At 72.5% G+C, this 42,217-nt stretch carries 32 protein-coding genes and 3 pseudogenes; 20 read left to right on the forward strand and 15 right to left on the reverse strand.

All coding sequences use genetic code 11. The features are described 5' to 3' along the window. The first annotated feature begins 366 nt into the window (after window positions 1-366). Together AB0K92_RS29665 and AB0K92_RS29670 are read left to right on the forward strand one after the other, a co-directional pair. Window positions 367-837: a DUF5709 domain-containing protein gene (locus AB0K92_RS29665; RefSeq protein WP_365927943.1), complete on the forward strand. Its 471-nt coding sequence runs from the start codon at window positions 367-369 to the stop codon at window positions 835-837. A 51-nt stretch (window positions 838-888) separates the two neighbouring features. After that, window positions 889-1,149 (forward strand): type B 50S ribosomal protein L31, encoded by a 261-nt coding sequence (locus AB0K92_RS29670; protein WP_165995996.1) that lies wholly within the window; start codon window positions 889-891, stop codon window positions 1,147-1,149. 74 nt (window positions 1,150-1,223) lie between these two features. Here the strand turns inward: AB0K92_RS29670 and AB0K92_RS29675 are convergent, their stop codons facing one another. Next, window positions 1,224-2,018: a metal-dependent hydrolase gene (locus tag AB0K92_RS29675; protein WP_365927945.1), complete on the reverse strand. Its 795-nt coding sequence runs from the start codon at window positions 2,016-2,018 to the stop codon at window positions 1,224-1,226. A 145-nt stretch (window positions 2,019-2,163) separates the two neighbouring features. Here AB0K92_RS29675 and AB0K92_RS29680 point away from each other — a divergent pair, with 145 nt between their 5' ends. Together AB0K92_RS29680 and AB0K92_RS29685 are read left to right on the forward strand one after the other, a co-directional pair. Continuing rightward, the gene (locus AB0K92_RS29680; protein ID WP_365927947.1) at window positions 2,164-4,677 is read left to right on the forward strand and encodes a DUF3516 domain-containing protein; all 2,514 of its coding nucleotides are present in this window, start codon (window positions 2,164-2,166) and stop codon (window positions 4,675-4,677) included. Window positions 4,678-4,696: 19 nt separating this feature from the next. After that, window positions 4,697-5,563 carry an acyl-CoA thioesterase II gene (locus AB0K92_RS29685; RefSeq protein ID WP_365927949.1) on the forward strand — a complete coding sequence of 289 codons (867 nt, stop codon included), beginning with the start codon at window positions 4,697-4,699 and terminating at the stop codon, window positions 5,561-5,563. A gap of 490 nt (window positions 5,564-6,053) precedes the next feature. Here AB0K92_RS29685 and AB0K92_RS29690 read toward each other — a convergent pair. Together AB0K92_RS29690 and AB0K92_RS29695 are read right to left on the reverse strand one after the other, a co-directional pair. After that, a pseudogene (locus tag AB0K92_RS29690) lies at window positions 6,054-6,839 on the reverse strand (DUF6397 family protein); the annotation flags it as partial. Between the two features lie 125 nt (window positions 6,840-6,964). Continuing rightward, window positions 6,965-7,378 carry a roadblock/LC7 domain-containing protein gene (locus AB0K92_RS29695; protein WP_365927951.1) on the reverse strand — a complete coding sequence of 138 codons (414 nt, stop codon included), beginning with the start codon at window positions 7,376-7,378 and terminating at the stop codon, window positions 6,965-6,967. A gap of 96 nt (window positions 7,379-7,474) precedes the next feature. Between AB0K92_RS29695 and AB0K92_RS29700 the strand changes: the two genes are divergently transcribed. Next, entirely contained in the window at window positions 7,475-7,903 is a 429-nt protein-coding gene (locus AB0K92_RS29700; RefSeq protein ID WP_365927953.1) for a PPOX class F420-dependent oxidoreductase, read from the forward strand. Window positions 7,904-7,915: 12 nt separating this feature from the next. Here the strand turns inward: AB0K92_RS29700 and AB0K92_RS29705 are convergent. Next, window positions 7,916-8,194: pseudogene (locus tag AB0K92_RS29705) on the reverse strand (ATP/GTP-binding protein); the annotation flags it as partial. 90 nt (window positions 8,195-8,284) lie between these two features. Here AB0K92_RS29705 and AB0K92_RS29710 point away from each other — a divergent pair. Then, complete coding sequence (locus tag AB0K92_RS29710) at window positions 8,285-8,884, forward strand: class I SAM-dependent methyltransferase (RefSeq protein WP_365927955.1); 600 nt, start codon at window positions 8,285-8,287, stop codon at window positions 8,882-8,884. Between the two features lie 22 nt (window positions 8,885-8,906). Here AB0K92_RS29710 and AB0K92_RS29715 read toward each other — a convergent pair whose 3' ends face one another. Beyond that, window positions 8,907-9,803: an oxygenase MpaB family protein gene (locus AB0K92_RS29715; RefSeq protein ID WP_365927957.1), complete on the reverse strand. Its 897-nt coding sequence runs from the start codon at window positions 9,801-9,803 to the stop codon at window positions 8,907-8,909. A gap of 100 nt (window positions 9,804-9,903) precedes the next feature. On the opposite strand from AB0K92_RS29715, the gene AB0K92_RS29720 reads away from it, so the two are divergent. Both AB0K92_RS29720 and AB0K92_RS29725 read left to right on the forward strand, forming a co-directional pair. Further along, a complete protein-coding gene (locus AB0K92_RS29720; RefSeq protein ID WP_365927959.1) occupies window positions 9,904-10,200 on the forward strand; it encodes a hypothetical protein in 297 nt (98 codons plus the stop codon). Window positions 10,201-10,357: 157 nt separating this feature from the next. Further along, window positions 10,358-11,170 (forward strand): hypothetical protein, encoded by an 813-nt coding sequence (locus AB0K92_RS29725; protein ID WP_365927961.1) that lies wholly within the window; start codon window positions 10,358-10,360, stop codon window positions 11,168-11,170. A gap of 399 nt (window positions 11,171-11,569) precedes the next feature. On the opposite strand, the gene AB0K92_RS29730 is transcribed toward AB0K92_RS29725, so the two are convergent. Next, window positions 11,570-11,752: a hypothetical protein gene (locus AB0K92_RS29730; protein ID WP_365927963.1), complete on the reverse strand. Its 183-nt coding sequence runs from the start codon at window positions 11,750-11,752 to the stop codon at window positions 11,570-11,572. A gap of 233 nt (window positions 11,753-11,985) precedes the next feature. On the opposite strand from AB0K92_RS29730, the gene AB0K92_RS29735 reads away from it, so the two are divergent. From AB0K92_RS29735 to AB0K92_RS29750, 4 genes and pseudogenes are all read left to right on the forward strand, one after another. Then, window positions 11,986-14,907, forward strand: coding sequence for a DEAD/DEAH box helicase (locus AB0K92_RS29735; protein ID WP_365927965.1), 2,922 nt, complete (start codon window positions 11,986-11,988; stop codon window positions 14,905-14,907). Further along, the gene (locus tag AB0K92_RS29740) at window positions 14,904-16,259 is read left to right on the forward strand and encodes an SWF or SNF family helicase (RefSeq protein WP_365927967.1); all 1,356 of its coding nucleotides are present in this window, start codon (window positions 14,904-14,906) and stop codon (window positions 16,257-16,259) included. Before AB0K92_RS29735 ends, AB0K92_RS29740 begins: the two co-directional genes overlap by 4 nt. Before the next feature lie 445 nt (window positions 16,260-16,704). Then, entirely contained in the window at window positions 16,705-17,208 is a 504-nt protein-coding gene (locus AB0K92_RS29745) for a nucleoside deaminase (RefSeq protein ID WP_365927969.1), read from the forward strand. 108 nt (window positions 17,209-17,316) lie between these two features. Beyond that, window positions 17,317-17,931 (forward strand): annotated as a pseudogene (locus AB0K92_RS29750) (histidine phosphatase family protein); the annotation flags it as partial. 52 nt (window positions 17,932-17,983) lie between these two features. Here AB0K92_RS29750 and AB0K92_RS29755 read toward each other — a convergent pair. Together AB0K92_RS29755 and xylA are read right to left on the reverse strand one after the other, a co-directional pair. Beyond that, the gene (locus AB0K92_RS29755; RefSeq protein WP_365927971.1) at window positions 17,984-18,322 is read right to left on the reverse strand and encodes a hypothetical protein; all 339 of its coding nucleotides are present in this window, start codon (window positions 18,320-18,322) and stop codon (window positions 17,984-17,986) included. A 544-nt stretch (window positions 18,323-18,866) separates the two neighbouring features. After that, entirely contained in the window at window positions 18,867-20,033 is a 1,167-nt protein-coding gene (xylA, locus tag AB0K92_RS29760) for a xylose isomerase (RefSeq protein WP_365927973.1), read from the reverse strand. 169 nt (window positions 20,034-20,202) lie between these two features. On the opposite strand from xylA, the gene xylB reads away from it, so the two are divergent. From xylB to AB0K92_RS29785, 5 genes are all read left to right on the forward strand, one after another. Beyond that, window positions 20,203-21,648 (forward strand): xylulokinase, encoded by a 1,446-nt coding sequence (gene xylB, locus AB0K92_RS29765; protein WP_365927975.1) that lies wholly within the window; start codon window positions 20,203-20,205, stop codon window positions 21,646-21,648. A gap of 13 nt (window positions 21,649-21,661) precedes the next feature. Beyond that, a complete protein-coding gene (locus AB0K92_RS29770; protein ID WP_365927977.1) occupies window positions 21,662-22,942 on the forward strand; it encodes an ROK family transcriptional regulator in 1,281 nt (426 codons plus the stop codon). Between the two features lie 216 nt (window positions 22,943-23,158). Beyond that, window positions 23,159-24,178 (forward strand): acetamidase/formamidase family protein, encoded by a 1,020-nt coding sequence (locus AB0K92_RS29775; RefSeq protein ID WP_365927979.1) that lies wholly within the window; start codon window positions 23,159-23,161, stop codon window positions 24,176-24,178. 50 nt (window positions 24,179-24,228) lie between these two features. Continuing rightward, on the forward strand, window positions 24,229-24,828 hold the full coding sequence (locus AB0K92_RS29780; RefSeq protein WP_365927981.1) for a peptidoglycan recognition family protein: 600 nt from the start codon (window positions 24,229-24,231) through the stop codon (window positions 24,826-24,828). A 232-nt stretch (window positions 24,829-25,060) separates the two neighbouring features. Further along, window positions 25,061-26,521, forward strand: a complete 1,461-nt coding sequence (locus AB0K92_RS29785) for a GAF domain-containing protein (protein WP_365927998.1) — start codon at window positions 25,061-25,063, stop codon at window positions 26,519-26,521. Window positions 26,522-26,648: 127 nt separating this feature from the next. Here AB0K92_RS29785 and AB0K92_RS29790 read toward each other — a convergent pair whose 3' ends face one another. Beyond that, window positions 26,649-26,825, reverse strand: coding sequence for an AAA family ATPase (locus AB0K92_RS29790; RefSeq protein ID WP_365927983.1), 177 nt, complete (start codon window positions 26,823-26,825; stop codon window positions 26,649-26,651). A gap of 319 nt (window positions 26,826-27,144) precedes the next feature. On the opposite strand from AB0K92_RS29790, the gene AB0K92_RS29795 reads away from it, so the two are divergent. Continuing rightward, on the forward strand, window positions 27,145-28,668 hold the full coding sequence (locus AB0K92_RS29795) for an aldehyde dehydrogenase family protein (RefSeq protein ID WP_365927985.1): 1,524 nt from the start codon (window positions 27,145-27,147) through the stop codon (window positions 28,666-28,668). 389 nt (window positions 28,669-29,057) lie between these two features. Beyond that, on the forward strand, window positions 29,058-29,261 hold the full coding sequence (locus AB0K92_RS29800) for a cold-shock protein (RefSeq protein ID WP_165996033.1): 204 nt from the start codon (window positions 29,058-29,060) through the stop codon (window positions 29,259-29,261). 279 nt (window positions 29,262-29,540) lie between these two features. Here the strand turns inward: AB0K92_RS29800 and AB0K92_RS29805 are convergent, their stop codons facing one another. Next, window positions 29,541-29,900 carry a hypothetical protein gene (locus AB0K92_RS29805; protein WP_165996036.1) on the reverse strand — a complete coding sequence of 120 codons (360 nt, stop codon included), beginning with the start codon at window positions 29,898-29,900 and terminating at the stop codon, window positions 29,541-29,543. Window positions 29,901-30,108: 208 nt separating this feature from the next. Then, window positions 30,109-30,453 carry a MerR family transcriptional regulator gene (locus AB0K92_RS29810; protein ID WP_165996037.1) on the reverse strand — a complete coding sequence of 115 codons (345 nt, stop codon included), beginning with the start codon at window positions 30,451-30,453 and terminating at the stop codon, window positions 30,109-30,111. A gap of 846 nt (window positions 30,454-31,299) precedes the next feature. On the opposite strand from AB0K92_RS29810, the gene AB0K92_RS29815 reads away from it, so the two are divergent. Beyond that, window positions 31,300-34,650 (forward strand): LamG-like jellyroll fold domain-containing protein, encoded by a 3,351-nt coding sequence (locus tag AB0K92_RS29815; protein ID WP_365927988.1) that lies wholly within the window; start codon window positions 31,300-31,302, stop codon window positions 34,648-34,650. Window positions 34,651-34,801: 151 nt separating this feature from the next. On the opposite strand, the gene AB0K92_RS29820 is transcribed toward AB0K92_RS29815, so the two are convergent. From AB0K92_RS29820 to AB0K92_RS29835, 4 genes are all read right to left on the reverse strand, one after another. Then, window positions 34,802-35,845: a LacI family DNA-binding transcriptional regulator gene (locus tag AB0K92_RS29820; protein WP_365927990.1), complete on the reverse strand. Its 1,044-nt coding sequence runs from the start codon at window positions 35,843-35,845 to the stop codon at window positions 34,802-34,804. A gap of 195 nt (window positions 35,846-36,040) precedes the next feature. After that, the gene (locus AB0K92_RS29825; RefSeq protein ID WP_365927992.1) at window positions 36,041-37,111 is read right to left on the reverse strand and encodes a glycoside hydrolase family 43 protein; all 1,071 of its coding nucleotides are present in this window, start codon (window positions 37,109-37,111) and stop codon (window positions 36,041-36,043) included. Window positions 37,112-37,675: 564 nt separating this feature from the next. Further along, the gene (locus AB0K92_RS29830; protein ID WP_365927994.1) at window positions 37,676-39,790 is read right to left on the reverse strand and encodes an FAD-dependent oxidoreductase; all 2,115 of its coding nucleotides are present in this window, start codon (window positions 39,788-39,790) and stop codon (window positions 37,676-37,678) included. A gap of 144 nt (window positions 39,791-39,934) precedes the next feature. Beyond that, the gene (locus tag AB0K92_RS29835; RefSeq protein WP_365927996.1) at window positions 39,935-41,857 is read right to left on the reverse strand and encodes an NAD-binding lipoprotein; all 1,923 of its coding nucleotides are present in this window, start codon (window positions 41,855-41,857) and stop codon (window positions 39,935-39,937) included. Window positions 41,858-42,217 lie beyond the last annotated feature (360 nt).

Raw genomic sequence — 42,217 nt, forward strand, 5'->3', positions numbered from 1 at the left:
GCCCGAGGCGGGCGCGCGGGGCGGTCCGGGGGTGAAAGCGATGACAGCGAGCGTGCGGGAGCGTCCGGGGCTGAAGGCGAGGGCGTGGCGCTCCCGGCGGTCGGTGCCGCGGCGGAGATGCTGCCGTGGGCGTCGCCCGCCCGGCCCCGCCACGGGCGCCCCCGCGCGCGGGGTGGGGCGCCCCACCCCCGGACCCTTGCCGTTGCGCGGTTCCGAACAGGGGTGGAAGGCTGGATAGCGGCGGCGCCGTTTCGGGGGCGCACCCGCGGTCCGTGGCGGGTGGAGTCCGTGCCCACGGCGCGGACGGTCGCGGTCCGCCGCCCGCCGCGGTGAGAACGGTCCCGTCCCCACCCCCTGGAGGTACCCGTGAACAGCGCCGACGGATGGGGAGACGACGTCTACCAGCCCGACGCGTCCGACCAACGCGAGGACACGGGCGTGCTCGACGCGGAAGACACCCTGGAGTACGACGGTGTCGACAATCCCCTCGACCGGGGCTGGTCCCCTCCCGAGCGACCGTGGGCGGTGGAGCACATCGGTGTGACGGCGGCCGAGCGCCGGGCCGGGGAGACGCTGGACCAGCGGCTGGCCGAAGAGCAGCCCGACCTCGCCGTACCGGACGGTGACGGTCTCGGCGACGCGGCGGACACGGACGGCGAGCTTCTGGACAACGAGGTCGGCGCCGCCCGTTCGGGCCGCCTCGTCGCCCCCGACGAAGGCGCGCACGAGGACGAGGAGGCCGCGCTGGTCGCCATGGACGTCGGCATCGACGGCGCCGCCGCCTCCGCGGAGGAGGCCGCCGTGCACATCGTCGACGAGGAGTCCCTGCCCGGCTGAGCGTGCCGGCCGCGAACCCCGTCCCCTGTCCCCGCCCCACCTGGAGCAGCCATGCAGCAGGACAAGCACCCCGACTACCACCCCGTCGTCTTCCGTGACCGGGCCGCCGGCTACGCCTTCCTGACCCGGTCCACCGCGACCAGCGACCAGACCATCGAATGGGACGACGGCGAGACCTACCCGGTGGTGGACGTGGAGATCTCCTCCGAGAGCCACCCCTTCTACACCGGCAAGGCCCGCACGGTGGACACCGAGGGCCGCATCGCCCGCTTCGAGCGGCGCTACGGCGAGGGGACCCGCCCGCAGGGCTGACCCCGCCGGCCGGCATCGGTGCGCTGAACGGCAACGGCCCTCCGGGCGGCAGCGGGCCGCCCGTAGCGCGGCACTCAGATCACATTGAGCGCGGCCGCCCCGCCCACTCCCCCGAGCAGCATGAACGCCGGCATCAGCACCTTCAGCTCCACCCAGCCGCCCGCCCGGAACCGCATGGCCCTCGGCGGGCCCACCGGGTACCAGCGCTTGCGTCCCACCGGGATCGGCCACAGGATCGGGCAGCCCGACACCGTCAGCGCGTCCCCGATGTCGTGCACCAGCGCGCCCAGCACCACCGGCAACCCGAGCCACAGGTACTCCTGCCCCGGCGCCGAGAACAGCCAGTCCGCACCATTGCCCGGCTGGTCCAGAATTCCGGCGATGATCCACGCGCTGGTCGCTGCCAGCAGCCACACCAGGACGTCGCTGCTGGAGCCGCGCGTCGCCCGCCACAGCAGGCCCTCGATCGCCAGCACCATGTGCACGAAGAGGATCGCGAGCACCGCCCAGCGCTCCCCCGTGATCGCCAGCACCGAGGTGCCGACGCCGATCAGCACCGCCCACAGCCAGGTGTGCGTCAAGGTGCGGTGCCCGCCGGAGCGCCGCGGGTCGCCTTGCTTCTTGGTGGCCTTGTAGACGGCGTACGAGAGCTTGTCCACGATCTCGCACAGGCCCCGCGAGAGGGGGCCGAAGGCCCGCGAGATGGTCGCGGCCTTGTGGTCGAGGTCGGGGGCGAGCGCAGCACCCGCGCAGATCAGGGCGCCCGCCAGCAGCACCGGCCACGGCATGGCGTGCCCCGCCGCCGCGGCGGCCGCTCCGACGCCGAGCCAGGCGGCGGCACCGGAGAGTGAGTGTGCTGGTCCCATCATCGCCGCTGTCCGCCCCGTTCCTCGTCCGCCGCTGTCCAGTTGACCGCGCGTGCTGATGCCACGTCGGCGACACAGCGTAGCGTTCGTGATCTTCGTACGGGCATCCGATTGCCGCATCGGGCGGGAGGCCAGGCAAGATGGGGGCGTGACCCTCATCGATCAGCTGCCGCCGACCGCCGACCCCGACGCCCTGTACGAAGCCTTCGAGTCGTGGACTCAGGAGCGCGGCCTCACCCTCTATCCCCACCAGGAGGAGGCGCTGATCGAGGTGGTGTCCGGCGCGAACGTGATCGTCTCGACGCCGACCGGCTCCGGCAAGAGCATGATCGCCGCCGGCGCGCACTTCGCCGCGCTCGCCCGCGACGAGGTCACCTTCTACACCGCTCCGATCAAGGCGCTGGTCTCGGAGAAGTTCTTCGAGCTGTGCAAGCTCTTCGGCACCGAGAACGTCGGCATGCTGACCGGTGACGCGTCGGTCAACGCGGACGCCCCGGTCATCTGCTGCACCGCCGAGGTGCTCGCCTCCATCGCGCTGCGCGACGGCAAGGACGCGGACGTCGGCCAGGTCGTCATGGACGAGTTCCACTTCTACGCCGAGCCGGACCGCGGCTGGGCCTGGCAGATCCCGATCCTCGAGCTGCCGCAGGCGCAGTTCATTTTGATGTCGGCCACGCTCGGCGACGTCTCCATGTTCGAGAAGGACCTGACCCGGCGCACCGGTCGCCCGACCTCGGTGGTCCGCTCGGCGACGCGACCGGTCCCGCTCTCCTACGAGTACCGGCGCACCCCGCTCACCGAGACGCTGACCGAGCTGCTCCAGACCCAGCAGGCGCCGGTCTACATCGTGCACTTCACCCAGGCGCAGGCGGTGGAGCGGGCGCAGGCACTGATGAGCATCAACATGTGCTCGAAGGAGGAGAAGGAGCGGATCGCCGAGCTGATCGGCAACTTCCGCTTCACCACCAAGTTCGGCCGCAACCTCTCCCGTTACGTACGGCACGGCATCGGCGTGCACCACGCCGGCATGCTGCCCAAGTACCGGCGTCTGGTGGAGAAGCTGGCCCAGGCCGGCCTGCTGAAGGTGATCTGCGGTACCGACACGCTCGGTGTCGGCGTCAACGTGCCCATCCGCACCGTGCTGTTCACGGCGCTGACCAAGTACGACGGCAGCCGCGTGCGCACTCTGCGGGCGCGCGAGTTCCACCAGATCGCGGGTCGCGCGGGACGCGCCGGTTTCGACACGGCCGGTTTCGTCGTCGCCCAGGCTCCCGAGCACGTCATCGAGAACGAGAAGGCGCTCGCCAAGGCGGGCGACGACCCGAAGAAGCGCCGCAAGGTGGTCCGCAAGAAGGCGCCCGAGGGTTTTGTGGCGTGGTCGGAGGACACCTTCGAGAAGCTGATCGCCTCGGAGCCGGAGCCGCTGACATCGCGTTTCCGGGTGACCCACACCATGCTGCTGTCGGTGATCGCGCGCCCCGGCAACGCCTTCGAGGCGATGCGCCGGCTGCTGGAGGACAATCACGAGCCGCGCAAGCAGCAGCTGCGGCACATCCGGCGGGCCATCGCGATCTACCGCTCGCTGCTGGACGGCGGCATCGTCGAGAAGCTGGACAAGCCGGACGCGGAGGGCCGCATCGTCCGGCTCACCGTCGACCTCCAGCAGGACTTCGCGCTCAACCAGCCGCTGTCCACCTTCGCGCTCGCCGCGTTCGAGCTGCTGGACCCGGAGTCGCCGTCGTACGCGCTGGACATGGTGTCCGTCGTGGAGTCCACGCTGGACGACCCCCGGCAGATCCTCGCCGCGCAGCAGAACAAGGCGCGCGGTGAGGCCGTGGCCGCGATGAAGGCGGACGGGGTCGAGTACGAGGAGCGCATGGAACGCCTCCAGGACATCACCTACCCGAAGCCGCTGGAGGAACTGCTCTCCCACGCGTACAACACGTACCGCAAGAGCCACCCCTGGGTCGGTGACCATCCGCTGTCGCCGAAGTCGGTCGTCCGCGACATGTACGAGCGGGCGATGTCCTTCACGGAGCTGGTGTCCCACTACGAACTGGCCCGCACCGAGGGCATCGTGCTGCGCTACCTGGCCAGCGCGTACAAGGCGCTCGACCACACCGTCCCCGACGATCTGAAGTCCGAGGATCTGCAGGACCTCATCGAGTGGCTCGGCGAGATGGTCCGCCAGGTCGACTCCAGCCTCCTCGACGAGTGGGAGCAGCTGGCCAACCCCGAGGAGATGACCGCCGAGGAGGCCCAGGAGAAGGCCGACCAGGTCAAGCCGGTCACCACCAACGCGCGGGCTTTCCGCGTCCTGGTGCGCAACGCGATGTTCCGCCGGGTCGAGCTGGCCGCCCTCGACCAGGTCGAGGAGCTGGGCGAGCTGGACGCGGAGTCCGGCTGGGACGCCGAGGCCTGGGGCGAGGCGATGGACAAGTACTGGGACGAGTACGAGGAGCTGGGCACCGGCCCGGACGCGCGCGGTCCCAAGCTGCTGATCATCGAGGAGGAGCCGCAGAACGGTCTGTGGCGCGTCCGGCAGATCTTCGACGATCCGAACGGCGATCACGACTGGGGCATCAGCGCGGAGGTCGACCTCGCCGCCTCCGACGCGGAAGGCCGCGCCGTGATCCGTGTGACCGACGTCGGCCAGCTGTGAGCACAGGAGAAAGACACCCATGACGAACCCGGCCGAGAGACTGGTCGACCTGCTCGACCTGGAGCAGATCGAGGTCAACATCTTCCGTGGCCGCAGCCCCGACGAGTCCCTGCAGCGGGTCTTCGGCGGCCAAGTGGCCGGCCAGGCGCTGGTCGCCGCCGGGCGCACCACGGAGGGCGACCGCCCGGTGCACTCGCTGCACGCGTACTTCCTGCGCCCGGGCCGGCCCGGTGTGCCGATCGTGTACCAGGTGGAACGGGTCCGCGACGGGCGGTCGTTCACGACCCGCCGGGTCACGGCCGTGCAGCAGGGCCGCACGATCTTCAATCTCACCGCCTCCTTTCACCAGCCTGAGCAAGGGAGCTTCGAGCACCAGCTGCCGCCGGCCCGGAAGGTTCCGGATCCGGAGTCGCTGCCGACGGTCACCGACGAAATCCGCGAGCATCTGGGCTCGCTGCCCGAGCAGTTGGAGCGGATGGCGCGCCGTCAGCCCTTCGACATCCGCTATGTGGACCGGCTGCGCTGGAAGCCCGAGGAGATCGAGGGCGCGGAGCCGCGCAGCGCGGTGTGGATGCGAGCGGTCGGGCCGCTCGGCGACGACCCGCTGGTCCACACCTGTGCCCTGACGTACGCCAGCGACATGACCCTCCTGGACGCCGTGCGCATCCCGGTCGAGCCCTTGTGGGGCCCGCGCGGCTTCGACATGGCGTCGCTGGACCACGCGATGTGGTTCCACCGGCCGTTCCGCGCGGACGAGTGGTTCCTGTACGACCAGGAGTCGCCGATCGCGACGGGCGGCCGGGGTCTGGCGCGTGGGCGGATCTACGACCTGGAGGGGCGCCTGCTGGTGTCCGTCGTCCAGGAAGGGCTCTTCCGCGCGCTGTAGCTCAAGAGCCTCTGCCGCGCAGCCACCCCAGCAGGCCACGTGACCGTCGTTCCGGCCGGTGCTGCCGCGTTGTCTCCCGCTGCCGCCCCGGCCCGCGCCGCCGGCCCGGGTCGGGCTGCAGGCTGAGGTGGGGCTGCCGACCCGGGTCGGACTGCCGGCTGGGGTGGGGCTGCCGTTCCGCGTCGAGTGGACGACGCTGCGGTGCCCGTCCCGGTGGTGCCTCCTCGGTGTCGGTCGGGTGCGGACGGGCCCAGTGCGGTGCCGGCCGGTCGGCGCGCCCTGGCTGCCCAGGTAGGGGGCGTGAAGGCAGCCAGGCGTGCGGGACGGCCGCGCCTGGCGCGGAGGAGGCGAACGGAGACGCGGGCTCGGGCGCAGGCGTGACGAGCCGCAACGCGGGGCCCGAGGCCGACCGCTGCGCGAGGAGTACGACCGGGTCGCCCGGCTCGCCGCGCGGGGGCGCAGTGTCTGACGCTGACGGTGGCCGTCGTAGCGCCGGGCGTGGTGCCGGTCGGTGGGCGCGGGCCTCCTCCAGAGATCGGGTCAGCTCGGCCCGCAGCCAGGCGATCTCGTCCGCATCGCCCGCCGTCGCGATCGTCGCGGCGAGCCGGGCTGCCGGCGACCCCGGGGCGCTCTGGGCGGGGGGACCGGGCCGGAAGCGGTTCAGGTGGGCGCGCTCGTAGGGGTCCTTGACCAGTTCCGAGATCCGGACCGGGTCGAGGAGCGCGGCTACTGCACCGGCCCGCTCCCAGGGATTCTCGGCCCGCCGCAGCAGGAACCCCAGGTGACGACCCCGCCAGTTCCGGGGCCGCAGATCGAGCCCGGCGTCCAGCTGCTCGCGCAGCCCCGCGGGCATACGGCCCTTCATCAGCGGCGCGTGCTTCTCGTCCGCGGCGAACTGCTGCAGCTCGTCGGCGAGATAGAGCCAGACGACAGCTCGGTAGCGGTTGATGAAGAAGCGGACCGGCGTGACGAGCCCCAGGCGGGCGAGGCGGGTGAACCGAGTGTCCGTCACGCCCACGAGGGCCGCGGCGTCCCGGGTCCCGACCGTGCGCAGGCTGTCGAGGAGCGCTTCCGGGAAGCCCTCCGCCGAGCGGATCCGGTCGACTTCCGCGCGAAGGACCATCCTGCGTCCTCCGCCTCCCTCGTCAGGCACGGTGCGGATGCGGCCGAGGTTCACCGCGAGATCGAACTCCGTGCGCTTCAGCCCGAGTTCGCGGGCGGCCCGGCCCGGCGTCATGGTGAGGTGGTCCGGTGACGTGATGGTGCTGCCTGACATGTCGGTCTCCCCCGTGAAGTCGTACGCTCACGCTCCGTGCGTTCGCGGTGACACCAACGTAACCGGTCCCGCCGACAACGCGCCGAGCCTGTGGATAACTCCACGGGGGATGACGAACGTGCTGGTCAGAGGTCGGCGGAAGAGGTGGGCTCCGGGCGGCGGACGTCCACGCCGAGGTGTTCGCCCACCCGGTTGACCAGCAGGGTCATCTCGTAGCCGATCTGGCCGATGTCGGCCTCGGCGCCGCTCAGCACGCACAGACAGCTGCCGCTGCCCGCCGCGGTCACGAACAGCACCGCGTCGTCGAACTCGACCATCGTCTGCCGGACGCTGCCCGCGCCGAAGTGCCGCCCCGAACCCTTGGCCAGGCTGTGCAACCCGGAGGCGACGGCGGCCAGATGCTCGGCGTCCTCGCGTCGCAGTCCCGTGCTGGCTCCCGTCACCAGCCCGTCGTTGGACAGGACGAGTGCGTGCCGCACATGTTCGACACGCTCGGTCAGGTCGTCCAGCAGCCAGCCAAGTCCCTGGTTGTGCGCCATGTTCCGGTCTCCCCGTGTGATGTCTCCCCCGGTCCGGAGGAGATCTCTCCGTCAGCCTTCCCCAGGACCGGCGTGCGGGCAAGGAGGATGGGAGGCATGGCAGAGAAGATGACCGACGCGGAATGGCGGGAGTTCGTCTCGTACGGCACCCGCACCGGAAAGCTGTCGACCGTCCGGCGGGACGGCAGCCCGCACGTGGCACCCGTCTGGTTCCTGCTGGACGGGGACGAGGTGGTGTTCACGACCGGCAAGGACAGCGTGAAGGGACGCAACCTGGCCCGCGACGGCCGGGTGGCGCTCTGTGTGGACGATGACCGTCCGCCCTACGACTACGTGGTCCTGCGGGGCCGCGCCCGGCTCTCGGAGGACCTGGACGAACTGCGGCACTGGGCCGCCCGGATCGGGGCGCGGTACATGGGCGAGGACCGCGCCGAGGAGTTCGGGGCGCGCAACGGCGTACCCGGCGAACTCCTGGTCCGGGTCACCATCGGCAAGGTCCTGGCGGAGAAGGGCGTGGCCGACTGAAGCGGCCACGCCTCAGCTCACCGAGTCGAGCAGCCGGGCGGTGTGCATCCGCCCGGCGTACTCGACGAGCCGGATCAGCACCTCCTTGCCGGAGTCGCGGTCGCGGGCGTCGCAGAGGACGACCGGGGTGCCCTGGTCCAGGTCGAGGGCGCGGGAGACGTCGTGGGCGCCGTACGTGCGGGCGCCGGCGAAGCAGTTGACGGCGACCACGAACGGGATGCGCCGGTGCTCGAAGTAGTCCACCGCAGGGAAGCAGTCCTCCAGGCGGCGGGTGTCGGCGAGGACGACGGCGGATATGACGACATATGTACCTGAACGATCGCGTCGCGGTCGAACCTGTGCACCGAGACGTCATCCGTGCCGGTGAGAGATCATGCGGACATGAGCGACGACCGCACGCACGTCCAGGAGTTCTTCACCGCCCGCGCGGCCGACTGGGACAGCCGGTTCCCCGACGACGGTCCGGCCTACGCCGCCGCGGTAGCCGAACTGGGGCTCCGCGCGGGCGACCGCGTACTCGACGCGGGCTGCGGCACCGGACGCGCCCTGCCGCCGCTGCGCGCGGCGGTGGGCCCGTCCGGCGTGGTGCTCGGACTGGATCTGACACCCGCGATGCTGGCGGCCGCCGTGCGGGCCGGGAGGGACCGGGACGGGCGGCTGCTCCTCGCCGACGTGGCCGCGCTCCCCCTGCGGACGGGGTCACTGGACGCGGTCTTCGGCGCCGGTCTCATCTCCCATCTGCCCGAGCCGGACGCGAATCTGAGGGAGCTGGCTCGGGTGGTGCGCCCCGGCGGGCTGCTCGCCCTGTTCCATCCGATCGGCCGTGCCGCGCTGGCCGCCCGGCACGGACGGCAGATCGGCCCGGACGACCTCCGCGCGGCGCCCCGTCTGCGCCCGCTGCTCGCCGCCTCGGGCTGGCGTATGACCTCGTACGTCGACGAGGACGCGCGGTTCCTGGTGCTCGCCGTACGGGAGGGCTGAGCCGCTGCGGGCCACCCGGGGGTCATTCGGCGGGCGGACCGCCGAGGTGCCGTACGGGGCAGCCGCGCACGCCGGGGGTCGGCCAGGTGCCGAGGTCCGCGAGCCGGTAGCCGTCGGGGTAGCCCTTGATCTCCCGGTTCTGCCGGGCGAAGTGCGGGGCGCGGCGCGGAGGGAGCAACCGGACGGTCCGGCCCCGCAGCCGCACCGCGCGGCGGACCAGGGCGCGGGTGGCGGGGCTCGGCGCCGGATAGCGGAAGGCTCGCAGCAGGGAGTCGTCCAGGAGGGCGAGCGTGGCGGTGCGCAGCAGCGGGGCGAGCGGACGCGGGTACCAGGAGCCCATCAAGTCGAGCGTGGCGTCCGAGACCCGGCGCGCGTCGGGGTCCCAGTCGAAGTGCGCGGCCTCGTATTCGTCGAGGAAGGTCTCGAACTCCTCGTACGTCTCGGGGACGTCCTTGATGCCCATGTACCGTCCCAGCGTGCCGTAGTGCACGCTGGAGGCGACGATCTCGTGGCGCGAGAGCCGGCGCCACGCGTAGGCGTCGATCCACCGGCGGGGCATGACGACGAAGGTGCACAGCACATACCGCATGTCGTCGTCGGAGATGTCGTAGGTGCGGTGCATCTGGTTGATGCGGCGCACCGCCGTGCGGCCCTCGATGCTGTCGAAGCCGTGCTCCACAAGGGCGTCGAGGAGGAGCGCCGTGTCGTCGTAGCGCTTCTGCGGGCGGTCCGTCAGCTCGGCGGTCTCGGCGAGCAGGCGGCCGATGCGGGGGACGGCGTAGGTGCGGTAGAGAGCCAGTTCCAGTGCGCGGGTGTAGTCCCAGGGGAACTCGTACGCGGAACTGAGCCGGTGGATCGCGGTCGCCTCCTTGTACGGGTCCATCCGCCGGATCTGTTCCAGCCGCGAGAATCGCTTCACTGCGCCCTCCCCCTTCTGCAGCGGAAGCTCCAACTCTACGTTGAGGTAGAGCGATTGAAACGATCAGCGACGTGAACCTCACAGGGGGAAGGTGGTCGGCATGTTCGGCAGGGTGCGGGAGGCGTGGGGGAAGTTCCGGGGTGCCGCGCGGGAGGAGCGGGCGGCCGGCCGTGACACCCGGACGCACAACCTTTTCGAGGCGGCCGCCGTCTATGTGTCGGCGTGCGCGGAGGACGACCAGGAGCGCAGTGACGAGGCGGCGGGCTGGGTGTCGCCGGAGGCTCTGTCGTTCGGGGTGAACGAGCTGGCGTGCCGGGCCGTCATCGCGCTCGCGCGGGAGCGCGGCGAGTCACCGCAGACCGTGGCGCGGGATCTGCTGGGGCTGCCGGCGGCCTGAGGGCCGCGGACTGCGGTCCGCGGTCCGCGGTCCGCCCGCGGTCGTTCCCCCGTCCGGCTCGAGTCACCGCAGCTCCGCGCGGCTGTCGGGGTCGTGACAAGCGGCTCCCGGGCGCACTAGGGTGCGCGCCGTTGGACGAACCCCTGGGGAGGCTGTGATGGCTGGTACGGACGAGGAAGCCGTCGCCGCCGCGGACGACGCGCTGTATGTGCTGACGGCGGTGCTGCTGACACCGGCGAAGTTCCCGAGCGTGCTGGGCGACGACTACCCGGAGGCCTGTGCGGCCCTCGGCCTGGCACCGCTCGCCGATGGGTACGGCCTGGTGCTCGGTCAGGACGGCGACGGCGCGCGGTGGACCGTGGTCACCGACGACGTGTCGCTGGTGGCCGTCGCCATCGCCTCCTGGGACTGCGGGATGGAGTACGACCTGTCGCCGGACGAGCGCAGCGTGGTCGCCGCGCTGCCCGGCTGGCCGCTCGCGGTCGCCGTGGCCGCGCCCGGGGTTCCCGCGCCGCACGACCCCGGGCTCGAGGTGGCCGGGCGGCCCCCGCTCTCGCCACCCGACACCAGCGCCTGGGGTTCCGCCCAGCGGCGGCTCGGGGCCGACGAGATCGCTCTTCAGTGGGCGCAGTGGCGGGAGCAGATCGACGACGCCGAGTTCGCCACCCCCGACGGCGGCGGTACGGGCAGGCAGGGGCCCGGGCACAGCGGGGTGCGGCGGGTGCTGGCGGAGGCGCGCGCGTACGTGGACAGCCCGCCGCCGCTGGGGCGGGTCCGGTCGTCGTTCGCTCCGGGCGACGCGCGGACCCTGCGCGCCGACGGTCCGGGCTGGTCCTTGGTGGCGAGGACCGACGACATCGCATTCGTGCTGCTCGACGAGGTGCCGGGCGAGGTGCTGCCGGTGGGGCGTGGGCCAGAGCTGCCGGGGTTGCTGGAGGCGCTGGACAAGATGGCCGTGCGGCCGAGCTGAATGGTCGAGCTGAGCGGCCGAGCGGAGTGGCCGAGTTGTGTGGTCGAGCTGTGTGGTCGAGCAATGGCGGCGCGCCGTTGCTCCCGAGGGCGGCGGACAGGCGACGCGTCGGCGGGCGCTGGGGCTGCTGGAGCTGGTAAGCGCTGCTGCTGGGCGAACGCCGTACCTCCCGGGACCGCTGGGGAGCACTGAGGCGGTGTCGGTGGCGGTGGCAGTGGGTGGGCGGCGGGTCACCGGCGGCCCCCTCGGACGGTCGGCGGGCTGCGCGCCGCGGGACGCCGGCGGGTGCGCGGCGGTCTGGGACTCCGCCAGGGCGGCGGAGTGTTCTCGCCACTCCCGCCCGCTCTCCCTTCGACGCGGCACCCGCCGCCGTCCTCTTCCGCGCCGCCGGAACCGGGGCTAGCGACCCAGCTCCTTGCGGGTGACGCGGCGCAGCCTGCGCCGCTGTCCGGGGTCCAGGGCGAGATACGCGGCGGCCGGGACGCCGAGCACGATCAGCAGGGCGACCCACCACGGCAGCCAGATCCAGAGGATCAGTCCGACCGCCACACCTCCCGCGGCGATCTTCGCGTTCTTCGACATGTGCGTCGCCTCCTTCGCGGCCACTGCCGCTCTCTGCTGGGAAAACGGCCCCGTGCCGCAGGCAGTTCCGAGCCGTGTCCCTGAGACATCCCTGATGCTCACCCCTGAGGGGCCTCAGGGCTACCCGAACCGCTCCTCCTCCAGTGACTCAGCTCACAGCCCCAGCATGACGGGTCCATCGATCTCGTGCTGTACCCTCGGCGATTCCGACCGCAGGTAGTCAAATTTGAGGAATGCGACGCACTGTGCAGTGGACTACTCCGGCAACCTCTTCCGACACCACCGAACTGGCCCGCTGCTGCGCGGTGTTCGTGCCCGGTGATCCGGCCCGTACCGGCGGCGTCGCCTTCTGGCGGCCCGACGGTGAGGCCCCACCGGACGCCGCCGCCGGCACGCTCACCGACCTGACCGTCGTGCTGCCCGGTGACGAGGGGGTCGAGCCGGTCACCGTGCCCGCTCTTCTGCTGCCGGTGCGCGCGGCCCTCCCCCTCCTCGCACGCGCGCGTGTCGCCGCCCACGGGCACCGGGCGAGCGTGTTCTGGGGCGCCGCGGCCCTCCTGGCCCTGCGCTTCACGGCGCGCGGCCTGCTGCTGCCCGGTCTGTCCCCCAGCGACCACGACGCGTGGCGCGCGGGCCCCCTGCGCGCGCAGGAGACCGAGGAGGTGCGCCGGCTCGCCGCCGCGATGCCGCCCGAGGCGCACGCCGTCCCGGTGACGGCTGCCGAGCCGTTGCGCCTGCCCGACCCCGAGGAGCTGCTGCGGTCCTTCCTGGACGCGGTCGCCGACACCCTGCCCCGCTCCCCCGCCGCACCGCTCGTCACCGGCGCACCGGCCTACGCGGCACCGGAGCCGCAGCACCTGCCCGCCCAGCGGGCCTGGGCCGCCGACATTGCCGCCGGCCACGACGCGGGCGTACGGATCTCGCTGCGGATCGAGGTGAGCGGTCTGTCGGAGTCACTGCGGGACGCATCGGAGGACGTACCGCAGGACGTGCCGGGGGACGCGTCCCGCGCGGCAGGGCCCGTCTTCCGGGCCGTTCCGCAGGTGCACCTGGTCAGCGATCCGTCGCTGGTCGCGGACGCGGCCGAGGTGTGGGCCGCGACGGACGCCACGAGCCGCGCCTTCGGTCCGCGCGCGCGGATGGACGCCCTGGTGGCGCTGCGGCGCGCGGCGCGGGCGTGGCCGGCGCTGAGCCCGCTGCTTTCGGCCGCCGTGCCGGACGCCGTGGAACTGGCCGACGACGAGGTCACCGAGCTGCTGGGCGAGGGGGCGGCGGCGCTCGCCACCGCCGGGGTCGACGTGCACTGGCCGAGGGAGCTGGCCCGCGATCTGACCACGCGCGCGGTCGTCGGACCGGCGGACGACGAGCCGGGCGGCGGCAGGCTCTCCGCGGACACGCCGTCGTTCCTGTCCGCCGACGCGCTGCTCGCCTTCAGCTGGTCGTTCGCGCTCGGCGACCAGCGGCTGTCCCGCGAGGAGCTGGACCGGCTCGCCGAGGCCAACCGTCCCCTCGTCCGGCTGCGCGACCAGTGGGTCCTGGTCGACCCGCGGGAGGTGCGCCGGGCACGTGACCGGCAGGACCGCAAGGTCACCCCCATCGACGCGCTGGGCGCCGCGCTGACGGGCTCCACGGAGGTCGACGGCGCCCGGGTCGAGGTCCGGGCCACGGGGTGGCTGGCCGGGCTGCGCGAGCGGCTCGCCGACCCCGAGGGCCAGGAGCCGGTCCCCCAGCCCGCCGGTCTCGCCGCCGAACTGCGCGACTACCAGCGGCGAGGCCTGAGCTGGCTGGCCCGGATGACATCCCTGGGGCTGGGCTGCTGCCTCGCCGACGACATGGGCCTCGGCAAGACCGTCACGCTGATCGCGCTGCATCTGCACCGGCAGACCGACCCCTCGGCCGCGGGACCGACCCTGGTGGTCTGCCCCACGTCCCTGATGGGCAACTGGCAGCGCGAGATCGAGAAGTTCGCGCCCGGCACACCGGTGCGCCGTTTCCACGGTGCCCGGCGCGATCTCGAAGGCCTGGCGGACGGAGAGTTCGTGCTCACCACCTACGGCACGATGCGCCTGGACGCGCAGCGGCTGGCCGAGGTGCCGTGGGGGCTCGTGGTGGCCGACGAGGCCCAGCACGTGAAGAACCCGTACGCGGCGACCGCGCGGGCCCTGCGTTCCATCGGCGCCCGCGCGCGCGTGGCGCTCACCGGCACCCCGGTGGAGAACAACCTCTCCGAACTGTGGGCGATCCTCGACTGGACGACCCCGGGGCTCCTGGGCCGGCTGGGCGCCTTCCGCGCGCGGTACGCGCAGGCGGTTGAGAGCGGACGGGACGCCGTCGCCGCGGACCGGCTGTCCAGGCTGGTACGCCCGTTCCTGCTGCGCCGCCGCAAGTCCGACCCGGGGATCGCTCCGGAGCTGCCGCCGAAGACGGAGACGGACCACGCGGTGTCGCTCACGCCGGAGCAGACGGCCCTGTACGAGGCGGTGGTGCGCGAGACGCTGGCGGAGATCGCGGGCGCCGACGACATGGCGCGGCGCGGACTCGTCGTGAAGCTGCTGACCGGTCTGAAGCAGATCTGCAACCACCCGGCGCAGTACCTGAAGGAAGAACACCCGAGGATCGCCGGCCGCTCCGGGAAGCTGGAGCTGCTGGACGAACTGCTGGACACCATCCTCTCCGAGGGGGCGGGCGTCCTGGTCTTCACGCAGTACGTGGCGATGGCCCGGCTCATCGAACGGCATCTGTCCGCGCGGGGCGTGCCCTCGCAGTTCCTGCACGGCGGGACGTCCGTGCCGGAGCGCGAGGCGATGGTGCGGCGCTTCCAGGACGGCGAGGTCCCCGTCTTCCTGCTGTCACTGAAGGCGGCCGGCACCGGACTCAACCTCACCCGCGCGGAACACGTCGTCCACTACGACCGCTGGTGGAACCCCGCTGTCGAGGCGCAGGCCACCGACCGCGCGTACCGCATCGGTCAGACCCGTCCCGTGCAGGTGCACCGGCTGATCGCGGAGGGCACGGTCGAGGACCGTATCGCCGACATGCTGAGCCGCAAGCGGGAGCTGGCCGACGCGGTGCTCGGCTCCGGCGAGGCGGCCCTGACGGAGCTGTCGGACGCCGAGCTGGCCGAACTGGTGGCACTGCGAGGGAGCACGCGATGAGCCGCAACGACGACGACACCGAGCGCACCTTCGCGGCGCTGCCGCCCGCGCGGGGGCGAGGTTTCGCCCGGACGTGGTGGGGCCAGGCCTGGCTGAAGGCGCTGGAGGACACGGCGCTGGACACCCAGCAGGTGAAAACGGGGCGCCGGCTCGCCCGCGCGGGAGCGGTGGGCGCGGTGTCCGTGCGGCCGGGCCGGATCACGGCGGTCGTGCACGACCGCGACCGCACCGCCCACCGGGCCGACGTCCTGCTGGAGGAGCTGTCCGACGAGCAGTGGGACCGCTTCCTGGAGCTGGCCGTCGAACGGGCCGGGCACGTCGCCGCGCTGGTGGACCGGGACATGCCGCCGCACCTCGTCGAGGACGCGGCGGTGGCGGGGATCGAGCTGCTGCCGGGGTTGGGGGACCTGGAGCCGGAGTGCGACTGCGGCGCCTGGGACCACTGCGGGCACACGGCCGCGCTGTGCTACCAGGTGGCGCGGCTGCTCGACGAGGATCCCTTCGTCCTGCTGCTGATGCGCGGTCGCGGTGAGCGGGCCCTCGTCGGCGCTCTCCACGCGCGCGGCACCGCGCGCGCCGAGGAGGCCTCGGCACCGGCCGGTGTGGACGCCGCGGAGGCGTACGCGGCCGGCGACATCCTGCCGCCGCTGCCCGCCCTGCCCGGACTGCCCGACCGGCCCGGACTGCCGCCGTCCCTGGACGCCGAGGCCACGCCCGCGCCCGGCGTCGACCCCGCCGCCCTGCAGTTCCTGGCCGCCCGGACCGCCGTGGCGGCCCACCGGATGCTGGCGGACGCGCTCCGCGCCGGCGCGGAGCAGGTCGGCGGGGTGCAGACCGGCCCGGAGCAGGTCGACCTGGACCACGGCCTCGCGGCCGGGCTGTCGGTCGCCCAGGACGCGGTCCGGCTGGCCGCCGGTGCGCCCGGGCGCGCGGTGTGGGAACGGCTGGCCGATGGCTCGGGGCGCGGCCGGGAGGGCTTGTCGGCGGCCGTACGGGCCTGGGAGCAGGGTGGCGCGGTCGCCCTGTCGGTGTTCGACGAGGAGTGGACGGTCGAGGGTGACGCACTCGTACGCGCGCGTGCCGCCCTGGAATCGGCCTGGGAGGACGACGAGCGGCCGGCGCTGCGGGCGCGGGGCAACCGGTGGACGGTCGTGGGCGCGCCGTGCCAGCTGCGCCTGGACCGGGACGGCCGCTGGTGGCCGTACCGCAAGGAACGCGGCCGCTGGATCCCGGCCGGCGGCCCGGCCCGCAACCCGGCGACGGCACTCGCCACGGCACGGCTCCAGGAAACGGAGGACGGGGACGGGGAACGAAGCCAGGACGGGGGCCGGAGCAGAGACGGGGACTGCTGACGGGTCGGCGGCTGGGGGCGGCTGCCGACCGCGTCCCGGCCCGCTCCCCGCCATCGCATGCCATCCCCGCGCGGGGAGTGGATTCACGCCACACCCGTGATCCGGCGGCTGGAGACCGCATCGCGGCGGTCCGGTCGCGGCAGGCGTCTGCAGTCCTAGGAGTTGACTACCGTCACCGGCCCGGATCGTTGTTGTACAAACCTACGAAGAGCCGGTCCCTGCCTGCGGAGGCTTTCATGCCTTCCACTCCTAGCTGACTCCCCTCGATTGGCTGTGTACTCCTCACACACGCAGCAACCGAGCCAGACCAGCCGCCCATCGGAATCAGGACACGACGCCGTTCGCAGCACGAGCGGTACCGACGCCCTCCAAGCTCCATGGGAGCGATGTTCCCGCACGGACAACGCATCCGGGATTTCCCACCGTCTCCGAAAGAGGACCGTTCATGACCGCGCACACCCAGGAAGCAGGCATCCAGGAGCTCGAGCGCACCTGGCTGGAAGAGGCGATCGGACTGGCCACCACCAGCGTGGCGAACGGCGGCGGCCCGTTCGGCGCTCTGGTCGCCAAGGGCAGAGAGGTCGTCGCGCTCGGGAACAACCAGGTCACCGCGACCCTGGACCCGACGGCGCACGCCGAGGTGAGCGCGATGCGAGCCGCCTGCAAGCAGCTGGGCAGCTTCTCGCTCGAGGGCTGCGTCCTGGTCACCTCGTGTGAGCCGTGTCCGATGTGTCTGTCCTCCGCGCTGTGGGCGCGCGTCGACCGCATCGTCTTCGCCGCCGACCGGGACGACGCCGCCCTGGCCGGTTTCGACGACCGCAAGTTCTACGACCTCTTCGAGAAGCGGCCGGCGTCGATGTGGCCGATGTCGATCGAGCGGCTGGACCTGGCGAACCGCACGGCGCCGTTCGACGCGTGGCTCGCGAAGCCCGACCGCATCGACTACTGACGGCGAGTCCTCGTGGATCACGGCGGGCGTCCGCCATCCGGCGAGACCGGACACGGCCACGGCCCCAGGGCTGCCTCCGGGTGGCCGTTCGGGGGCAGGGGTGCGGCGACGACGCTCCTGCTGCTGCGGCACGGTGAGACGCCGCTGACGCCGGAGAAGCGGTTCTCCGGCAGCGGTGGCTCGAATCCGTCGCTGTCCGAGGCCGGCCGTCGCCAGGCCGAGGCGACCACGGCGGTGCTGACGGCCCGTCGCGGTGTGGCGGCCATCGTCTCGTCACCGCTGCGGCGCTGCCGGCAGACGGCGGAGGCGGTCGCCACCCGGCTGGGCCTGGAGGTCCATGTCGACGAGGACCTGCGCGAGGCGGACTTCGGCGCCTGGGAAGGGCTGACCTTCGCGGAGGTGCACGAGCGCCACGCGCGGGACCTGGCGGCATGGCGGTCGTCCGCCGCGGCGGCGCCCTCGGGCGGTGGTGAACCGTTCGAGGCGGTGGCGCGGCGCGTGGCGGCGGCACGGGATGCCCTGCTGGCTCGGCACCCCGGGGAGACGGTGCTCGTCGTATCCCACGTCGGCCCGCTCCGGACACTGGTCCGGCTGGCGCTCGGCGCGCCGGCGGAGTCGCTGTTCCGGATGGAGCTGGCTGCGGCGTCCCTGTCCGCGGTGACCTACGACGGGGACGGGAACGCGTCGGTACGGCTGCTCAACGACACAGGGCATCTTCCGTAGACGGACGTGCACGCGAAGCCGCGGCTCTCTCGGGCCGCGGCTTCCCGTGTCCTCACGGCAGGTCGCCCTCGGCCAGGGAGGGGATCGGCGGTTCGAGGCCACTGGGAAGGTGGCTGGGAATGCCGCTGGGGAGTTCGGTGGGGAACCCGCTGGGCAGTTCGCTCGGGAAGCCACTGGGAAGCTCGCTGGGGAAGTCGCTCGGCAGCTCGCTCGGGAACTCGGAGGGCAGCGACGGCACTGCGCTGGGCAGCCCGCTCGGGATTCCGAACGACGGCTCCGCCGAGCGGCTCGCGCCGGGCCCGCCGGACGGCCGCTCGTCCGGCGCGCCGTCATCACCGGAGGCGGCCAGCACCACTACGACGACCAGGACGACGGCCGCCAGGGCGGCCAAGGCGATGAGGAGCGGCGTACGCCGCCTTGGCGGGAGCCCGGAGTCCCCAATTCCCCCGGGAGGCGGTCCGAAGCCGTCCGGCGGCGGTGCGTCGGCCGGCGGTCCGGGCGGCGGGGGCGGCTGGGGTGATCCGGGCGGCGGGGGCGGCTGGGGTGGTCCGGGCGGCGGGGGCGACGTGACCATGCCGCCAGCGTCCCGCCGTACCGGCCTTGACGCGAGACCCCGCGCGGAGTTGGGCACGGACCCATGCCGTGGATCGCACGATTCCGCGACATTCCGCATCCCGCGCGCGAGCGCGATACCTCTGCGCGAGCGCGAGGGCGCGTCGCCCCGCATGCGGGGCGGCCCGCCAGCCGGAGGCCTTCACCCTCCGCAGAGCCCTCCGAACCGAGGGCACTGCTTACGGCAGACACCGGCCCACGCGGGCTGTCACTTCCGAGCGAAGACCGTTACCCGCGCGGAGGCCTCACGCCGAGGACGCCCCCACGCCCTCACGCGGAGGCCCCCCCACGCGGAGGCCCCCCGCCCGCAGGGGCAACCCTCTTCAGCCCCGAGCACCCAGCAAGTGATCCATCGCCAGCTGGTCCAGCCGCTCGAAGGCCATGCCCCGCGCGGCGGCCGCGTCGACGTCGAACTCCTCGAACGCGGAGCGGTCGGCGAGCAGTGCCTGGAGGCCGTCGGCCGCCGTGGGCTGGGCCAGCTCGTCGAGGCGGGCGGCGCGCAGGGCCTCCTGGACCTCGGGGTCCGCGCGGAAGGCGGCCGCACGCTCCTTGAGGATGAGGTAGTTGCGCATGCAGCCGGCGGCGGACGCCCACACGCCGTCGAGGTCCTCGGTCCGCGGCGGCTTGAAGTCGAAGTGGCGCGGGCCGGTGTAACCGGCGCTCTCCAGGAGGTCGACCAGCCAGAACGCGGCGCGCAGATCGCCGGCGCCGAAGCGCAGGTCCTGGTCGTACTTGATGCCGGACTGGCCGTTGAGGTCGATGTGGAAGAGCTTGCCCGCCCACAGCGCCTGCGCGATGCCGTGCGGGAAGTTCAGCCCGGCCATCTGCTCGTGCCCGACCTCGGGGTTGACGCCGTACAGCTCGGGCCGCTCCAGGCGCTCGATGAAGGCCAGCGCGTGGCCGACGGTCGGCAGCAGGATGTCACCGCGCGGCTCGTTCGGCTTGGGCTCGATGGCGAAGCGCAGGTCGTAGCCCTGGGAGGTGACGTACTCGCCGAGGAGGTCGAAGGCCTCCTTCATCCGGTCGAGGGCGACGCGTACGTCCTTGGCGGCGCCGGACTCCGCGCCCTCGCGGCCGCCCCAGGCGACGTACGTCTCGGCGCCCAGTTCGACGGCGAGGTCGATGTTGCGGATGGTCTTGCGCAGCGCGTAGCGGCGCACGTCGCGGTCGTTGGCGGTGAACGCGCCGTCCTTGAAGACGGGGTGCGTGAAGAGGTTGGTGGTGGCCATCGGGACGGTCAGCCCGGTGGCGTCCAGAGCCTGGCGGAAGCGCTTGATGTGCGATTCGCGCTCGGTGTCGGTGGACCCGAACGGGATCAGGTCGTCGTCGTGGAAGGTGACGCCGTAGGCGCCCAGCTCGGCCAGGCGCTGGACCGTCTCGGCCGGGTCGAGGGCGCGCCGCGTGGCGTCACCGAACGGGTCCCTTCCCTGCCAGCCGACGGTCCACAGGCCGAAGGTGAACCTGTCCTCGGGGGTGGGCTGGTAGTTCATGCCGCGGCTCCTTGCTCGCTCGATGTCGCTGCCGACTATTTCGTCATGGCGGTTTACAAATTAGTATGCGGTCGCGTCTCTGGGAAGAGACAAGGTGGTCCCGATCACCTTCCCGAACCTCACCATCCACCACATATCCCCGCTGAGCCGCGGAAGAGGGAGAGCCCCGATGTCAGCAGCCGAGGGTCCGCTCGTCGTCGGTGTGGACACGTCCACGCAGTCCACCAAGGCGCTGGTCGTCGACGCGGCGACCGGGCAGGTCGTGGCGAGCGGCCAGGCGCCGCACACCGTCTCCTCCGGCGCGGGCCGCGAGAGCGACCCCCGGCAGTGGTGGGACGCGCTGTGCGAGGCGCTGCGCCAGTGCGGTGACGCCGCCCACGAGGCCGCCGCGGTGTCCATCGGCGGACAGCAGCACGGCCTGGTCACGCTGGACGCGCGCGGTGAGCCGGTACGCCCGGCGATGCTGTGGAACGACGTGCGGTCGGCCCCGCAGGCCCGCCGGCTGGCCGAGGAACTGGGCGGCGCGAAGTTCTGGGCGGAGCGCACCGGATCCGTGCCGACCGCGTCGTTCACCGTCACCAAGTGGGCCTGGCTCGCCGAGCACGAGCCGGACGCGGTCCGCGCGACCAAGGCGGTCCGCCTCCCGCACGACTACCTGACCGAACGGCTCACCGGTCAGGGCACCACCGACCGCGGCGACGCCTCCGGCACCGGCTGGTGGGCGTCGGGCAGCGAGTCGTACGACGCCGACATCCTCGCCCACGTCGGGCTCGACCCGGCGCTGCTGCCCCGCTTGGTGCGGCCGGGCGAGGTGGCGGGGACCGTGCGCGACAGTCACGACCTGCCGTTCTCGAAGGGCACCCTGGTCGCGGCGGGCACCGGTGACAACGCCGCCGCCGCGCTGGGCCTCGGGCTGCGTCCGGGCACGCCGGTGATGAGCCTCGGCACCTCGGGCACGGTGTACGCGGTGTCCCGGCGCCGGCCGGCCGACCCGACCGGGATCGTCGCCGGTTTCGCCGACGCGCGCGGTGACTGGCTTCCGCTGGCCTGCACCCTGAACTGCACGCTCGCCGTGGACCGCGTCGCGCAGCTGCTGGGCCTGGACCGGGAGGCCGTCGAGCCCGGCACGACCGCCACGCTGCTGCCGTTCCTGGACGGCGAGCGCACCCCGAACCTGCCGCACGCCTCGGGGATCCTGCACGGCCTGCGGCACGACACCACCGCCGGTCAGCTGCTCCAGGCCGCGTACGACGGGGCCGTGCACGCGCTGCTCGGCGCGCTCGACCAGGTCCTCGACGCGGACGCGGACCCCTCGGCTCCGCTGCTGCTGATCGGCGGCGGCGCCCGCGGCACGGCCTGGCAGCAGACCGTACGACGGCTGTCGGGGCGTCCTGTGCAGGTGCCGGAGGCGCGGGAGCTGGTCGCGCTCGGTGCCGCCGCGCAGGCCGCCGGACTGCTGACCGGGGAGGACGCGGCGGCGGTCGCCCGGCGCTGGGACACCGCGCGGGGACCCGTGCTGGAGGCGGTGGAGCGGGACGAGGAGACGCTGGCGAGGATCACCGGGGTACTCTCCGACGCGGCCCCGCTGCTGGAGCGGAGCCCACGGACCAGCTGAGGACGACGCAGGCATGACCGCACCGCTGCACGAGACCCACCCGGGCGGTCCGGGGCGCGCGCCGCGCGAGGCGCCCGCGACCGGTCCCGGGCGCGCGCCGCACGAGGCACACGCGGCGGTCCCCGGGCGTGCGCTGCCCGACACCCAGCAGGGCATGCGCCGCCGCAACCTGGCCCGCGTGATGCACACCGTCAGCGCCGAGGGGCCGCTCTCCCGCGCGGCGGTCGCCTCGCGCATCGGGCTGACCCGGGCGGCGGTGTCGACGCTCGTCGACGAGCTGATCCGCACCGGCCTGCTGGAGGAGCTGGGCCCCGAGCGGCCGGGCCGGGTCGGCCGGCCGGGCTCCGCGCTCGCGGTCAGCGCGCGGGGGCCCGCCGGGATCGGCGCGGAGATCGGCGTCGACCACCTCGCGGTGTGCGCGGTCGACCTGCGCGGCGAGACGCGCGCCCGCGCGGTGCGGCACGGCACGAACCGGGGGCGCGCCCCCGAGCCGGTGATCGAGGAACTGGCCGGGCTGGTACGGCAGGTCGTCGCCGAGGCGGAGGGCGAGGGACTGTGGCCGGCCGGTCTCACCGTGGCCGTGCCCGGTCTCGTCGCCCGCGACGGCCGTACGGTCGTCCGCGCCCCCAACCTCGGCTGGCACGACCTCGACCTGGGCGCCCTGCTGCCGTTCGAGGCGGGGCTGGTCGTGGACAACGAGGCCAACCTCGGCGCGCTGGCCGAACTGTGGCTCGGCGAGGGCACGCCGCCCGACTTCCTGCACGTCTCGGCCGAGATCGGCATCGGCGCGGCGGTCGTCGTCGGCGGCGGCCTGCTGCGCGGCACGCGCGGCTTCGCGGGCGAGCTGGGCCATGTGCCGGTCCGCCCCGACGGGCCGGAGTGCGCCTGCGGCGGACGCGGCTGCCTGGAGCAGTACGCCGGTGAGGAGGCGGTGCTGCGGGCGGCGGGCCTGGAGCCCGGTGAGGACCGGGTCGGGATGCTGGCCGGGCGCGCCGAGGACGGCGACGAGGACGTACGGCGGGCCCTGCGCGACGCGGGCGAGGCGCTGGGCATCGCCCTGACCGGCGCGGTCAACCTGCTGGACCCGGAGAGCGTGGTGCTGGGCGGTGCGCTGGCGGGAGTCGCGCCCTGGCTGCTGCCGTCGCTGCGCTCGGAACTGGCCCGGCGCACGGCCGGCCCGCCCTGCCCGGTGTCCGTCTCCCGGCTCGGCCCGCAGGGCCCGTTGCTGGGGGCCGCTCACTCGGTGGTCCGGGGGGTGCTGGACGATCCGGCGGCGGTGGCGGGGCGGGCCTGACCGGGCCGCGAAGTCCTCCACCGCGCGCCAATCACCCGTGTGAGTGAGCGAGTTGTCCACAACGGCGTTCTCGTCCACGGAAGATCGCCGGGTCCTTCTGCCTGTCACCGAAGCGCCGTACCGTAAATCACGCGAGCCGCACCCGTCCGGCGAAGACGGCGGTGTGCGGAGCGCGAGGACTCAGGTGATCCATCGGTCGAGCGGGGGGAACGGCTCATGTCCGGCGAGCAGACACGCATTCTGACGGTACGGCCCGAACCGGGCGAGTACGCCTGGACGTTCGGCGGCGCGCCGCCCATCGCCCGCATCGCACCGGGCACGGTGCTCGACCTCTACACGGAGGACTGCTTCGCCGGGCGGGTGCGCTCGGAGAAGGACCTGGTGTCCGAGGTGTGCGAGTTCCCGTTCCTCAACCCGCAGACGGGACCGTTCCACATCGAGGGCGCCGAGCCCGGGGACACGGTCGCGGTGCACTTCGTGTCCATCGAACCGGCCCGGGACTGGGCCGCGTCGACGACCGTGCCGCTGTTCGGGGCGCTCACCTCGACGGCCGCCACGGCCACCTTGCAGCCCCCGCTGCCGGAGACCGTCTGGATCTGGCAGCTGGACCGGACCCGACGGACGGCGCTGTTCCGGGCGCACGACAGTGACATCGAGATCGAGCTGCCCCTCGATCCGATGCACGGCACCGTCGGGGTGGCCCCGGCCAACCTGGAGGTCCGCTCCGCGCTCGTGCCCGACGCGCACGGCGGCAACATGGACACGCCGGAGATGCGGGCCGGCGCCACCTGCTATCTCGGCGTGAACGTCGAGGGAGCGCTGCTCAGCCTCGGCGACGGGCACGCGCGGCAGGGCGAGGGCGAGACCTGCGGCGTGGCCGTCGAGTGCGCGATGAACACGGTGGTGATCGTCGAGCTCCTCAAGGGGCTGCACACACCGTGGCCGCGCATCGAGTCGGACACCCACATCATCTCCACGGGCTCCGCCCGTCCGCTGGAGGACGCGTTCCGGATATCCCAGCTGGACCTGGTGCGGTGGCTGGTCCGCGACTACGGGTTCAGCGAGCTGGACGCCTACCAGTTCACGACCCAGGCCGTGGAATCGCCGCTGGCCAACGTGTGCGACACGAACTACACCTGCGTGGCCAAGCTCCGCAAGGAATGGCTCCCGGCCCGCGAGACTCACCGCGGACTGCACGCGCGGCTGCGCGAGACGGCGGCGACGCTGCGGGGCTGATCCCGCGCGCACCGTACCGCCCGCGCAGAGCACTCGAAAGGCACTCCCCCATGGAACGGGCACGACCGCTCCCCAGCCGGCGACGGCTCATGCAGGGCGCCGCCCTCGCCGCCGTCCCGTACGCGCTGCTGCCCCGGACGCGGGCCGACGCGCGGACCCCGGCCCCCGACCATCCGCTCGCCGTCTGGCACCCGGCGCACACCGCCAACTACACGCCGGCGAAGCGGCCCACGAGCCACCCCGTCGACTTCGTGGTCATCCATGTCACCCAGGCGTCCTACTCGACCACCCTGGGCGTCTTCCAGAACCGCAGGAAGCAGGTGTCCGCGCACTACGTGGTGCGCTCGGCCGACGGCGGTCTCGCGCAGTGCGTCCGCGAGTCCGACATCGCCTGGCACGCGGGCAACTGGGACTACAACACCCGCAGCATCGGCATCGAACACGAGGGGTGGGTGGACCAGCCCGGCTACCTCACCGACGCCCTCTACGAGCGATCGGCCCGGCTCACCGCGTCGATCTGCGACAAGTACGGCGTCCCGAAGGACCGCGCGCACATCATCGCGCACTACGAGGTCCCGGGCTCCGACCACACCGATCCGGGGCCGTACTGGGACTGGAGACGGTACATGCGGCTCGTCCACCGCGCCTGACCCGCGCCCGCGCCGTCGGCGGCCGACCGTGCTCGCCCGGTCAGCCGCCAACGGCGCGGAGCCGGGTGAGCACGGTCGAAACGGTTGTCGGACCGTACGGCCGGAGTGACGATGTTGCGAGCCGTGCCCGCCCCATCACGACACGGCCCCGCCGCTCCACCGCGCGGCGACCGCAGTGCACCGCACCGCACTTCAGTACGACGCCAGCCACATCGTCTTCCGGGAGGCCGAGGTGACCGATCCCTGGGTGGCTCTGGAGCCGGGAGCCGACCCTGCCGAGCGCGCGCGGATCCTGCGTCGCGCGCACGAGACGTTCACCCGGGCGGGCACCGTGCCCCGGCCCGTGCGGTCTGTCGTCGCCGACTCGTGGCGGCGGTCCGCGCGGGCCGGAGTCGGACCGGACGGCGGCGCGAGCGTGGAGCTGACCGACGGCGACCTCGGCGCCTACCGGGCGGAACATCCGCTGGCCCGGGTGATGCCGCTGTGCCGGGAACTGATGGGCTCGTTCGCCCTGGACGGGGAACACCTGCTCGCAGTGTGCGACGCGCACGGCCGGCTGCTGTGGGTCGAGGGCCACCCGGCGACCCGGCGGCAGGCGGGGCGGATGAACTTCGTGCCGGGCGCCCGGTGGGCGGAGAGCGCGGTGGGGACCAACGCCCCGGGCACGGCGGTCGCCCTCGACCGGCCGGTGCAGGTCTTCGCGGCGGAGCACTTCGTGCGCCGGGTCCAGTCCTGGACCTGCGCGGCGGCACCGGTGCACGATCCGCGCACCGGGCGGGTGCTCGGCGCCGTGGACATCACCGGCGGCGACGGACTGGCGCACCCGCACAGCCTGGCGTTCGTCCAGGCGGTCGCCCGGGCCGCCGAGTCCCAGCTGGCGCTGCTCGATCCCGGTCCACCCGCGCGGGACGCCGTGGAGTTGTCCGCGCTGGGCCGGGACCAGGCCACACTGCTCGCCGGGGGCCGCCGGATCCGGCTGAGCCGCCGGCACAGCGAGATCCTGGTGCTGCTCGCCCGGCACCCGGAGGGACTGACCGGCGACGAACTGCTGGTGGCGCTGTACGACGACGAGTCGGTGACGCCGGTGACGCTGCGCGCCGAACTGGCCCGACTGCGCCGGATGCTGGGCGACGGGCTGCTGGCGTCGCGGCCGTACCGGCTGACCGTCCGGGTCGAGTCGGACGTCGCCGTGGTCGAGCGGCGGCTGGAGTCCGGCGCCGTGACCGCGGCCGCCACGGCCTACGCCGGGCCGCTGCTGCCCGCCTCCCGGGCCCCGGCGGTGGTGCGGCTCAGGCACCGGCTGGCGGACGGGCTGCGCGCGGCGCTCATCTCCCGCCGCGACCCCGACCTGCTCGCCGACTGGGTCCACGCGCCGTGGGGCGAGGACGACGTGGACGTGTGGCGGGCGCTGGCCGCGGTGCGGCCGACGGCGCCGGTGCGGGCGAGGCTGGCCGCACTCGACGCGGAACTGGCGGCACCGTCGCCCGAGCCGGTCCGGCGGCCCGGTCCGCCACCCGGTCCGCCGCCTGGCCCGACGGGCCCTCAGAGGCCGTCCGGCAGAGGCGCCCGGCCGGCATGCGGTCCGGAGGAAGTGGCGGGGAGCAAGACGGCGGCCGGCACGGCGGGGGTCGACGTACGCCTGCTCCGCGGCAACCGGCCTGGACGTCAGGACCGGCGTGATCTCGCACCGTAAGAGGCAACACCTCCTGTGGCGGTCGGAACCGCCCTGCCTTGCGGCAGGGTGTGCGGTCGGAGGGGTTGTCAGAGCGCGGACCGTGAGGGCGGCCGTGCTGCCAGGGCCAGACACTCCTGAACCTTCGTCACGTTCGCGGACTGCAGGCCGCCAGGCCCGTGGGCTGACCGCGGTCCACGCCGGCACGCCACATCGCCGCCTCGACAGGATCGACCGACACCACCGCGGCGGGCAGCGCCCGTCCCAGCCCCTCGGCGACGGAACTCTTTCCCGCCGCGGGCAGACCGGCCATCACGATCAGCATGACGGGACTGTCCCATACCCACCCCTTCGCGCACCGGCCGGGCGTCGAGCCCCGCTCGGGCTTCAGCGACGGACCCTGACCGGCATGGCGACCGGGTGCGGGTGCGGTCGCGTGAGCCATGGGATCGGTGATGGACCTGGCGGAGGGCCCGGATGCGCTGCTTCGCCCGGCTGAATCGACAAGTGCCGCGCCCGGCGGCCGAGCTGATGCTCGAAGGACAGGCCCCGAACGCAACGTGGCCGCAACGTCCGTCTCCCTACGCTCCCGATCCGAGAGCCGTCCGACGGCGGGCGGCACCGCACCAGGAGGCTGGCCCAGCATGACCCGTTACGCGGCACCCGGCACACCGGACGCGATCGTCTCCTACCAGGCGCGCTACGACCACTTCATCGGCGGCGAGTACGTGCCGCCGGCCCGCGGTCGGTACTTCGAGAACCCGAGCCCGGTCAACGGTCAGCCGTTCACCGAGGTGGCGCGAGGGACCGCGGAGGACGTGGAGCGTGCCCTGGACGCGGCGCACGCCGCTGCGCCCGCGTGGGGACGCCGCTCGGCGACCGAGCGTTCGGACATCCTGCTGAAGATCGCCGACCGGATGGAGGCGCATCTGGAGCAGCTGGCGGTCGCCGAGAGCTGGGAGAACGGCAAGCCGGTCCGGGAGACGCTGGCCGCGGACATCCCGCTGGCCATCGACCACTTCCGCTACTTCGCGGGCGCGGTCCGCGCGCAGGAGGGCTCGATCGCGGAGCTGGACGACGACACGGTGGCGTACCACTTCCACGAGCCGCTGGGCGTGGTGGCGCAGATCATCCCCTGGAACTTCCCGATCCTGATGGCGGCCTGGAAGCTGGCGCCGGCCCTCGCGGCGGGCAACGCGGTCGTCCTCAAGCCCGCCGAGCAGACCCCGGCGTCCGTGCACTACTGGCTGAGTCTGGTGGCGGACCTGCTGCCGCCGGGCGTGGTGAACATCGTCAACGGTTTCGGCGAGGAGGCGGGCAAGCCGCTGGCCTCCAGCCCGCGGGTGGCGAAGGTCGCCTTCACCGGGGAGACGTCGACGGGGCGGCTGATCATGCAGTACGCGGCGGAGCACCTGAAGCCGGTCACGCTGGAGCTGGGCGGCAAGTCGCCCAACATCTTCTTCGACGACGTCTGGGAGAAGGACGACGATCTGCGGGACAAGGCGCTCGAGGGCTTCACGATGTTCGCCCTGAACCAGGGTGAGGTGTGCACCTGCCCGTCCCGGGGGCTGATCCAGCGCGGTGCCTACCCCGACTTCCTGGAGGCGGCGATCGCCCGCACGGAGCAGATCAAGGCCGGGCACCCGCTCGACACGGACACGATGATCGGCGCGCAGGCCTCCGGCGACCAGCTCTCGAAGATCCTCTCCTACCTCGACATCGGCCGGCAGGAGGGCGCGAAGGTCCTCACCGGCGGCGAACGCCTGGAGCTCGACGGCGAGCTCAAGGGCGGCTATTACGTCCAGCCGACCATCTTCGAGGGCGACAACCGGATGCGGATCTTCCAGGAGGAGATCTTCGGGCCGGTGGTGTCGGTGACGTCGTTCGACGACTTCGACGACGCCATGAAGATCGCCAACGACACGCTGTACGGCCTGGGCGCCGGGGTGTGGACCCGCGACCTCAACACCGCCTACCGCGCCGGCCGCGCCATCCAGGCGGGCCGCGTCTGGACGAACTGCTACCACACCTACCCGGCACACGCCGCGTTCGGCGGCTACAAGCAGTCGGGCATAGGCCGTGAGGGACACAAGATGATGCTGGAGCACTACCAGCAGACGAAGAACCTCCTGGTTTCCTACTCGCCGCGGAAACTGGGCTTCTTCTAGACGCGGCGCGAGGGCGCCTGACCTGGGCAGTTGGGTGGTTGGGCAGTCACCCGGCATGCGCCCTCGTGGGCGCCCGCAAAGCGCAGGGCCGGCAGACAGGCTGCGCCCGTTCCGAAAAACGTTGCGCTTCGGATAAACGAAATCTGTGGCCGCGAACCGAGGTTTCTACAGAGTGGGCTTCTTCACCCCACGCGAACCGCCTCAGCATGCTACTGTCGATGTCAGTTGCAGTTGTGGTTCCCGAAACTTCAAGCGCTGTCCAGACGGCTTCCGAGCCGCTGGGAGCGCTTTTGTATCGCCGGTCTTTTCCGGACGGGGTGATCATCGCGGCGACACGGAGGTCCGCGCAGTGCGGACCCCGATGCACTGCCCCCTGAAGGAGAATTGACATGGCTACTGGCACCGTGAAGTGGTTCAACGCGGAAAAGGGCTTCGGCTTCATCGAGCAGGACGGTGGCGGCGCCGACGTGTTCGCCCACTACTCGAACATCGTCGCCTCGGGCTTCCGCGAGCTGCTCGAAGGCCAGAAGGTGAGCTTCGACATCGCGCAGGGCCAGAAGGGCCCGACGGCCGAGAACATCGTTCCCGCCTGACGCTGACGCGCACTCTGTAGCTGGGACCCGCACCCCTCGGGGTGCGGGTCCCAGCTATTCGCGTTCCCCGCCATGGCTTCGACCGTGGCGGACGACGACCCGAGGAATCCGCGGCGCCCCGCACAAGGGCCCGCGTCTGGATTATGGATGCATTTCTTCGTCCATGTCAGCGCCTGCACTGCACAGACTTCTGCCTGCCGTATTCGCTTTCACATTCGCGATGGCGGCGGCATTTCCCCATTCCCGTGCCGCTCATCGCTGCGACAACCGCGTGGTGGATCAGTGGTCGGAATAGCTGAAGTCGCCCACGGTCCACGCGCTGACGTCCTCGATCGCGACGCGGTACATCCCGCCCGTCTCCGGGATCCCGACCGTGCCCTGCAGGATCCGGGCGACATGGAAGTGCAGATGTGTGGGCGGTCCGTCCTTCTTCTCGGGGGTGTCGAAGACGGCGGCGAACTCGCTCAGGTCGGCGGAGTCCGTCAGCACCTCCGCGACCCTCTTCCTCCACACCGCTTCGGGAGCCAGGCGACCGGTGATGACAGCTCCGCTGGTCACCACGGTCAGGGACATCTGATTGCTCTGCCCGGACTCCACTTGGGCCGCGATGTCGATGATCAGCTCGTCAGGCTTCGGCATGAGATCGCATTCTATGCACCGGCCGGACCGGGCTGCTCGGGCGGTCCCGCTTTCGAGGCAGACCGCAGTCGAGCCGATGCCACTGCGGATCGAGAACGCCGCCAGACAGCCGCAGGCTGACGGCCGGTGCGAGCCGGCCACTGCGCGGGCCTGTGCCGCCGGGCCTTGTCCGCGCCCGGCGGTCGGGCCACCTCGGGGCGCCTCGTCGTCAGGCCGAGGACTTCGACCGTGTCTCGCGGCTTTCCGCGCGCAGTCGTTCGTTGATGCGCTGGGCCTCTTCGAGCTGGTCCTCAAGGATGATGATGCGGCAGGCGGCCTCGATGGGGGTGCCTTGGTCGACGAGTTCGCGGGCGCGGGCGGCGATGCGCAGTTGGTAGCGGGAGTAGCGGCGATGGCCGCCTTGCGAGCGCAGCGGGGTGATCAGTCGGTGTTCGCCCAGGGCGCGGAGGAAGGCGGGGGTGGTGCCGAGCATCTCGGCGGCCCGGCCCATGGTGTAGGCGGGGTAGTCGTCGTCGTCGAGGTTGTCGACGGGACGGGGTGTGCCAGGGGGCATAGACCTCTTCTTCCGGGGACGCGTCGGGGGGCCCGGGTGCCGTACCGGCACCCGGGCCCCGAGCTTTCAACACCATCTACCGGCAGACTGCGCCGGCCTTCTGTGTCCGCAGGCTCCCAGAAGGGCGAGGCTGCGGGGATCGCGGATGCGTGACCGTGGACCACCTTCCAATCCGGGGCCTGCGGTACCCGGGTGGACTGTGGCCTCTCCCGGGCGATCCTGATGGCGTTCGGCTCCTTACTTTCGGTTACGGACTTACTTGTACTGCTGGATACCGCGGGTACTGCTCACGATCCCCCGGAGGGGCCGTGTCCTGCTTCACCTGCTTGCGCGGCAGTCCGTGTCTGCCGCGCCACGTCGACTTCCTGAGTACACCGAAACCGTAATCCCACGGCGAGCCAATGTCTACCGTCGCCGCGACAGATTTTCTCCTTGCCCTAAGCAAGGGATTCTGCGGCACACGCGTTCGAAGAGGGCGACTCCCGGAACGACCAGGTGGCGTCCGTCCAGCCAGTCGCCCGCTGCCATAACCGCCCCAGCATCTTGCTCCATCGGCCAATGGGGCGCGCGCCGCCGAGCCGCAGGTGGCCAACAGCAGCCGCGCCGCAGGTGGCCAACAGCAGCCGAGCCGCAGCCACTGCTCGCGCTGACGGAGGATCAGCCGAGCGGTGCGCGAGGTCTGGACAGCTGTCGAACGGCATGCTGTCATTCCGCTGTCCCGAGATTTACATCGTTGAAAGAGCCGCTGACCGGTACCACACCCGGATGTTCCGGACGCGACCGGCGCTCTCACCGCCGCCGTCTGTCGGCAGGACCGGTCCCAGCCCTTCGTGCGAGGAAGGTTCGATGACGAGACGACATACCCGCCCACGAGCCGGAGTCTGGGCGCTGCTCACCGCGGCGGCCCTGACGTTGCCCACGACCGGTCTGACGTCCACCGCGTCGGCCGCCGAGACGACCAGGACGGCCGAAACGACCATCGCTTCGAACGCCACTTCGAACACTGCTTCGGCCACCGCTCCTGCCACCGAGACGGCCGGCAGCACGTCCGCGTTACCGGCCGGCCGGGCCGCCGTCGAGGTACACGGCCTCAAGGGCGAGTACTTCAGCATGTCGGCACCCGGCGCGCGGGACTTCGCGAAGCTCGGGGGCACCGTGCTCGACCCGCAGATCGACTTCTCCGGGCTGACCGGCACGTTCCAGGAGCTGACCGGCCGCTCCGAGCACACCACCGCCCGCTGGACCGGCCGGATCGAGGCGCCGGCCACCGGCGAGTACACGTTCCACGCCATCGGCGACAACGGCTTCCGGCTCTTCATCGACGGCGAGCCGGTCATCGACCACTGGGTGCCGGACTGGGACAACGAGCAGACCAGCGAGCCGGTCCGGCTCACCGCCGGGGAGAAGCACGACTTCCGCCTGGAGATGTTCCAGGACACCGGCGGGGCCAGCATGAAGCTGCGCTGGTCGACGCCCACGATGCCCAAGCAGCCGGTGCCCATGTCCGCGTTCACACCGCCGGACGGCTTCGAGGTCTACCCGGTGGAACTGTCCGTCGCCGAGGACGGCCGGCGGCTGCGGGCCCGGTTCGAGAAGGAGGTCGGCGGCGTCCAGGCGGTCAAGGACCACCTGAAGATCGAAGCCGACTCGGTGGCCATGCCGGTCGCCTCGGTCACGGTCGCCGCCGGCGACCCCGCGTCCCTGCTCATCACGCTCGCGGAGCCCATCCAGAAGAACCAGCAGGTCCGCGTGTCGTACGACGGTCAGGGCGGTCTGACGGCCGGCGGCGAGAGCGTGCCGAAGATCGTCCGCTACGCGCAGAACGCCTCCACCCACCGGCTCACCACCCCCTGGGGCGACAAGCTCGACGAGAACAACCCGCTGCCGGAGTACCCACGGCCGCAGCAGGTGCGTGCGAAGTGGAAGAACCTCAACGGGCCCTGGCAGTTCAGCGCCGCCGAAGCGGGCGAGCAGCCGGTCTTCGGCAAGGACCTCGACGAGCGGATCGTCGTGCCGTTCCCGGTCGAGTCGCAGCTGTCCGGGCTGGAGCGGCACGAGGACCACATGTTCTACCGCAGGCTCATCGACGTGCCGAGGAACTGGAGGATCGGCAAGGGCGGTGAGGGCAACCGGCTCAAGCTCCACTTCGGCGCCGTCGACTACCGGGCCCGGGTCTGGGTGAACGGCGAGAAGGTCGCCGAACACACCGGCGGGTACGACGCGTTCAGCGCCGACATCACCGACGCGCTGAAGGGCTCCGGGCCGCAGGAGGTGGTGGTCGCCGTCACCGACACCGGCGGCGCCGACCAGCCGAAGGGCAAGCAGTCCACCCACCCGAGCGGCATCTTCTACACCCAGTCCTCGGGCATCTGGCAGACGGTCTGGATGGAACCCGTCGCCGACACGTCGATTGACAACGTAGTCATCACGCCCGACATCGACACGAGCAGTGTGGCGGTGACCGTCGAGTCCGGCGGCGCCTCCTCGAAGGCACGGGTGGAGGCGGTCGCCCGTGACCGGCGCGGCAAGGTCGTCGGCAGAGTCAGCGGACCGGCCGGCGAGCGGCTGCGCCTGCCCGTGGCGAAGCAGCACCTGTGGACCCCGGACGACCCCTACCTGTACGACCTCGACGTCACGCTCACCGACGGCAGGTCGAGGGACCGGATCGACAGCTACTTCGGCATGCGGAAGATCGGCGTCGAGAACGTCGGCGGGTACCGGAAGCTGGTGCTCAACGACAAGCCGGTCTTCTCGCTCGCCACGCTCGACCAGGGCTTCTGGCCCGACGGCCTCTACACGGCGCCGAGCGACGAAGCCCTCGCCTTCGACCTGAAAGCCCACAAGGAGCTGGGCTTCAACGCCGTCCGCAAGCACATCAAGGTGGAGCCCGCGCGGTGGTTCTACCACGCGGACCGGCTCGGCCTGCTCGTCTGGCAGGACTTCGTCTCCGGCGACCTGCCCACCGACCAGGGCCGCACGGCCTTCGTCGACCAGGGCATGGAGGTGGTGCGGGAGCATCACAACGCGCCCTCCGTGATCGGCTGGATCGTGTTCAACGAGGGCTGGGGCGAGTGGGACCGCGAGGAGAGCGGCCGTATCGCCGAGGCCGTCAAGGCCGCCGACCCGTCCCGCGTCGTCAACGCCCACAGCGGTGTCAACTGCTGCAACTCCAAGGGCGACTCGGGCAAGGGCGACATCATCGACCACCACGACTACGGCAACACCGACCCGCCGTTCCCCGACCACCGGGCCGCCATGGACGGCGAGCACGGCGGCTTCACCCTCCCCACGCCGGGACACGTGTGGCCGGGCGCCCCGACCGTCATCTACAGCGGCGTCGCCGACAAGGACGCGCTGACCCGCAAGTACGTGGAGAACACCGAGAAGTACTACCTCGACCAGGCCGCCCACGAGCTGTCCGGTTCGGTCTACACCCAGATCACCGACCTGGAGAACGAACTCAACGGCCTCTACACCTACGACCGTCGGGTGATCAAGGTCGACCCGGTCCGGATCCGTGACGTCAACCTGCGGGTCATCGCCGCCGGTGCCGCCGCGGGCGAGCGGCGGGAGCTGAAGGGCGGCGGGCGATGGGCCCTCGACGAGGGCACGGGCACCACCGCGAGGGACGACGGCCCGAACGCCAAGTCCCTGACGCTCACCGAGGGGACCACTTGGACGCCCGGTGTGCGCGGCAGCGCCCTGAAGTTCGACGGCCGGGGAGCGCACGCCGAGACCGACGGGCCCGTCCTCGACACCACCGGCAGCTACTCCGTCTCCGCCTGGGTGCGGCTCGACGGCCTCCCCGGCAACTACGCCACCGCCGTCAGCCAGGACGGCAGACGTCAGGCGAGCCCCTTCTACCTCCAGTACGGCCAGGGCGCCTTCGCCTTCAGCACACCCGGCGGGCACCGCGCCCGGCTGGTGACGACCCCGGAGAAGGGCCGCTGGTACCACCTGGTCGGGGTGCGGGACGGCTCGACCGGTGAGATCACGCTGTACGTCGACGGCGAGCGGGCGGCGACCGCGACCGCCGGACCGAACTACGTCGGCACCGGCCCCCTGGCCGTCGGCCGCGCCCAGTGGGACGGCACGGACACGGACTTCTGGAACGGCGCCGTCGACGAGGTCCAGGCCTACGACCGGGCACTCACCGCCGAGGAGGTGAGCGCGCTCCACGCGCGGCAGAAGCCGTAGTCGCGGCGGCGTCGCAGGACGGTCCCGGCGGTGCGCCTCGGCACACCGCCGGGACTTCGCGGCAGCGGGCTGCGGGGCCGCCGTATCGGAAGTCCGGTCGACGGCGAGGAGGTCGACCCGCCCCGCGTCGAACGCGTCCCCGACGTCCGACTCAGCCGTTCGCGCCTTCGCCGTTCGCGCCTTCGCCGGCCGCGCGGCCGAGCGTGCTCTCCCGCTCGACCAGCCGGTAGTCCGCCCACACGCGCCGCGGTTCGGGAGCCTCGCCGCCGAGCCGGGCCAGCACGGACTCCACCGCGAGGCGGCCGATGGCACTCTTGTCCGGTGAGATCGAGGTGAGCGTCACGGCACCGAAGCGTCCCTCCACCACGTCGTCGAAGCCGACGACCGCGACGTCCTCGGGCACGCGCAGTCCCCACTCGTGCAGCACGCGCATCGCCCCGATGGCCATGGGGTCGTTGTAGGCGAACACGGCGTCGGGACGCCGTCCGGTCTCCAGGATGCGCGTCATGGCCGCCGCGCCGTCCGCGTGCCCCCATCCGTCGGTGGCGGCGACGAGCCCGTCGTCGGCGGACAGACCGGCCGCGGTCAGTTCCTCGCGCCAGCCGCGCACGCGCAGCTGCGCCGGTTCGCTCCGGCCGCGCCGGGCACCGATGAAGGCCACCTCACGGCGCCCGAGGCCGATCAGGTGCCGGACCGCGGCACGGGCGGCGGCGACGTTGTCGATGGCGATGTGGTCGTACGGCAGGTCATACTCCCGTTCCCCGAGCAGGACCAGCGGCACGTTCCCGGTGCGGTCACGCAGGTCGTCGGGCTCCAGCTCGATGGGGCTGAGGATGAGCCCGTCGATGACGCGGGCCCGGAAGCCCCGGCTGACCAGCACCTCCTGTTCACGCCGTCCGCCGGTGTGGTCGAGCAGCACGATGTAGTCGTGCTCGGCGGCCGCGTCGATGACGGTGGCGGCGAGTTCGGCGAAGTACGGGTTGCCCAGTTCGGGCAGGGCGAGCGCGATGATGCCGGTGCGGCCCTTGCGCAGGTGCCGGGCGGTCAGGTTGGGCCGGTAGCCGAGGGCGTCGATGGACCGCTGGACGCGCTCGCGCATGGCGGGGGTGACGTGCCGGTAGTTGTTCACCACGTTGGAGACGGTCTTGATGGAGACCCCCGCGTGCTCCGCGACGTCCTTGAGGCTGACCCGCACGTCCGTCCTTCCTGGCCGGCCCGACTCGGGCGGCCGGCGCGGGTCGGGTGCCGTCACTGCGAGCCGTTGGCCGAGCCGGTGCACGCCTGATTTGAAACGTTATATATCCCTCTCGTCACGCTGACAAGGCGGCGGTACGGCGGGACCGGCATCGACGCGGCATCGACGCGGCCCGCCGAGGCGACGGACACGCGGCTACTCGAAAAATTTGAGGCTCCACCCGGTGTTCGTGGGCGCGCCCGGGACGTTGGCGCGGCTGTAGGTGGTGTTGCCCCACCAGGCGAACGTGCCGGTGTACCAGTACCGGTTGTCCCACGTGTACGGCGTCCCCTTGGGCACCGCGTGGAACATGAGGGGGAACCGCGGACCGGCGGGCGGGCTCGTGCCGATGTCGCCGTCGAGGAGCACGAAGCTGTGGTGTCCGGGCCCGTCGACGTACAGGGTGGGGTCCCAGCCGGACATCATCGTGGCGCGGTGGGAGCCGAAGAGGCAGCCGTTGGACTTGTACCAGTCCCATACGTACGTCGGGTCGCCGCCGGCCCGCAGCCGCAGGTCGGCCAGGCAATACTGATCGCTCCAGCTGCCGTTGGCCGAGTACACGATGTGCAGTTGCCCGTTCGGGTCCTTGATGGGTTCGGGGCCCTCGTTGATGAACGGGTCGCCCACCACCCGCTCCCAGGGCTCGCGTGGCTGGGAGATGACGTACCGTGCGCCGGTGGACGTCGTCGGGCTGCTCATCCGGGCGATGTAGAGGTTCTGCTCGACGTTGGTGTCACCGGCCCACCCGGACCAGACGAACCAGCGCTGCCCGTTGAAGGTGAACAGGGTGCCGTCGATGGCCCACTTGTCGTCCGGCAGGGCCAGTTTCGTGGCGGCGGTGTATCCGCTGTCCGGGGTGGCGGAGCTGATGACGTACATCCGGTGGGCCGGTCCGCGCCCGGCGGTGAAGTAGATGTAGTAGCGGCCCGTGTCGCGCACGATCTCCGGGGCCCAGACCTCACCGAGGTTGCCCGTGTCCGACCAGACCCGGCGGGCGGGCGCCGAGGCGAGCGCGTCCGTCGAGGAGGCCTGCCGCACAGCGATGCCGTCGCCGACGGACTGCACCGAGATGTAGGTTCCGCCGACCCGCAGCACGCTCGGATCGGCGGCCCGCAGGCCCGTCCGGCCGGCCTGGGCGGGTTCGGCGGACAGCAGGGACAGCGCGGCGGCGAGCACGCCCGCCAGGAGCAGAGCGACAGCGCTCCGCGGAGTGCGAGGTGGGTTCATGGCCCCGTTCCATGGTCGGCCTCCGCTTCGACGCCGCGCCGACGCGAGGCGGCGGCGTGGGGACGGCGTCCGGCCGGGACCGCGTCGGAGGTGGTGGGGGGAGCGATCCTGGCCGCCGGGCTAGGTACCAGCGTCGATGCACATCGATGCGCATCGATGCAAGGACCGTCTCACAGCTTCGCGGTGAGCGGTGAGCGTGTCAACGGCTCGTGCGGTCGTCGGTCGTCCGCGCCGGCGATGAGTGCGCTCGGTCCCCCGAAGTGTGGTGCACAACTCGCTGCGCGTGGCGATGTGTTGGCTGCCCTGGCCGGTGAGGAGGAAGGCGAGGCGTCCGGGCCTCGCGCTGCCGGGGACGACTTCGGCGGCTGGCCGCCCGGAGGCCGGCGCGTCGGGGCCGCGGAGCAGGGCGTCCCGCACGGCGTCGCGGTGCTTCCTCCTGCCGGACGAGCCCCGTGCGGCACCCCACTGACGGGGATGCCGCACGGGGTCGTCCGGGTCGGTGGTCAGTCCGTGTGGACCTTCAGGACTGACGGGGATGCCGCACGGGGTCGTCCGGGTCGGTGGTCAGCCCGTGTGGACCTTCAGGGCGGTGCGGACCGCGGATTCGAGGGCGCCCTCGATCCAGGCGGGCTTGATGGAGGTGTGGTCGCCTGCGAAGTGCAGGGGGCCCTCGGAGGTGGGGATGTCCGGGAAGAGCTCCGCGTGCTGGCCGGGGAAGAGGACGGACGCCTCACCGTAGGCGTAGTGGTCCCGCATCCATGACTGGGTCTTGCACTTGGTGGTGAAGAAGACCTCGCAGCGGCGGCCGAAGACCGCCTGCACCCCGGCGAGGGCGCGCAGGTAGCGCTCCTCGTCGGCGTACGCGTCCCACTTGAGGGCGTCGTCGGCCCAGCTGTAGGAGGCGAGCATGATGCCGCCGTCGCTGCCTTCCATGGGGTGGGCGTGCTCGAAGTACATGAAGCGGTTGGCGTTGTCGCTCACCGAGCCGCCACCGCGCACGTGTGCGGCCTCCGGGTCGTCGTTCGCGGCGGGCCGGAAGGCGGAGAAGCAGGACTTGTAGTCCTCGGGGACGGTGACTCCCAGGGCTTTGACGGACTGGTGGGCGCCGAGGTAGCGGCCGTCGGTGACGCGGCCCGCGCGGTACTTCTCGTACAGGCCGTCCTCGATGGAGTCGAGCGCCTGTTTCCACTGCTCCTCGGTGAACTCCCACCAGCGCCGGGAGAACTCGAGCAGCACCTTGGTGGCGGCGTCGTAGTGCAGTTCCGTGATGGCCCGGCGCTTGCCGTAGCTCAGCGGCGGGTCGAAGGCGACGTGGCGCAGTCCGGAGAAGGGGACGGTGATGATCGCCTCGTCGCCCTCGAAGACCTCCGTGACGCCCCCGTGGCCGGTCTGGCAGTCCTCGGACACCGTGTGCACCCGCACCTTGCGGCCGTCGCGTTCGATGCGTACGGCGCGCCGGTCGAGCCGTACCTTGCCCTTCACGGGCTCGTACAGGGCGTCGACGAGCTTGGCCGTGCCGCCCTTGATCTCCCAGAAGCGGGTCCTGGGGTCGATCAGCGCGCTGGACAGGAAGCTGTGCAGGAAGGAGAGGTGGAGCCGGGAGGTGAGGTTCTGGATGGTGCCGACGAGGTCGATGGTCCTGGTGTCCAGCCCGGCGACCTCGGTGAGGTAGCGGTACATGGACCAGTGGCCGTACCTCTTGAGGACCTCGGCCCAGCCGTCGACGAGGGCGGTTCCCTCCTTGCCCCGGATGAGCCGGTGCGCGGGTTCGAGGGCGTCCGCGAGGATGGCGGCGGCGGTCCTGGTGCGGTTGGGGCCGGTGACGCCGAAGGTGTCGTTGACCTTCTCGGGGTTCTTCTCGTAGTCGGCGCGGCGCACGTGGACGCCGTTGACGTGGATCCAGGTGCGGTTGGCGCGCCGCGTCGGGTTGTCGACCTCCACGTCGACCAGGAGGAACTCCTGACGCGGCAGGTCGAACTTCTCCAGCAGGGCCATGAGCAGCGGATGGCTCTCGGGCAGCCGCATGGCCCCGCCCTCGGCGTACTGCCGGGGGTCGGCGAAGGGCTGGGCCCCGTTCTCGTGGCCGCCCTTGCGGAACGTCTTGATACGGCCGCCGACCCGGTTGCCGTTGGCCTCGATCACCACCACGTCGTGGCCGGCCCGGTTCAGCAGGTCGGCGGCGAGCAGTCCGGCCGGTCCGGCCCCGACGACGAGGACGCGTTTCGTCCCTCTCCCCCGCCGGGGCGGCAGGCCGTTCTCGACGGCCCTGAGGTAGGCGGGGACGAGTGGCTGGTCGTGCTCGTCGTGGACGACGATGGCGCGGGCCACGGTGGTGTACGCGTCCTCGCCGATGCCGGGCGGCGCGGCGTCCGGGGCCGCCGCGGGCGCGGGCGCCGGGGCGGGTGCCGGGGCGGGACTCAGCGCGGTCGCGGGGGCGGCGGAGGCGGCGGTGAGTCCGGCGGCGAGGGCCGTGGCGCCGGCGGCCGTGACGAGGGTGCGCCGCGAGGGACGCGTGCCGGGGGCGGAGATGTCCTCGTTCGGCGCGTCCGCGGGCGGCGTGGCGACCGCCGCGGTGACCGCGGTGGGCGCGAGGTCGCCGGCGGAATCGGCAGGGTCGGCGGAATCGGCGGGGTCGGTGGAAACGGTCACGTCCTGGGCGGTGATGTCATGTGTGCTCATCGCGCACCACTCTTGGCATCGCGGCCGCAGCGGCGAAGGGCCTTCACGCGGACGGGAACGGTAAACCACTCGACCGGTGACTGAGCCGTCCGCCTTGCTTGACGATCAGCGCGGGGCTCGCGCGTTCGCGGCTCGCGACCGTCGTCACTCCTTCCCCACGACCACCACTTCGTCCCGCGCGCTCCAGCGGCGCCGCTCGGTCTTGGGCGGGTTGATGCGGATGCCGTGGGACGGCGCCGTGGACGCGTCGGCGTGGGCGCGGTAGCCGATGGCGCACTCGCCGCGCTGCCGTGCCGCGGCCACGACCGTGGCGTAGGCCGTCTCCTGGTCCGGGCGGACGTAGTCGGACGCGGGCCGGAGCCGGACCCCGCTGCCCTCGGCGGAGAGGAGTTCCTCGAACACCGCCGCCAGGTGCCGGTTCTGGGAGATCTGCGCCATCAGCAGACCGATGAGCTTGCCGCTGATGATCACGTCGGCTCCGGGGCCGAGGGGTGCCAGCGGCCGGTTGCGGTCGTCGATCAGCTCGGTGACGACGGGCAGTTCGCGTCCGGTGGTCCGTTCCAGGCGGCGCAGGAGCAGCAGGGTCACGAGGGTGCGCAGGTCGGGTTCGTCCGCCGCACGGCGGTGGCCGGGGCCGGGACCGGGATCGGGGTCGGGGTCCCGGCCGAGCACGATCACGCTGTCGTAGGAGGCGATCTCCAGGCCGTCCAGTGTGCCGGGGCGGGTGACGTCACCCCGCCGCAAGGTCACGGTCAGGCCGGCGCCGGCCTGGGTGTCGGCGTCGCCGACCTGCCGGCCGGTGACCTCTCCGGCCTCCGCGACGACGTCGACGGCCGAGCCGGGCCGGGCGCAGCGGCGCAACTGGTCGATGATCAGGGGTGCGCGGCGGTTCCAGCCGAGCAGGAGCAGGCGTTCCGGCCGCGCGGGCGGCGGCTGGGCAGGGGCCCACGCGGCCTCGTCCACCAGGTGCGCGCAGTCGTCCAGGCGGACGGTGTCGTCGTCGCGGGAGATGACGACGAGCTGGTCGCCGGGGCCGATCGGGGTCTGCGGTGGCGGGCTGAGCAGGGGGACGGCTCCCCGTACCAGTCCGACGACGCTGGAGGTCGTGTACGCCAGCAGCGCGTCGCCGAACGGCCGTCCGATGAGGGTGGGTTCGGAGGTCAGGTAGAACTCGTCGCCGGCGAAGTCGAGGAGTTCGCGGTGGACGAGGGAGATGCCGGGGCGGCGGGCCGCCTGCACGATCAGCGCGGCCGTGATGGTGTCGCTCTCCAGCACGGTGCCGCTCGGCCCCGCGGCGAGGGCCGCCGCCGACCGGTAGTGGTCGTCGCGTACGGCGGCGACCACGGGCGGGCCCGTGTCGGGGTCGGGCAGCGCGCCCCGGACGGCCAGCAGAGTCTTGACCACCTGGGCGTCGGCGTCGGCGGCGTCGTGCGGCAGGACGAGGAGGACACCGGCCTCGGCCGGGTTGGTCAGGGCGAGGACGGCCGGATCGGTGGGAGGGCCGCTGCGGCAGATCACCCGGGTGGGTCCGTACGGCCCCACCTTCGTGCTCAGTTCCTCCTCCATCGCGGTCTTGTCCCGGTCGGCCAGCACGGCGACCGTCGCGCCCCGCTGGTTGGCGTGGGCGGCGACCAGTTCGCCCACCACCGTGAAGACCTGCTCCGACCAGCCGAGCACCACGGCGTGACCGCGTTCCAGGACGGTGGAACGGCCCCGGCGCAGGGCGATGAGCCGCTCGGTCAGGGCGGTGGTGATCAGGCCGACGAGCGTCGAGACGTACAGCAGGGCGACGAGCGCGAGCAGCACGGACAGCGCCACCCGCAGCGGTGCGCCGGTGGCACCGCCCAGCCGCAGGGTCTCGCCGGTGAGCCGCCACACCTGGGACAGACGGCCGCCGAGGGATGCCGGTGCGCCGGGGTCGGTCCACACCAGCACCGCGCTGGCCGGCACCACGACGGCCAGGCACAGCAGGGCCAGCCAGCCGACGAGCGCCGGGGCGCCGCGGGTGAGAGTGCTGTCGAACCAGTAACGGAGCCTGTCTCCGAGCGGAGTACGCTGCGGCGCCATCGTGTCCCCCCTGTCGCCGACTGCCGGTGCGGGCCGGCACGGCGCCCTCCCCCGGTGCCCACACAGCGCCCGCCCACCACACAGGAGTGTGCTGGTGCGGGCGCCGGGAGGTGCGAGGATCGCGTCGGCTTCACACCTTCGGGCAGATCCGCCGCTCCGCGCACGGGCCCGCCGGGCGGGAGGGACCGGTGGGGCGGGGGCCCGCCGGGCGGGAGGAACCGGCTGGACGAGGGCCCGCCAGGCGGGAGAGACCGGCTGGCCGGGGCCGCCGGGCGGGAGGGACCGGTGGGGCGGGGGCCCGCCGGGCGGGAGGAACCGGCTGGACGAGGGCCCGCCAGGCGGGAGAGACCGGCTGGCCGG

It is taken from the genome of Streptomyces sp. NPDC052687 (assembly GCF_040678395.1).
Classification (GTDB): Bacteria; Actinomycetota; Actinomycetes; order Streptomycetales; family Streptomycetaceae; genus Streptomyces.

Excerpts from the sequence above, each read along its gene's own strand:
- AB0K92_RS29790 (WP_365927983.1), bottom strand. The coding sequence starts at position 26,825 with ATGCTGATCGTGATGGCCGGTCTGCCCGCGGCGGGAAAGAGTTCCGTC.
- AB0K92_RS29745 (WP_365927969.1), top strand. The coding sequence starts at position 16,705 with ATGACCGCGCACACCCAGGAAGCAGGCATCCAGGAGCTCGAGCGCACC.
- AB0K92_RS29830 (WP_365927994.1), bottom strand. The coding sequence starts at position 39,790 with ATGAGCACACATGACATCACCGCCCAGGACGTGACCGTTTCCACCGAC.
- AB0K92_RS29810 (WP_165996037.1), bottom strand. The coding sequence starts at position 30,453 with ATGCCCCCTGGCACACCCCGTCCCGTCGACAACCTCGACGACGACGAC.
- AB0K92_RS29800 (WP_165996033.1), top strand. The coding sequence starts at position 29,058 with ATGGCTACTGGCACCGTGAAGTGGTTCAACGCGGAAAAGGGCTTCGGC.
- AB0K92_RS29740 (WP_365927967.1), top strand. The coding sequence starts at position 14,904 with ATGAGCCGCAACGACGACGACACCGAGCGCACCTTCGCGGCGCTGCCG.
- AB0K92_RS29710 (WP_365927955.1), top strand. The coding sequence starts at position 8,285 with ATGAGCGACGACCGCACGCACGTCCAGGAGTTCTTCACCGCCCGCGCG.
- xylA (WP_365927973.1), bottom strand. The coding sequence starts at position 20,033 with ATGAACTACCAGCCCACCCCCGAGGACAGGTTCACCTTCGGCCTGTGG.
- AB0K92_RS29780 (WP_365927981.1), top strand. The coding sequence starts at position 24,229 with ATGGAACGGGCACGACCGCTCCCCAGCCGGCGACGGCTCATGCAGGGC.
- AB0K92_RS29720 (WP_365927959.1), top strand. The coding sequence starts at position 9,904 with ATGTTCGGCAGGGTGCGGGAGGCGTGGGGGAAGTTCCGGGGTGCCGCG.
- AB0K92_RS29675 (WP_365927945.1), bottom strand. The coding sequence starts at position 2,018 with ATGATGGGACCAGCACACTCACTCTCCGGTGCCGCCGCCTGGCTCGGC.
- AB0K92_RS29825 (WP_365927992.1), bottom strand. The coding sequence starts at position 37,111 with ATGAACCCACCTCGCACTCCGCGGAGCGCTGTCGCTCTGCTCCTGGCG.
- xylB (WP_365927975.1), top strand. The coding sequence starts at position 20,203 with ATGTCAGCAGCCGAGGGTCCGCTCGTCGTCGGTGTGGACACGTCCACG.
- AB0K92_RS29805 (WP_165996036.1), bottom strand. The coding sequence starts at position 29,900 with ATGCCGAAGCCTGACGAGCTGATCATCGACATCGCGGCCCAAGTGGAG.
- AB0K92_RS29700 (WP_365927953.1), top strand. The coding sequence starts at position 7,475 with ATGGCAGAGAAGATGACCGACGCGGAATGGCGGGAGTTCGTCTCGTAC.
- AB0K92_RS29770 (WP_365927977.1), top strand. The coding sequence starts at position 21,662 with ATGACCGCACCGCTGCACGAGACCCACCCGGGCGGTCCGGGGCGCGCG.
- AB0K92_RS29725 (WP_365927961.1), top strand. The coding sequence starts at position 10,358 with ATGGCTGGTACGGACGAGGAAGCCGTCGCCGCCGCGGACGACGCGCTG.
- AB0K92_RS29730 (WP_365927963.1), bottom strand. The coding sequence starts at position 11,752 with ATGTCGAAGAACGCGAAGATCGCCGCGGGAGGTGTGGCGGTCGGACTG.
- AB0K92_RS29685 (WP_365927949.1), top strand. The coding sequence starts at position 4,697 with ATGACGAACCCGGCCGAGAGACTGGTCGACCTGCTCGACCTGGAGCAG.
- AB0K92_RS29815 (WP_365927988.1), top strand. The coding sequence starts at position 31,300 with ATGACGAGACGACATACCCGCCCACGAGCCGGAGTCTGGGCGCTGCTC.
- AB0K92_RS29835 (WP_365927996.1), bottom strand. The coding sequence starts at position 41,857 with ATGGCGCCGCAGCGTACTCCGCTCGGAGACAGGCTCCGTTACTGGTTC.
- AB0K92_RS29775 (WP_365927979.1), top strand. The coding sequence starts at position 23,159 with ATGTCCGGCGAGCAGACACGCATTCTGACGGTACGGCCCGAACCGGGC.
- AB0K92_RS29795 (WP_365927985.1), top strand. The coding sequence starts at position 27,145 with ATGACCCGTTACGCGGCACCCGGCACACCGGACGCGATCGTCTCCTAC.
- AB0K92_RS29695 (WP_365927951.1), bottom strand. The coding sequence starts at position 7,378 with ATGGCGCACAACCAGGGACTTGGCTGGCTGCTGGACGACCTGACCGAG.
- AB0K92_RS29735 (WP_365927965.1), top strand. The coding sequence starts at position 11,986 with ATGCGACGCACTGTGCAGTGGACTACTCCGGCAACCTCTTCCGACACC.
- AB0K92_RS29670 (WP_165995996.1), top strand. The coding sequence starts at position 889 with ATGCAGCAGGACAAGCACCCCGACTACCACCCCGTCGTCTTCCGTGAC.